The organism is Salinimicrobium sp. 3283s (assembly GCF_039602225.1).
Taxonomy (GTDB): domain Bacteria; phylum Bacteroidota; class Bacteroidia; order Flavobacteriales; family Flavobacteriaceae; genus Salinimicrobium; species Salinimicrobium profundisediminis.
The window spans coordinates 1,383,592-1,441,262 of sequence record NZ_CP143631.1 but is presented as its reverse complement, the minus strand read 5'-3'; the positions used below and the strand labels follow the sequence as shown (position 1 = coordinate 1,441,262).

General features: G+C 40.3%; 57 protein-coding genes and 1 riboswitch (2 of these 58 only partly in view). Of the genes, 37 read left to right on the top strand and 20 right to left on the bottom strand.

Annotated features, from left to right (window positions below):
- From VS868_RS06465 to VS868_RS06435, 7 genes are all read right to left on the bottom strand, one after another.
- Window positions 1-1,164, bottom strand: the start of a protein-coding gene (locus tag VS868_RS06465; protein ID WP_345599585.1) for a T9SS type A sorting domain-containing protein. It extends 1,674 nt beyond the left edge of the window; 1,164 of the gene's 2,838 nt are visible here — the first part of the coding sequence; its start codon is at window positions 1,162-1,164; the stop codon falls past the left edge of the window.
- A gap of 55 nt (window positions 1,165-1,219) precedes the next feature.
- Window positions 1,220-2,560, bottom strand: coding sequence for a deoxyguanosinetriphosphate triphosphohydrolase (locus VS868_RS06460; RefSeq protein ID WP_345599822.1), 1,341 nt, complete (start codon window positions 2,558-2,560; stop codon window positions 1,220-1,222).
- Between the two features lie 217 nt (window positions 2,561-2,777).
- On the bottom strand, window positions 2,778-5,225 hold the full coding sequence (locus VS868_RS06455; RefSeq protein ID WP_345599584.1) for a ribonucleoside-diphosphate reductase subunit alpha: 2,448 nt from the start codon (window positions 5,223-5,225) through the stop codon (window positions 2,778-2,780).
- Between the two features lie 124 nt (window positions 5,226-5,349).
- Entirely contained in the window at window positions 5,350-6,327 is a 978-nt protein-coding gene (locus tag VS868_RS06450) for a ribonucleotide-diphosphate reductase subunit beta (protein WP_266069699.1), read from the bottom strand.
- 258 nt (window positions 6,328-6,585) lie between these two features.
- Window positions 6,586-7,665 carry a Gfo/Idh/MocA family oxidoreductase gene (locus VS868_RS06445; protein ID WP_345599583.1) on the bottom strand — a complete coding sequence of 360 codons (1,080 nt, stop codon included), beginning with the start codon at window positions 7,663-7,665 and terminating at the stop codon, window positions 6,586-6,588.
- 210 nt (window positions 7,666-7,875) lie between these two features.
- The gene (locus VS868_RS06440; RefSeq protein ID WP_345599582.1) at window positions 7,876-8,709 is read right to left on the bottom strand and encodes a DUF4412 domain-containing protein; all 834 of its coding nucleotides are present in this window, start codon (window positions 8,707-8,709) and stop codon (window positions 7,876-7,878) included.
- Between the two features lie 293 nt (window positions 8,710-9,002).
- A complete protein-coding gene (locus tag VS868_RS06435) occupies window positions 9,003-9,599 on the bottom strand; it encodes a DUF3109 family protein (protein ID WP_266069696.1) in 597 nt (198 codons plus the stop codon).
- A gap of 114 nt (window positions 9,600-9,713) precedes the next feature.
- Here VS868_RS06435 and VS868_RS06430 point away from each other — a divergent pair, with 114 nt between their 5' ends.
- The 3 genes from VS868_RS06430 to VS868_RS06420 are packed head-to-tail and all read left to right on the top strand — an operon-like array spanning window position 9,714 to window position 11,088.
- Window positions 9,714-10,289: a MarC family protein gene (locus tag VS868_RS06430; RefSeq protein WP_266069695.1), complete on the top strand. Its 576-nt coding sequence runs from the start codon at window positions 9,714-9,716 to the stop codon at window positions 10,287-10,289.
- On the top strand, window positions 10,286-10,483 hold the full coding sequence (locus VS868_RS06425) for a hypothetical protein (protein ID WP_266069694.1): 198 nt from the start codon (window positions 10,286-10,288) through the stop codon (window positions 10,481-10,483). The genes VS868_RS06430 and VS868_RS06425 overlap by 4 nt, the downstream gene beginning before the upstream one ends.
- Window positions 10,483-11,088, top strand: a complete 606-nt coding sequence (locus VS868_RS06420) for an FAD-dependent oxidoreductase (RefSeq protein ID WP_266069693.1) — start codon at window positions 10,483-10,485, stop codon at window positions 11,086-11,088. The genes VS868_RS06425 and VS868_RS06420 overlap by 1 nt, the downstream gene beginning before the upstream one ends.
- Window positions 11,089-11,093: 5 nt before the next feature.
- On the opposite strand, the gene VS868_RS06415 is transcribed toward VS868_RS06420, so the two are convergent.
- From VS868_RS06415 to VS868_RS06405, 3 genes are all read right to left on the bottom strand, one after another.
- Window positions 11,094-12,698: a S41 family peptidase gene (locus VS868_RS06415; RefSeq protein WP_345599581.1), complete on the bottom strand. Its 1,605-nt coding sequence runs from the start codon at window positions 12,696-12,698 to the stop codon at window positions 11,094-11,096.
- Window positions 12,695-13,126 carry a dCMP deaminase family protein gene (locus VS868_RS06410; protein WP_266069691.1) on the bottom strand — a complete coding sequence of 144 codons (432 nt, stop codon included), beginning with the start codon at window positions 13,124-13,126 and terminating at the stop codon, window positions 12,695-12,697. Before VS868_RS06410 ends, VS868_RS06415 begins: the two co-directional genes overlap by 4 nt.
- Window positions 13,127-13,233: 107 nt before the next feature.
- A complete protein-coding gene (locus tag VS868_RS06405) occupies window positions 13,234-13,821 on the bottom strand; it encodes a HupE/UreJ family protein (protein ID WP_345599580.1) in 588 nt (195 codons plus the stop codon).
- A 320-nt stretch (window positions 13,822-14,141) separates the two neighbouring features.
- Between VS868_RS06405 and VS868_RS06400 the strand changes: the two genes are divergently transcribed.
- A complete protein-coding gene (locus tag VS868_RS06400) occupies window positions 14,142-15,356 on the top strand; it encodes a site-specific integrase (RefSeq protein WP_266069689.1) in 1,215 nt (404 codons plus the stop codon).
- 341 nt (window positions 15,357-15,697) lie between these two features.
- A riboswitch (Fluoride riboswitch) is annotated at window positions 15,698-15,762 on the top strand.
- 287 nt (window positions 15,763-16,049) lie between these two features.
- Window positions 16,050-16,274, top strand: a complete 225-nt coding sequence (locus VS868_RS06395; protein ID WP_266069688.1) for a chloride channel protein — start codon at window positions 16,050-16,052, stop codon at window positions 16,272-16,274.
- 56 nt (window positions 16,275-16,330) lie between these two features.
- On the opposite strand, the gene VS868_RS06390 is transcribed toward VS868_RS06395, so the two are convergent.
- From VS868_RS06390 to VS868_RS06370, 5 genes are all read right to left on the bottom strand, one after another.
- Complete coding sequence (locus VS868_RS06390; RefSeq protein ID WP_266069687.1) at window positions 16,331-17,674, bottom strand: APC family permease; 1,344 nt, start codon at window positions 17,672-17,674, stop codon at window positions 16,331-16,333.
- A gap of 119 nt (window positions 17,675-17,793) precedes the next feature.
- Window positions 17,794-18,018: a GDCCVxC domain-containing (seleno)protein gene (locus VS868_RS06385; RefSeq protein WP_266069686.1), complete on the bottom strand. Its 225-nt coding sequence runs from the start codon at window positions 18,016-18,018 to the stop codon at window positions 17,794-17,796.
- Window positions 18,019-18,039: 21 nt separating this feature from the next.
- On the bottom strand, window positions 18,040-19,386 hold the full coding sequence (locus tag VS868_RS06380; protein WP_266069684.1) for an NAD(P)/FAD-dependent oxidoreductase: 1,347 nt from the start codon (window positions 19,384-19,386) through the stop codon (window positions 18,040-18,042).
- Between the two features lie 115 nt (window positions 19,387-19,501).
- Window positions 19,502-20,110: a mercuric transport protein MerTP gene (gene merTP / locus VS868_RS06375; RefSeq protein WP_266069682.1), complete on the bottom strand. Its 609-nt coding sequence runs from the start codon at window positions 20,108-20,110 to the stop codon at window positions 19,502-19,504.
- A 1-nt stretch (window position 20,111) separates the two neighbouring features.
- On the bottom strand, window positions 20,112-20,483 hold the full coding sequence (locus VS868_RS06370; RefSeq protein WP_266069681.1) for a metalloregulator ArsR/SmtB family transcription factor: 372 nt from the start codon (window positions 20,481-20,483) through the stop codon (window positions 20,112-20,114).
- Between the two features lie 266 nt (window positions 20,484-20,749).
- Here VS868_RS06370 and VS868_RS06365 point away from each other — a divergent pair, with 266 nt between their 5' ends.
- From VS868_RS06365 to VS868_RS06275, 19 genes are all read left to right on the top strand, one after another.
- On the top strand, window positions 20,750-21,142 hold the full coding sequence (locus VS868_RS06365) for a hypothetical protein (RefSeq protein ID WP_266069680.1): 393 nt from the start codon (window positions 20,750-20,752) through the stop codon (window positions 21,140-21,142).
- Window positions 21,143-21,235: 93 nt separating this feature from the next.
- Window positions 21,236-25,711: a CusA/CzcA family heavy metal efflux RND transporter gene (locus VS868_RS06360; protein ID WP_168025989.1), complete on the top strand. Its 4,476-nt coding sequence runs from the start codon at window positions 21,236-21,238 to the stop codon at window positions 25,709-25,711.
- Between the two features lie 30 nt (window positions 25,712-25,741).
- Window positions 25,742-26,983 (top strand): efflux RND transporter periplasmic adaptor subunit, encoded by a 1,242-nt coding sequence (locus VS868_RS06355; RefSeq protein WP_168025988.1) that lies wholly within the window; start codon window positions 25,742-25,744, stop codon window positions 26,981-26,983.
- 88 nt (window positions 26,984-27,071) lie between these two features.
- Window positions 27,072-27,407: a P-II family nitrogen regulator gene (locus VS868_RS06350; protein ID WP_168025987.1), complete on the top strand. Its 336-nt coding sequence runs from the start codon at window positions 27,072-27,074 to the stop codon at window positions 27,405-27,407.
- Window positions 27,408-27,505: 98 nt separating this feature from the next.
- Window positions 27,506-27,934, top strand: a complete 429-nt coding sequence (locus VS868_RS06345; RefSeq protein ID WP_311686760.1) for a transcriptional repressor — start codon at window positions 27,506-27,508, stop codon at window positions 27,932-27,934.
- Window positions 27,935-28,010: 76 nt separating this feature from the next.
- Window positions 28,011-30,041 carry a heavy metal translocating P-type ATPase gene (locus tag VS868_RS06340; RefSeq protein WP_266069679.1) on the top strand — a complete coding sequence of 677 codons (2,031 nt, stop codon included), beginning with the start codon at window positions 28,011-28,013 and terminating at the stop codon, window positions 30,039-30,041.
- Window positions 30,042-30,226: 185 nt separating this feature from the next.
- Window positions 30,227-30,997, top strand: coding sequence for an ATP-binding protein (locus VS868_RS06335; protein WP_266069678.1), 771 nt, complete (start codon window positions 30,227-30,229; stop codon window positions 30,995-30,997).
- Window positions 30,998-31,026: 29 nt separating this feature from the next.
- Window positions 31,027-33,507, top strand: coding sequence for a heavy metal translocating P-type ATPase (locus VS868_RS06330; RefSeq protein WP_311500668.1), 2,481 nt, complete (start codon window positions 31,027-31,029; stop codon window positions 33,505-33,507).
- A gap of 170 nt (window positions 33,508-33,677) precedes the next feature.
- Window positions 33,678-34,022, top strand: a complete 345-nt coding sequence (locus tag VS868_RS06325) for a four-helix bundle copper-binding protein (protein WP_311500667.1) — start codon at window positions 33,678-33,680, stop codon at window positions 34,020-34,022.
- A 268-nt stretch (window positions 34,023-34,290) separates the two neighbouring features.
- Window positions 34,291-34,743, top strand: a complete 453-nt coding sequence (locus VS868_RS06320; RefSeq protein WP_311500666.1) for an OsmC family protein — start codon at window positions 34,291-34,293, stop codon at window positions 34,741-34,743.
- Between the two features lie 70 nt (window positions 34,744-34,813).
- The gene (gene rpe / locus VS868_RS06315; RefSeq protein ID WP_345599577.1) at window positions 34,814-35,467 is read left to right on the top strand and encodes a ribulose-phosphate 3-epimerase; all 654 of its coding nucleotides are present in this window, start codon (window positions 34,814-34,816) and stop codon (window positions 35,465-35,467) included.
- Between the two features lie 56 nt (window positions 35,468-35,523).
- Window positions 35,524-35,880: an STAS/SEC14 domain-containing protein gene (locus tag VS868_RS06310; RefSeq protein ID WP_345599576.1), complete on the top strand. Its 357-nt coding sequence runs from the start codon at window positions 35,524-35,526 to the stop codon at window positions 35,878-35,880.
- A gap of 11 nt (window positions 35,881-35,891) precedes the next feature.
- On the top strand, window positions 35,892-36,518 hold the full coding sequence (locus tag VS868_RS06305; RefSeq protein ID WP_345599575.1) for a cation transporter: 627 nt from the start codon (window positions 35,892-35,894) through the stop codon (window positions 36,516-36,518).
- A 76-nt stretch (window positions 36,519-36,594) separates the two neighbouring features.
- Window positions 36,595-37,911 carry an amino acid permease gene (locus VS868_RS06300; RefSeq protein WP_345599574.1) on the top strand — a complete coding sequence of 439 codons (1,317 nt, stop codon included), beginning with the start codon at window positions 36,595-36,597 and terminating at the stop codon, window positions 37,909-37,911.
- 10 nt (window positions 37,912-37,921) lie between these two features.
- Window positions 37,922-38,098 (top strand): hypothetical protein, encoded by a 177-nt coding sequence (locus tag VS868_RS06295; protein WP_345599573.1) that lies wholly within the window; start codon window positions 37,922-37,924, stop codon window positions 38,096-38,098.
- Window positions 38,099-38,354: 256 nt separating this feature from the next.
- Window positions 38,355-39,758, top strand: coding sequence for a dihydrolipoyl dehydrogenase (lpdA, locus tag VS868_RS06290; RefSeq protein WP_345599572.1), 1,404 nt, complete (start codon window positions 38,355-38,357; stop codon window positions 39,756-39,758).
- A gap of 189 nt (window positions 39,759-39,947) precedes the next feature.
- Window positions 39,948-40,739, top strand: a complete 792-nt coding sequence (locus VS868_RS06285) for a cation diffusion facilitator family transporter (protein WP_345599571.1) — start codon at window positions 39,948-39,950, stop codon at window positions 40,737-40,739.
- A gap of 239 nt (window positions 40,740-40,978) precedes the next feature.
- Window positions 40,979-41,149: a hypothetical protein gene (locus VS868_RS06280; protein ID WP_235329319.1), complete on the top strand. Its 171-nt coding sequence runs from the start codon at window positions 40,979-40,981 to the stop codon at window positions 41,147-41,149.
- A gap of 226 nt (window positions 41,150-41,375) precedes the next feature.
- A complete protein-coding gene (locus VS868_RS06275) occupies window positions 41,376-41,567 on the top strand; it encodes a sodium:calcium exchanger (RefSeq protein ID WP_235329321.1) in 192 nt (63 codons plus the stop codon).
- 445 nt (window positions 41,568-42,012) lie between these two features.
- On the opposite strand, the gene VS868_RS06270 is transcribed toward VS868_RS06275, so the two are convergent.
- The 3 genes from VS868_RS06270 to VS868_RS06260 all read right to left on the bottom strand — a co-directional run bounded on the left by VS868_RS06270 (window position 42,013) and on the right by VS868_RS06260 (window position 43,894).
- Window positions 42,013-43,107 (bottom strand): hypothetical protein, encoded by a 1,095-nt coding sequence (locus tag VS868_RS06270; RefSeq protein WP_235329323.1) that lies wholly within the window; start codon window positions 43,105-43,107, stop codon window positions 42,013-42,015.
- A gap of 1 nt (window position 43,108) precedes the next feature.
- Complete coding sequence (locus VS868_RS06265) at window positions 43,109-43,408, bottom strand: hypothetical protein (protein ID WP_345599570.1); 300 nt, start codon at window positions 43,406-43,408, stop codon at window positions 43,109-43,111.
- A 171-nt stretch (window positions 43,409-43,579) separates the two neighbouring features.
- A complete protein-coding gene (locus tag VS868_RS06260; RefSeq protein ID WP_345599569.1) occupies window positions 43,580-43,894 on the bottom strand; it encodes a hypothetical protein in 315 nt (104 codons plus the stop codon).
- Window positions 43,895-44,285: 391 nt separating this feature from the next.
- Between VS868_RS06260 and VS868_RS06255 the strand changes: the two genes are divergently transcribed.
- The 4 genes from VS868_RS06255 (at window position 44,286) to VS868_RS06240 (ending at window position 46,969) form a co-directional block, all read left to right on the top strand.
- Complete coding sequence (locus tag VS868_RS06255; protein WP_235329327.1) at window positions 44,286-44,675, top strand: helix-turn-helix domain-containing protein; 390 nt, start codon at window positions 44,286-44,288, stop codon at window positions 44,673-44,675.
- Between the two features lie 608 nt (window positions 44,676-45,283).
- Window positions 45,284-45,565 (top strand): helix-turn-helix domain-containing protein, encoded by a 282-nt coding sequence (locus tag VS868_RS06250; protein WP_235329329.1) that lies wholly within the window; start codon window positions 45,284-45,286, stop codon window positions 45,563-45,565.
- Window positions 45,566-45,570: 5 nt separating this feature from the next.
- Window positions 45,571-46,323: a hypothetical protein gene (locus VS868_RS06245; RefSeq protein ID WP_345599567.1), complete on the top strand. Its 753-nt coding sequence runs from the start codon at window positions 45,571-45,573 to the stop codon at window positions 46,321-46,323.
- Window positions 46,307-46,969, top strand: coding sequence for an ATPase (locus VS868_RS06240; RefSeq protein WP_345599566.1), 663 nt, complete (start codon window positions 46,307-46,309; stop codon window positions 46,967-46,969). The genes VS868_RS06245 and VS868_RS06240 overlap by 17 nt, the downstream gene beginning before the upstream one ends.
- Before the next feature lie 96 nt (window positions 46,970-47,065).
- On the opposite strand, the gene VS868_RS06235 is transcribed toward VS868_RS06240, so the two are convergent.
- Entirely contained in the window at window positions 47,066-47,713 is a 648-nt protein-coding gene (locus tag VS868_RS06235) for an N-acetylmuramoyl-L-alanine amidase (RefSeq protein WP_345599821.1), read from the bottom strand.
- Window positions 47,714-47,901: 188 nt separating this feature from the next.
- On the opposite strand from VS868_RS06235, the gene VS868_RS06230 reads away from it, so the two are divergent.
- From VS868_RS06230 to VS868_RS06190, 9 genes are read left to right on the top strand one after another with little or no spacing between them, the layout of a single operon-like run.
- Window positions 47,902-48,189, top strand: coding sequence for a hypothetical protein (locus VS868_RS06230; protein ID WP_345599565.1), 288 nt, complete (start codon window positions 47,902-47,904; stop codon window positions 48,187-48,189).
- Between the two features lie 19 nt (window positions 48,190-48,208).
- Window positions 48,209-48,493 carry a hypothetical protein gene (locus VS868_RS06225; RefSeq protein WP_345599564.1) on the top strand — a complete coding sequence of 95 codons (285 nt, stop codon included), beginning with the start codon at window positions 48,209-48,211 and terminating at the stop codon, window positions 48,491-48,493.
- Complete coding sequence (locus tag VS868_RS06220) at window positions 48,480-50,891, top strand: TraG family conjugative transposon ATPase (RefSeq protein WP_345599563.1); 2,412 nt, start codon at window positions 48,480-48,482, stop codon at window positions 50,889-50,891. Before VS868_RS06225 ends, VS868_RS06220 begins: the two co-directional genes overlap by 14 nt.
- Window positions 50,888-51,457 carry a conjugal transfer protein gene (locus tag VS868_RS06215; protein WP_345599562.1) on the top strand — a complete coding sequence of 190 codons (570 nt, stop codon included), beginning with the start codon at window positions 50,888-50,890 and terminating at the stop codon, window positions 51,455-51,457. Before VS868_RS06220 ends, VS868_RS06215 begins: the two co-directional genes overlap by 4 nt.
- A 2-nt stretch (window positions 51,458-51,459) precedes the next feature.
- The gene (locus tag VS868_RS06210) at window positions 51,460-52,302 is read left to right on the top strand and encodes a hypothetical protein (RefSeq protein ID WP_168025966.1); all 843 of its coding nucleotides are present in this window, start codon (window positions 51,460-51,462) and stop codon (window positions 52,300-52,302) included.
- Window positions 52,303-52,312: 10 nt separating this feature from the next.
- On the top strand, window positions 52,313-52,969 hold the full coding sequence (locus tag VS868_RS06205; RefSeq protein WP_345599561.1) for a conjugal transfer protein TraK: 657 nt from the start codon (window positions 52,313-52,315) through the stop codon (window positions 52,967-52,969).
- 2 nt (window positions 52,970-52,971) lie between these two features.
- Window positions 52,972-53,901, top strand: a complete 930-nt coding sequence (traM, locus tag VS868_RS06200) for a conjugative transposon protein TraM (RefSeq protein WP_345599560.1) — start codon at window positions 52,972-52,974, stop codon at window positions 53,899-53,901.
- On the top strand, window positions 53,898-54,731 hold the full coding sequence (locus VS868_RS06195) for a DUF4138 domain-containing protein (protein WP_345599559.1): 834 nt from the start codon (window positions 53,898-53,900) through the stop codon (window positions 54,729-54,731). The genes traM and VS868_RS06195 overlap by 4 nt, the downstream gene beginning before the upstream one ends.
- A gap of 7 nt (window positions 54,732-54,738) precedes the next feature.
- Window positions 54,739-55,104: a hypothetical protein gene (locus tag VS868_RS06190; RefSeq protein ID WP_345599558.1), complete on the top strand. Its 366-nt coding sequence runs from the start codon at window positions 54,739-54,741 to the stop codon at window positions 55,102-55,104.
- A 16-nt stretch (window positions 55,105-55,120) separates the two neighbouring features.
- Here the strand turns inward: VS868_RS06190 and VS868_RS06185 are convergent, their stop codons facing one another.
- Window positions 55,121-57,671: the 3' portion of a S8 family peptidase gene (locus tag VS868_RS06185; RefSeq protein ID WP_345599557.1), read on the bottom strand. Its footprint extends 62 nt past the window's final position; the window shows 2,551 of its 2,613 coding nt (coding positions 63-2,613); the start codon falls outside the window, past its right edge; it ends in the stop codon at window positions 55,121-55,123.

The following is a 57,671-nucleotide window of genomic DNA, read 5'->3' as shown; positions in this document are numbered from 1 at the left end:
GTTCGTCGTAACCCAAAGCGACGCTTCTTCAAACTGGTCTTCAGCAAGAATATAAAATTTATCAGGGTTTAAGGCTGAAGCTTCTATCTCGGTGCGATAAACATTGGGAATGGTGGTCACCAGAGACCAGCTCGTATTTGCACCTTTTTCACGCCTGAAGATCTTTCCGCCAAAAGAATTCTCCACTCCCGGCGAATAGGTTGTGGAAACCCAGGCATTCCCTGCCGCATCTGTTTCAAAGTCATTAAAAGATTCCTCTTCAAGGACTTTGTTCCAGGAAGCGCCTTCGTCTTTACTTTGGTACAGGCCTCTTTCAAAAAAGCCTAATAAATTCTGCGGATTTTGAGCATTGGCATACAAGTGAGTAGAGACTCCAATAAAGACTTCGGTGCTGCTGCCATTATCCCAGGCTTCTATGTCATTGATGTAATAGACACCCCCAATTGCCCGAATGTTTGTGCTGCTTCCCGATTCTGAAAAATCTTCTACATCCAGAACTTTATTCCAGGTCTGGCCCCCATCGGTGGTTTTGTAAACGCCCGTTCCCACTACGTCCCCGCCGGTATATTGTTCTCCTGTACCTGCATACCAGATATTAGAATTCCGCGGATCGACCGTAAGGCAGGATATATTCAAATTTGCAGGCAAACCTTCTACCTGTTCCCAGGGAGAAGATTCGCGGGTGATATTGTCATTGACCCACAGGCCGCCGCTTATTGCACCGGCAAACACCCGGTTGCCCGAGGTGTCATTAGGGTCAAATAATAATACTCTTGTACGGCCTCCCACATTGTTGGGGCCGCGAGAGAGCCATGGGTGCTGCTCACTATCTCCGGGGGCTTTGATGTAACTCCTGCTTTGCCGCTGTTTTTGAAGTTGCTCGTGCAAATCCCTTACTTTATGGGGTTCAGGATATCCCAAAGCAGGATTCATGGTGAGATACTCCATTTCCTCATAATATTTCTTTGGAGGCAGGCCTTTTTTAATTTTTTCGAGGCGTGAAAACCCCTTGTCCTTGGTGGGCTTGTTCTGCTTCAAAAAATGCTCATGTCTTTGTCTTAATTCTGAAATTTCAGAAGGTGCATTGTTCTCACAACTCAGGTAAAGACCAAAAACGGCAGCAAACAGAACGACCGGAAGTACAAAAAGTAATCGTTTATTCATAAGGGGATATAGGTAAATGTCTTCCGAAGAAAGCTATTCTGCAAAATACAAAAAATTAAATTTTAAGCCCTTTGAATTTTTTGAACAACGACACAATTTTACTGTCTGTAAGCGAAGAAATATAACTGCAAATTTTGATGAGCTTATCATACACCTCAAGATCTTCAAAATGATGTGCTTCGGGGATTAATTTCAGCACCAGTTTGTTATAATTTGTCTGCTTCCCGTTTTCGGGCAATAGAGCAGTGGTGTAAGTGTCCAGCAGGTGAGAAAGCATTTGGTAACCGGCAATTTCCTTGCTTATCACTTCTTCGCTCTGGTAAATTTTATCAATACTTATCTTGATAATATCGCTAATCTGGGCTTCGTATTTACTCCTGTCAAAAAGGGCTTCGTGAAATTCCCCTTTTAGAATGGCATCTTCGTTGGCCATAAAGATTTCGACAGCCTCTGTGAGTAGCGTATTTATAGCCAGGGCCCTGAGATAACTCAGCCTGTCGGCACGGGTTTGCAGGTTGTGGTATTTTTTGGTGATGATCGAATCTTTCACCAGGTTAATAAGATATTCCAGTGCATATTCCTCCTGAATAAGCCCCAGGTTGATGCCGTCTTCAAAATCAATGATCGTGTAGCAAATATCATCGGCAGCTTCAACAAGAAAAGCGAGAGGATGGCGGCAGTAGCTCAGGTTTTTGCCGCTACCGGTGGAAATAAGTCCCAGTTCATTGGCTACCTCTTCAAAAAAGGCTTTTTCAGACTGAAATATTCCGAACTTTTTATCGGCTATTCGTGCGGTGGGTTTATACGGAAGGGATTCCTTCGGATATTTTATAAAAGCTCCTAAAGTAGCATACGAAAGCCTGATGCCTCCAGGTATACCGGGTTTGTCTTCCGTTAAGATCTTAAAGCCATTGGCGTTTCCTTCAAATTTGGTCAAATCTTCAAATTCTTCAGCAGTAAGCAACTCCCGAAAACGCCTGCCGTTGCCATTGCTGAAGTATTCACCAATGGCCTTTTCTCCCGAATGCCCAAACGGCGGATTCCCAATATCGTGTGCCAGGGCGGCAGCGGCAACAATAGCCCCAAAATCGTTCATTTGGTAGCCGTGGGTTTTTTCCAGCTGCGGATGTTTCTCCAGGATCTTTTGCCCCGCCAGGCGGCCCAAAGAACGCCCCACTACCGAAACTTCAAGGCTGTGCGTAAGCCGTGTATGTACAAAATCTGTCTTGGAAAGCGGAATTACCTGCGTTTTATCCTGTAAACTTCTAAAAGCCGAAGAAAATATGATGCGGTCGTAGTCAACTTCAAATCCTAAGCGGGTCGCATTTTGTTCTTTTCTTAATCTTTTATTCGTGTCTCCTGCTTTTCTAAGCGAAAGCAGCTGCTCCCAGTTCATCATTTAATATTTATTTCAGTAAGCTTCAAAAATAAACAATGAGCAATAAACAATGATCAAGAAAGTAACTATCATTTTGAAAAAGAACCAGGATCGCTTCGCTTCTAGAAGCAAGAGCCAAGACTTGATTCGTTTAGATAATCTAAAATTTTTTTAAAGTCTAGACTCTAGATTCTAGTTTCTAGACTCTTTTTTAATCATTTTCTCAAAACTCAACCTAACTCCCGCACATCAAACAGTCGTCACCTTCAGCTTCTTTAGATTGTGCAATCAATGCACGCAGCTCTTCAGGTGACATGGAAGCATCGTCTAAAATGACATTTTTGGATGCTGGTTCGGCATCGGGGGAAACCTGTATTTCAGAAATTTTTTCCGCAGGTATTTCCTGCTTCTTTTCCTCTTTTGCTAAAGTGAATTTAATGGCATCTACAGCACTTTTGGTGCGCAGGTAATACATTCCTGTTTTAAGGCCGCTTTTCCAGGCATAGAAATGCATGGAGGTGAGCTTGGAATAGTTCGCGTTCTCCATGAAGAGGTTGAGCGACTGCGACTGATCAATAAAATAACCGCGGTGACGGGACATATCGATAATATCCTTCATGCTGAGCTCCCAAACTGTCTTATACAGTTCCTTAAGATCTTCAGGAATGACATCTATATTTTGTACAGAACCATTGGATCGTAAAATGGCATTTTTGACATCTTCTGTCCACAGATTCCTTTCCACCAGGTCTTCCAGGAGGTGTTTATTGACAACGATAAATTCCCCCGAAAGCACACGGCGGGTGTAGATATTGGAAGTGTATGGTTCAAAAGCTTCATTGTTTCCAAGGATCTGGGAAGTGGAAGCAGTAGGCATTGGCGCAACTAAAAGTGAGTTGCGAACGCCATTTTTGAGCACCTGTTTTCTAAGCTTTGCCCAATCCCATCTGCCGCTAAGGTCTTCATCATTGATCCCCCAAAGGTTAAACTGGAATTGGCCTTTGCTCATAGGTGAACCTTCATAGGTAGAATAGGTGCCTGCTTCCTTAGCCATTTCCATAGAGGCGGTCACGGCAGCAAAATAAAGGGTTTCAAAGATCTCCTGGTTTAGTTTTTTAGCTTCATCGCTGGTAAAAGGTAGCCTGAGTTTTATAAAAGTATCTGCCAATCCCTGAACTCCCAGCCCCACAGGCCGGTGCCTGAAATTAGAATTTTCGGCTTCCTTTACCGGATAATAATTCCTGTCGATCACTTTATTTAAATTCCTCGTAACTCTCTTAGTGATCCTGAAGAGTTCCTTATGATCAAATTCATTACCCTTAATAAACATTGGCAATGCAATAGAAGCAAGGTTACAAACGGCTACTTCATCTTCGCTGGTGTATTCCAGGATCTCGGTACAAAGATTTGAAGAACGAATCGTTCCCAGGTTTTGCTGATTCGATTTCCGGTTAGCCGAATCTTTGTACAGCATGTACGGAGTTCCGGTTTCGATCTGTGATTCCAAAATCTTTTCCCACAGGTCACGGGCTTTAATGCTTTTTCGGCCTTTGCCTTCGGCTTCGTATTTCAAATAAAGTTCTTCGAACTCTTCGCCGTGAATGTCGTAAAGTCCCGGGCATTCGTGCGGACACATCAGCGTCCAGCTTTCATTTTCTTCTACACGTTTCATGAAAAGATCGGGGACCCACATCGCGTAGAAGAGGTCACGGGCCCGCATTTCCTCTTTTCCGTGGTTCTTTTTCAGGTCGAGGAAGTCAAAAATATCAGCGTGCCAGGGTTCTACATAAATGGCAAAAGACCCCTTTCGTTTTCCGCCACCCTGGTCGACATATCGTGCAGTGTCATTAAAAACCCGCAGCATAGGCACGATCCCGTTGGAAGTACCATTGGTGCCTGAAATATAGGAACCCGTAGCTCTTACGTTGTGGATAGACAAACCAATTCCGCCGGCCGATTGTGAGATCTTCGCAGTCTGCTTCAGCGTGTCGTAGATCCCGTCAATGCTATCGTCTTTCATGGTGAGCAGGAAACAGGAAGACATCTGTGGCTTCGGAGTTCCGGCGTTGAAAAGAGTAGGAGTGGCGTGCGTGAAATATTTCTTCGACATGAGCTCATAGGTCTCGATCGCAGCTTCCATGTCATCGGGATGAATTCCTACGGAAACACGCATAAGCATGTGCTGAGGCCTTTCGGCAATTTTTCCGTTTATCTTCAGAAGATACGAGCGCTCCAGGGTTTTAAATCCGAAGTAATCATACTGAAAATCCCTGTTGTAAATAATCGTGGAATCAAGCAGTTCTTTATTCTTCTGAATGACCTCGTACACATCATCGGCAATAAGTGGCGACTTTTGATTGGTACGCGGATTTACGTACTCGTAAAGATCGGTCATCACTTCCGAAAATGTCTTTTTTGTATTCTTGTGTAGGTTAGAGACTGAAATTCTTGCCGCCAGTTTCGCATAATCGGGATGGGAAGTGGTCATTGTAGCGGCAATTTCGGCTGCGAGATTGTCAAGTTCACTGGTGGTAACTCCGTCATAAAGCCCTTCAATCACCCGCATCGCCACCTTTACAGGGTCAACGAGTTCATTTAAGCCATAGCACAGTTTTCTAATCCTGGCTGTGATCTTGTCAAACATAATAGGTTCTCTGCGGCCGTCTCTTTTTTCTACGAACATAAGTTTAGATTTTAAATGCCTCTCTCAGCCTCACAAGATGGGAGGAGGTGTAGGCGGTTATTTTGAAGTATGCTTCACATTTGTGAAGCAGGAGAATTAGTTCCCCCTTCGGGGGCAAGGGGGCCTAAAAATCAGCGTCGAAACTAATCTTATCGGCGTCTTTGTCTTTGTTCATCACTCCTGCTTTCTGGTATTCGCCAACTCTCTTTTCAAAGAAGTTGGTTTTCCCCTGCAGGTTGATCATATCCATAAAGTCGAATGGATTCGCAGTGCCATATTCCTTTTCACATTCTAGTTCAACCAGCAGTCGGTCGGCAACAAATTCAAGATATTGGGTCATCAGGTTAGAATTCATCCCGATAAGGCTTACCGGAAGGGATTCAGTAATAAACTCTCTTTCAATATTAAGTGCATCAACAATGATCTCTCTAATTCGCTCTTTTGGCACCTTGTTCACAAGGTGGTTGTTGTGCAGATGAACAGCAAAGTCGCAGTGTACTCCTTCATCTCTTGAAATAAGTTCATTAGAGAAAGTGAGGCCGGGCATTAATCCGCGCTTCTTCAGCCAGAAGATAGAGCAAAAAGCGCCCGAAAAGAAAATTCCTTCTACAGCTGCAAAAGCGATGAGCCTTTCAGCAAAAGAATCAGATTCTATCCATTTTAGGGCCCACTGCGCTTTCTTCTGAATAGCAGGAAATACCTCTATGGCTTTAAAAAGTTTGTTCTTTTCCTTTTCATCCTTAACATAGGTGTCGATGAGCAGGGAGTAGGTTTCTGAATGGATGTTCTCCATCATGATCTGGAACCCGTAAAAGAATTTAGCTTCAGAATATTGCACTTCGTTGACGAAGTTTTCGGCTAAATTTTCATTCACAATTCCGTCTGAAGCGGCAAAAAAGGCAAGAATGTGCTTGATGAAATATCTTTCATCTGCATTTAATTTATTGTTCCAGTCACTCAAATCCTGATGCAGGTCAATCTCTTCGGCAGTCCAGAAACTTGCTTCCATTTTCTTGTACCAATCCCAGATATCGTGATGTTTAATGGGGAAAATCACAAATCTGTCCTTGTTCTCCTGTAAAATGGGTTCTAACTGGGTCATAGGATATTGAGTTTTAGTTGGTTGGAAACGGTTCTTTCAAAGATTGTAATTTATGTAAGGTTTTTTCCTACATGGGAAAAAACCTTTTCAACAAAGTTTTCAACAAAACACAATAAAATTGTTTCTGAAGCCTGAAAAAGGTTTAGGTATATGTGTTTGTGAGCTAGTTTGTTATAACTGCAAAATTTCCTGAAGAAGCATTTAATTTTCTTCTGAAGTTTTTCAGAAACAGGTGTCAAAAAAGGCATTTTTAGAAGTCTATATTTTTAGCTTTTGCCCATTTTTTGCAGCAGATTCATAGATCTTTTCGAGTACAATAATATCTTTCAAACCTTCTTCTCCCGGAACCATCATAGGCTTATTGTTGAGAATTGACAGGGCGTCGTCATCCATTTGTACGGCTTGCTGGTTTTTTCCGAAAGGTTCAAGAATTTTACCGTCGCTGGTCCCTCCTTTTACTCCGCTGTAAGTCTGGAAAGGCTGGAGATAATACGAGCCGTCACTGCAGGTCACTTCGAGGTTGTTCATACCTTCGCCAAAGCTGGTGCGGCAGTTGGCGATTACTCCTTCGGGAAACTCCAGCGTAAAATCCATAGTTTCATCTACTTCCCCAAAAACATCTGGCCTGCTGGTTGAAGATTTTGCCGAAACAGCAATGGGTTCGCGGCCTACAGTATATCGGGAAGTGTTAAGCGGGTACACGCCCATATCGTACATGGCACCACCACCCATTTTTTCTACTGCACGCCAGCCGGGATTGTTACTATAAAAACCGGCGGCGGCTTTCACTTCCTGTATTGGCCCGTAAGGGGTTGTTTCGGCCCACTTCATCATGATGCGGTTATTCTTTTCATGCTGAAGACGATATCCTATTGCCAGTTTGACTCTGTTTTTTTCGCAGGCTTCTATCATTTGGCGGCACTCTTCAGCATTCATTGCCATAGGTTTTTCACACCAAACGTGCTTTCCGGCATTGGCTGCTTTTATGGTATATTCAGCGTGCATGGAATTGGGCAGCACAATGTAAATCACATCAATATCATTGTTATTGGCAATTTGGTGGATGTTCTCGTAATTGTACACATTGGCATCTGGAATGCCATATTTTTCCTGCCATTGAGGGATTTTCTCGGGGCTGCCGGTCACTATTCCGCGAAGCTCGCAGTATTCGGTTTCCTGCAGGGCAGGAGCCAGTTGATGGGTGCTGTAGCCGCCAAGACCTACGAGGGCAACTCCCAGTTTATCCTTTTTTGAAAACCCTAAAAAGTTAGGAAATGGTAGAAAGCCTGCTGCCAAAAAAAGCCCCGACTTTTTAATGAAAGTTCGTCTGTGTTCCATGCGGTGTAATTTTCCTGAAGATAAAAAATCTTCAGAAAACTCAACTGCTTCTTCTGTTTAAAAATTGAGCTAAATGTTTGCGTAGCAGCCGGGAAGGCCATTCCGGGATTATTTGTTTCAAAAAAGAACCCTGAGCCAAAATTTTGAAGAAAGCAAAAATTCTGGAGTCAGGGTTGCTCTAAAAGCTGTGAAAATATTATGTCTGCGACCTTATCTTTGACCCATATTCATACTTTGATATTCTGAAGTGTCGACTGAAAATGGCTTTTTTTCGATCCCTTTGCAGGTCATCGTAACATTTTTTTCAGCATTTTTCTTGTCCTTCATCTGCATTTCCATTATTAATCCTGTTCCATCCCTGATCCAATCGGCATTAAGCCCTTCAGGAATATTCTTTTGGTTTTCCTGATAAAGGTTTCTGAAGCTTACGCCTGCCTCATCTGTCACATAAAAGGTAAAGACATTTTCGGCATTTTCGGAGCGGTAGCCCTGGCATTCATAGCCTAAAATGGTCTTTTTTCCAATCTCTTTAAACTTCATTTCTTCATAAGAATTGTCGGTTTCCATATCTTCTTCAGAAATATCGAAACGGGTGGCCATCACCATTTTATTGCCTTCAGAATTCATGTATAGCACCGTCATATTTCTCTTGTTATCGAGGACGGTAAACATATTCTCTGCCTGCGGAATTTTCATTCCTACATATGGTGCGTTCTCTTTAATGTGATAGACCATATCCATTTCGCCTTGAGCAGTGTTCATCTTGAGGGTGTATTCCCAGTCAAAATCATAGCCTGCGGGGATTTCTGAAGGGTCAACCATATCCATTCCCATAGAAAAACTGGAATTCTCAAGCTGTTTTGCCCATAAGTTGTTCAGGGATTTGTCTGTTTCTTTTGCGGCTTTGTCAGATACATTCTTGATTGCTGCATCTTCAACTTTCTTTTCAACTTTTTCTTTGAGCTTTTTAAAAAATTGAGCTTCTGCGGTGCTAGTCCCTGCCATAAAGAAAATGGCAAGAACTAAATAAAAGATCTTTTTCATAGTTCCAGTATTTAGATAATTAAGGCCTCTTTGAAGAGGCATGTCAAATATTTAAAAAGGGGAATCTCCTGCTTAAGGGGAAGAAAAAGTGCAGAATGATCTCTAAAGATAATTAAAATACCCGGACCGTCAAAATACAACCTGTTTATTTTCAGCTAATTAAACCCAATACTCAGATAGGTTGAAAGATTTCACCCGGGAAATAAATGAATGTTCACGACAGTAAAAAGTAAAACTGGCGGGAGACAATGCCCACATAGATCGACTTTACAGCTCTGTTAAAAGGAGTAGGTTTATTTACCCGAAGAACCTTCAGCTTCTTCTTGCTTTAGTTTCTCGGCAATCTTTTCCAGTTCGGCATACCAGTCTTCGCCGTATTTTCTAATAAGGGCTTCTTTTACGAACTTATATACAGGCACCTGAAGTTCTTTTCCCAGCGTACATGCATCGTCGCAAATGTACCAGTGGTGATAATTAACAGCAGAAAACTCGGAGTAATCCTGGGTGCGTACCGGGTAGAGGTGGCAGGAAACTGGTTTTTTCCATTTTATATCTCCCTGGTTATAGGCTTCCTCAATTCCGCAGAGGGCAGTACCCTTACGGTCAAAAGTAACATAAGCACAATCGGCACCATCTATTAACGGGGTCTCATATTCACCGTCTTCACCAATAATTGAGGTGCCCTGTCTTTCGATGGCTTCAATTCCTTCTTTGCGGAGATAAGGCTTTACCAACGGGTAGATATCTTCGAGAATGTGGGTTTCGACCTCTTCAAGGGGTGCGCCGGCATCTCCGGCAATACAACAGGCTCCTTTACAGGCTGAAAGGTTACACACAAAATCCTTTTTAAGGATTTCTTCAGATACTATAGTTTTTCCAAGCTGAAACATGCTGCAAAGATAATTTTTTCAGGCACTTAACTTCAGCTGTAATTCTGTTAAAATTTTCTAAGTATAATTTGTATTCTATCAATTCAAAGTACTTTTGCAAGCTAGTTTTGGGATATGGAATTAAACTTCAGGGAAATAGCCAGCGCCACTATGATCCTCTTTGCTGTTATTGATATTATTGGGAGTATTCCCATAATAATTGATCTTAGGAAGAAAGCGGGGCATATACAAAGTGAAAAAGCTACTATAGTTGCAGCGGTTCTTATGATCGCTTTTCTTTTTCTAGGTAAGGAGATCCTGAACCTCATTGGTATAGATGTGAATTCCTTTGCAGTGGCAGGGGCGTTTATTCTGTTTTTCCTGGCCCTCGAAATGATCCTGGGAATTCAACTGTACAAAGATGATGCGCCCGAAACTTCGGCAGTTGTGCCTCTTGCATTTCCGCTTATTGCCGGTGCCGGTACCATGACCTCTATTTTATCGTTGCGGGCAGAGTACGCTACTGTTAATATTATTGCCGCCATAGTTATAAATACTATTTTTGTATACATAGTGCTGAAGTCTTCCGGGAAAATTGAAAATTTCCTTGGAAAACAAGGTATAAGCGTGATCCGGAAGATCTTTGGGGTCATTCTACTGGCAATAGCCGTAAAACTTTTCGCTACAAATATTAAGAGCCTTTTCCTATGAAAGTCCTCATCTACATTTTAATTGTCGTGGCCATGGGCCTGATTGCATATAACGCTACTTTTTTAGATCTTGAAAATGCCTTTTCTGGAGATAGTAAAACTGCCTTGATTGGCATACTTGCCTCGAGTATTGTGGTGGTTCTTATGATCATTCTTCTCATGTCCCGTGCCATCGCAAAGAAGAGTGGCGAATAATGAATTATGATGCGCTTATTATAGGTGGTGGGGCTGCAGGCCTGTCATGTGCCCTTGTTCTGGGTTCTGGTCTGTCTAAAGACTTTGCCGCCGGTAAAAAAGTAGGTCTTATTGCACATCAACGTGCTTCTCATCTTTCAAGTGCGAAATTAAACAATGTTTTGGGAATCCCTCGGGGCACTTCCGGTAAAGACATTCTCACTTCGGGCCTTGAGCAGCTTGAAACGCTTTATCCCGGTGTGGAGATCATTCAGAAAGAAAAGGTGCTAAAAATAGCATTTTTGGAAGGTAAATTTGAAGTCTCCACGAATAAGAATACCTATATTTCTACTGTTGTGGTTATAGCAACAGGTTATGCCCGGCCTTTTACTATTCAAGGGCTTGAGGAATATATTATACCCCATAAGAAAGCTAAAACTTCAAAAGAGAGAATCCAGCTATATAACGACGATCACCTGGTGCGCCCCGGATTGTATGTAGCGGGAAGCCTGGCAGGTCACAGAAGCCAGTATGCTATTGCCTGTGGCAGTGGTGCGGCAGTGGCCACCGATGTGCTCACACTTTGGAATGGAGGAGAACATACCAAGGTACACGATAAAATTTAAGCGGTTTAATCTTTAAATTTCGGGCTGGTGGAAAGTTCGATGATCTTTCTTACTGCAGGATCTTCTTCATTTAGAATTTGTTCAAATGCCGTGCTGCCAAATAATTGTTGGGCCATGGCTGCTTTGAGATAAAGCTTGAGAGTGGGTAAATAATCCTTAAAGCGCATATCAAAGTTCTCCCGTCTCATAAAGGCCCTGAATTCTTCAACGGTAGTTTTGGTGATCAATTCTTTTTGCATAAAATCTTCAAAACTAAGGGAGTTGTAGTATTTGCGATTCTGCTCAAGAACTTCAAAAATAAAGCTGTCCATATACCCATTTCTAAGCATGAGGTTGAGGCTTTGCTTTTCAAAATTAGTGTCTTTGGGAATGAAAATATCGGGTATAATGCCGCCACCGCCGTAAACAACTTTGCCTTGTGGGGTAACATACCTCAGAGAATCGGCTACATGTATGCTGTCTGCACTTACCAGTTCGCCGTTTTTATAACGGTTGAGGTAATCGGCAAAATACTCCTCACTGCCATGAGAATAGGGGCGTTGTATAGACCTTCCCGTAGGAGTGTAGTATCGCGCTATGGTAAGCCTTACGGCACTGCCGTCTCCTAAAGCCATTTCTCGTTGCACCAAACCTTTACCGTAAGATCTTCGCCCTACGATGATGCCCTTGTCGTTATCCTGAAGGGCGCCGGCAATGATCTCACTGGCCGATGCCGAGTTCTCATTAATGAGTACGTAGAGCTCTCCCGTTTCAAAATTTCCATCTTTTGTGGCAAAGGTCTTTTCTACGGCTCCTTTTTTGTTTTTAGTGATAAGTACAAGTTTATCCTCGGGAAGAAACTCGTCTACAATTTTTGTGGCCTCGGCAAGGTATCCTCCTGGGTTATCGCGCAGGTCAAGCACAATTTGCCTCGCACCTTTTTCCTTCAGTTTAAGAAGTCCGTTTTTAAATTCTTCATAGGTAGATTCAGCAAAACGATTTATTTTGATGTAGCCCAGCTTGTCGGTTAACATATAAGCTGCATCTACACTTTTAAGGGCTACCTTTCCTCGTTCTACATCAAACTCCAGGAGTTCGGGGATTCCTTTCCGGTGCACTTTCAGAAGCACCCGGGTGTTTTCTTCTCCTTTTAATTTACTTGTAATGGAATCTTCGTTGATGTTTGAATTGAAAAGGGCTTCTCCATTGGCATAAAGAATCCTGTCTCCTCCCTTAATACCAGCTTTTTCACTTGGCCCTCCTTCAATAGTCTGAATAACTGCAATAGTGTCGTTAATATTTCTAAAACTCACGCCAATGCCTACAAAGTCGCCCTTCATACTTGCGCTTAGGTCTACATATTCCTCTTGTGGAATGTAAACCGAATGCGGATCTAAATCTGTGAGAATTTCATTTACCGTAACATCTACAATACTGTCAATATTTACATCGTCTACGTATTCGTATTCAATGTAATCTATAAGCCGCGCCAGCTTCTCTTTTTTCTTGTTGGTCTTGAGAAAGGTCCCCGAGTTGTAACTGGTAAAATCCAGAGCGGCACCCAGGAGTACCCCAAGGGCACAGGCAAACCCCAGTAGTAGTGGCAGGTATTTTTTATTGCTGTTTTTCAACCGTCAAGTTCTGTTATTTGTTCTATTTCAACCCCGGCTTTCTTCAAAAAATCAAGGCCCGAATTGTCTTTATAGTCTATGTTGTAAACCAACCGGGTAATGCCCGACTGGTGTATAAGTTTACTGCATTCTTTGCAGGGAGACATAGTGATATACAGCGTGGCCCCTTTGCAGGACTGGGTGCTGGCGGCAACTTTGAGAATCGCGTTAGCTTCGGCGTGCAATACGTACCATTTGGTATATCCTTCTTCATTCTCACACGGATTTTCAAAACCGGTAGGGGTGCCGTTGTATCCGTCAGAAATTATCATTCTGTCTTTCACAATAAGTGCGCCAACCTGCTTACGGTTGCAGTGAGAAAGTTTACCCCATTCCCTGGCGATCCTTAAATAGGCCCTGTCAAACTTAAGCTGCTTTGTTTTTTGCATAGTAGTAAAATACGCCTGCAATATAGAAAGCTTTTTAAGTTGCTGAAACTTTGGGCTTTACTAATTTACTGCATGGCAAAATTAATCTAATAGAGAGAAGTTATATTTTAAAGTGCCAGGTAATTTTCTTTAAGTATAGGTAAAATTATTCCTATCACGATTGCCGATATTACCAAAATCCAGTCGCGTCTGGTTATATTCAAAACATTCTGGAAGAGGAAGCTCAAAAGCAGCACACCTAATACTACAATGATTTGCGCGGCTTCAATGCCCAGTGCAAATTCCAGCAAGGGAAGAAAAACACTGTCTGTACCCGAGGCAATCATTTTAAAATATGAAGAAAATCCAAGGCCGTGAATTATTCCGAAGAAAGCCGTACTAAAGTAAAGCAGACCAACATTGTTCTTGTTCTCTTTCTTTTTTGCATTGATCATATTAAAAATTGCTGTGGCGAGGATAGTTACCGGAATAAGGAATTCTACCCAGGTGGTGTTCACAAGAACAATTTTGTACACCGCCAGGAAGAGAGAAAGCATGTGGCCTACCGTAAAAATGGTGACCAGCCAAAAGACTTTTTTCCAGGTGAGGAATGAGAAGGAGGCGACCAGAACAATGAGAAAAAGGATATGATCATAAGCATTCCAGTCCAGAACATGTTCCAGGCCTAACTGAAAATATAACCAGAATTGAGACATAGGATAAAGATTAGCGCCGAAAATACAATTTCTACCCAAGATGGGCAACGGCAGGGGATTAATAGAAGTGAGATGAAATAAAAAAAGCTCATCGTGAGATGAGCTTTTGTACCTTGGGTGGGAATCGAACCCACACGACCGAAGTCACTGGATTTTGAATCCTGTGTATTTAACGATAAATTAAACTAATCATACTTATAATCAATTGATTAACAGAAATGTAATTTTTATTAATTTCATTAGATATGGTTTAAAATCAAAATTTGTTGTACCTATGTTGTACCAAAAATGATTATCTTTAGAGTTCTAAAATCAAAGATGTGACGTCAAATGCAAAAATAGTACTTAGAAAAAAACCCAATAAAGAAGGGTTGTGTCCACTGGCGATTCGTATCACAAAGAATCGCCGTTCAAACTATCATTATATAGGTCATTATATAAATTTAAAAGATTGGGATGAGAGAAATATCCGAGTCAGGAAATCACATCTGAATGCTGATAGTCTCAATGGCTTACTGACCACTAAACTCTCTGAAGCGAATAAGATGCTGATTGATTTGCAATCGGGGAAAAAGGATATATCCGCTAATCAAATAAAACAGAAACTGTACGCCTCTTCTGAGTCTAATACTTTCTTTGAGGTTGCAAAAGATTTTCTTGATGAACTAGAAGCAAATAAGAAATTGTCAAGACTCTCTACCGATAAGGCTCGCGTTAACCACGTATTGAACTTTTCCAAATCAAAGCAGCTTACCTTTCAGGAAATAGATGAACAATTTTTAAGGAAATTTAAAATCTACTTACGTAAAAAACACAGCCTATCAGAAAGGTCAATAGTAAATAATCTTATAGTGATTAGGACTATCTATAATAGAGCTATTAAATTGGATATAGTAGATAGAAAACTCTATCCCTTCGGTTCAGATAAAATACGAATTAAATTCCCTGAAACCGAAAAAATAGGTCTTACCAGAAATGAGGTCATAAAACTTGAATCCGTTAAAAATCTGAATGATAACGAAACTCACGCTCGAAATGTTTGGCTTTTTAGTTTTTATTTTGCTGGAATTCGAGTAGCTGACGTATTGAAAATTCGCTGGAGCGACATTTATGATGAAAGGCTTCATTATCGTATGAATAAGAATTCAAAATTGTTATCCCTTAAAATCCCCGGTAAAATATTTCCGATTTTGGAATACTATCAGGACAATAAACAAAATGATAATGATTTTATATTTCCTGAAATGAAAAAGGCAAATTTAAAAGATGCCAAAGATGTCTATGCTAAAACAAAAACAGCCAACAAAAAATTCAACAAATATTTGTTATCCGTTGCAGAACAGGCCGAAATATCAAAAAAAGTCACAATGCACATAGCACGACATACCTTTGGAAACATATCAGAGGATAAAATTCCGATCAATATGCTTCAAAAACTATATAGGCATTCATCAATTACTACCACAATAAATTACCAATCTAACTTTATGCATAAAGATACCGATGAGGCATTGCATAGTGTGATTAATTTCTAAATAGATATTCACACCGAAGGCATTTCAAAAACGGGAATAAGTAATATTTGTGATAAAAAAGACATTGCTACTGCTATTGACACTTATGAAGAATTAAAAAGCATTCCACAATGTTGGCAAGTACATTGGCGGGTTTGATCTGGTTTTATGCCAGTCCTCAAATTACCTTTATCGTTAGTGGAACAGGGGTTGCAATTGCTATAGTATATTTTATGTGGATGCCATACAGAAGAACCTGAATTTTAGAAAAAGTCGAAAAATGTTTTTCTGTTTCAGCCGAACCCAAGTCTAAAAATATTTTATCCAAAAGTTTGTCAGGTTGTTTTTTGTATGATTTTTGCAAATCAATTGGCAAAGAGGTCTGCCCTTAACCGTTCTTCCTGGAACTAATGACTTCTACTAAAATGGCTTTAGCCAGTGTGGAATCATTATATAAAACAAAAATTTTAGACGGTTTTACGTCAATTAAACAAATCCCCTCCTTATTTATTTTGTTAAATGATTGTGGATCTGCACCATTTTGGGAATTGTTGTCGGAAGTATTTCTGCCTTTTTTCTTTTAAGCTTGTACTGGGCGACCCATTGGAGGGAAACACATCTTTGGATTATCGCCCTGCTTCCAGTAGGAGGTATTATTATTGGTTTATCGTATCATCTATACCGGAATAGTGTTGTAAAGGGCAATATTTATTATTGGAGGAATTTCATTCGCCAATAAAGATCATTCCTTTTCGAATTGCTTCGTTAGTTCTTTTTGGAACAATTTTGACCCATTTGGTTGGAGGTTCTGCCGGGCAGGAAGGAACAGTATTACAAATAAGGGGAGCCGTAGCTGATAGGTTTACCTTATTGTTTAAATTATCGAAAAGAGATCACAAGGATACGGATGAAACTTTAGAGAACGTAATTAATTTTTGACCTATTCTTTATTTTATTACATCACGTTTGATCGCTAGCTTTACTTTATGTAAGATTTATTTTTCTTTTTGATTCCCTCGATGTTTATGGTCTTCCTCTTCATCAGATCTCTTTTTAGCCCCTCTCAAAAATAATTTTTCTCCAAAAAAGATAATAGTTATAAGTCCAGCTGATACAAGTACTACCGTAAGATTAGTTTGAACCTTTACCCAGATAAAACCTGCCAGAACAACAACATCCATTACAATCGCTGTGACGACGATAGCAGAATTCGCCTTTACCTTTTCCTTCATATGTTTCAGCACCCCCACATGAATAATGATATCCATGATGAGATAAAAAATTGCCCCCATTGCAGCAATGCCCGAAAGGTCAAAAAGAACAGTAAGGGCAATCGAAAGTACCACTATATAGACCAACATGTGTTGCTGAATGTTTCCAGGCATCCCTAAGTGTGAATGCGGAATCAATTTCATGTTCGTAAGCATTGCGGTCATCCGGGAGACAGCAAATATACTGAAGATAACTCCGGTAATGGTTGCAACTATGGCGATCCCCACTGTAAACCAAAGACCGTAGTTCCCGAATAGAGGACGCGCAGCCTCTGCCAACGCATAGTCCTTTGCCTGAACAATCTCAGGGATGCTAAGATTTGCTCCTACCGCCCAGGCGGTCATAAAATACACTACTGCACAAATTATTAATGATAAAACAATTGCACGCCCCACATTTTTGTGAGGATTTTTTACTTCTCCCCCGCTGTTGGTTATTGTGGTAAATCCTTTATATGCTAGTATGGTAAGAGCAAGTGAGGCAATGTAATCTATAACTTTATTTTCAGGGCCACCTGAGGGTAATGCCGAGCCAATACTAAATTCTGCTGCCCATAAGGTTCCCACCGCGAATATTAAAATGCCACCAATCTTTATTGCAGCTGTGGTCATAGCGGTTTTGCCAATAACCTCATTTCCTAAAATATTGACAACAAAAGCGGTAACCAATAATGCCACAGCAAGAACCGGAACCCAGAAACTATTTTCATTCCCATTGAATAGTTGCATAGTGTAGGTGCCGAAGGTTCGGGCAACGAGACTTTCATTCAGAATCATGGAAAAAGCCATTAATAATGCAGCGAATGCTGTTATAGTTCCTTTACCATATGCCTTCTGAAGAAACATAGCAATACCTCCGGCAGAAGGATAGGCATCGGCCATTTTTATATAGGAATAAGCACTGAATCCTGAAATTATACCTCCTACTATAAAAGATAGGGCGAAATATTCTCCTGATAATTCTGCCACCTGTCCAAGAAGTGCGAAAATCCCGGCTCCTATCATTACTCCAGTACCCATTGCCACTGCATTGGCAAGAGATAAACTTCCTTTTTTATAGTCGCTCATAAAACCATTTTTAAATAGAACATCACTTCAATAAAATCTCTTGATTTTGACCTATAGGTATTTTTTAAGCGCTTTTACCTATTCTTATATCCATGAGCCATCTTTTTTATTGTAACTTATTAGCAATAATTAGAAGACCCGCAAGTATTATTTTGTTGGATAGAAGGACACGGTACGCTGCCATAAGAACAGTATACACAGCAGTCTCCCTCTTTGGGTTTTAAAACCTCTTTACATTGCTCACATTCATAAAAGAACTGGCACGCATCTGTAGGCATTTCTTCTTGTTTGAAGTGGCCGCAATTAGGGCAAGTGATTGTTGATTCGGTGATAAATGAATTCATTTTTCTATTATTTTTAGTTAATCATACCATATATACAACATCTGAACCTGATGAAGGATAGGTTAGGATCATGGTTTTTAAATCTTTGGAAGTAAATCCCGCTTTTATAGCCAGGGCAAATAAATTTATGACTTCCTCGGCGTGAGGGCCAATGAGATGTGCTCCCAAAATTTTTCCGGTTTCTTTCTCAACGATTGTTTTATAGGCATAGGTTTTCTCGTTGATCCTTTTCGCGGTAAACCAGTGGGAAACACGATCCTTGTTCACCTTAAAGTTTAGACCTTTTCTAGTGGCTTCTTCTTCAGATAATCCTACCGAAGCCATTGTGGGCAGCGTAAAAACCACGGTGGGAATGGCGGTGTAATCTGGTTTTTTAGTGTTGCCTTTTATTATATTGGATGCTACAATATGTCCTTCCATAACTGCAACAGGTGTAAGGGGAATACCATCTGTATCTGCTGCATCCCCGGCAGCATAGACATTTGAATTGGTGGTACTTTGCAAATATTCATTCACTTCAACTCCTTTTTTACTAAAGGCGATATTTGCTTTTTGCAGGTTCAAATCAAAAATGGCAGGAAGCCTTCCCGCCGAATTAATCACCTGCGCAGCCTCCCATTTCTTTTCCCCGCTTTCACCTTTTCCGGTTACGCGAAAAGCTCCATTAGCCTCTTCAATCGCTGTAACGTTGGTGTTCAGAATTAATTGTATGCCTAACTTTTTGGTAGCTTCCGTTAATTGATCTACTATAAAAGGATCAAAATTCTCCAGTGGCCTTTTCCCTCTGTGAATTATGGTCACTTTACAGCCAAAACGGGCAGCCATATGTGCAAACTCAAAAGCGATGTACCCACCGCCAATAAACAGCAAAGAGGATGGGAGGGATTTGAAATTAAGAAAATCTGTACTGCTAATAACATACTCCTCACCCTGGATATCCAACTTTCTCGGTTTTGCACCCGTGGCTATTATAATCTTTCCGGCTTCTATAGTTTCATTTCCTACCTTCAATTTAGTTTCAGAAATAAATTTAGCTGAGTCATGAAATGTATTAATTTTGTTTTTTTCGTAAGCTTTTTCAATTTTAGGCGGCATAGCATCCACAAAATCCTGTTTGAATTTCATTGCTTCCTGCCAGTAAATAGCTGGTACTTCAGAAATTTGCTTCTCGTATAAATTATCAGCCAGATGTTTTGCTTCAGTAGGGCCGAGCATGATCTTTTTTGGGTCACAGCCACGAAGGGCACAGGTACCACCATAGGGCAATTCATCTGTTATTCCTACCCTAAGTCCTTTAGAAGCACATTTATTGGCCACATTCATTCCTGCCATTCCGGAACCTATTACAAAAACATCATACTTTTTCATGTGTTTATATTTTGGCACAAACCAAGGGAATTCAGCACAGGTTTTTAATCTTTCCCTGAATATTGCCATTTTTGCGTCCAGCATCATGCTGGCTTCATCTTGCCCTTTTTTTAGATTACTTATCTACTACCTTATAACCGGTCCTGCTTATGGCTTTAATAATTGCAGCATTATCTACTTTTGTTTTGTCATATTCAACTACCGTATTGGCATTTTCATAGCTTGCCTTGACTGATAAAATACCCCCAAGTTTGTTGACTTCATTTTCCACAGGTGCTTCACATCCTGCGCAGGTCATTCCTTGTACATCAAAAATTTCCTTGACAATATTTGATTGTGAGACATAGACTATTTCCTTGTTGGGCTGGCTGTAAAACACCTCGGAGTAATTTGGAAAAGCCAGCATAAGCCCTGCAAATAAGGTTACAACCAGTAAAAACTTCTTTGTCTGCAAAAAAGATTGTTTTTCATCTTCTGCACATCCGCAATCGCTTTCAGCTTCTTTTCGGGATCTCAACTTTTGATACCAGGCCAGGCCCAGGATTAAAACCGTGAGAGCAATTAAATAAGGTCGGAAAGGTTCCATCCACGAGAAGGTAGTCGCCATGCCACTTGTACCTGCTACGAGGGCAAGAACCGGGGCAATACAACATAAAGATGCCGCTATAGCTGCTACTAACCCGCCTAAAGCGGCTTTATTGGATTTATTTTGGGATGTATCCATTTTAAGCAGATTTCTTTAATGATTTAATTGAAGTGAAGATATTATTCAAAATTTGGGTTTCAGATTTCACCAGCGAATAATACAAAGTTTGTCCCTCCCTTCTGGAGGCAATCAAGCCGGCATCCTTCATTTTCCGAAGATGTTGTGAAATAGCAGGTACACTCATTTCCAAAATGTCTGCTATATCACAGGGGCATAATTCATTCTCCAAATCTAAAAGGAAGAGAATCTTTAAACGCACATCATTACCCGCAATAGAGAGGAGTTTTGTCATTTGCCGGAAACCATTGTCCAAATTTTCAATTGTTGCCTGACAATTTAAAAGCTGCTTTTGGTTAGCTTCAGCACGTGTACAGGTGATTTCGAGTTTCATAAATTATTTTTAAGGCTGCTAAGTTATATATTTTTTATTATTTAAGCAACTTATTAAATAAAACGAAAAAGGACTCAGTTCATTTACCTCCGGTCCACTGATTTTTTTTCCGGGACAACTGTTTCGGGTAAAACTACTCCTAAGTCTTCCCTATTCTAAATTTTATATAAATTTATCAAAAGAAAACCGCAAAGTCTCTCTCTCCTTTTTGAAGTTCATCTTTTGCAATCCAATTGCAAGTTTTTTTTTATTACTTTTGTGCCCAGATGAAAGTATTAGCAACCACTTTTCTATCCATCATTTTCTTGTTCCAATCTTCGGGACCAGTAATGGATTGGTGTTGTGAACTACTGAAGATACCGAATCTTATTGAACATTATAATGAACAAACAGGAGACACTGGTATTGGCTTTATTGAATTTCTGGATTACCACTACGGAGATCAGAAAAATTTGAATAGACACCAGGACGATGGACATGACGGCGAACTCCCTTTACAGGGTCATCATGTTTGTTCTCATGGATTTTCGTTTGTTAACTCAGATACTTTTGAGCTAGCTGTAATTGAACCTTTAGAGGATCAAAGTATAAGTGTTTTTTACCAGCCTCCGTTTTCTTCTGCCGCCCTAGGCGGAATTTTTCAACCTCCCCGCGTATAATTCAACTTTTGTGATAGGATAATTATATCCTTACGCCATTGACTTCTTTAATGGCCATCTCATCTATTTACGTTGAATTAAATTCTATTATTAATGATTAACAAAATTATAGCATTCTCTATAAACAACAAGTTTATAGTAGGACTGCTAACATTGGCACTTATAGGAGCCGGAATATGGTCGATGATGACCGTGAACCTGGGTTCAGTTCCTGATATTACAAATAACCAGGTACAGGTGATTACCCAATCTCCCAGCTTAGGTACTGAAGATATTGAACAGTTTGTCACTTATCCGGTCGAACTGGCAATGGGTAATCTCCCCGGGGTGACTGAATTACGATCTGTTTCCCGCTTTGGACTATCCGTGGTAACCATCGTCTTTGAAGATGACATGGGAACTTATTTGCCCCGGCAGCTGGTTCAGGAAAAATTGACAGAGCTGCAGGAAACCATTCCCGAAAACTTTGGTAGCCCAACTATGGGGCCTATTTCCACCGGGCTGGGACAGATTTATGAATATACCATCCAGCCACAACCAGATTATGAAGAGGAGTATACTCCTACGGAGCTCCGAAGTATTCAGGACTGGATTATTAAGAGACAGCTGACACTCCTTGAAGGTGTTGTAGAAGTGAATTCCTTTGGAGGATACATCAAACAGTACGAAGTAGCTATTAGTCCTGAGAAATTAAATGCGCTGGATGTAAGCATCTCCCAGGTTTACGAGGCCCTGGCCCGGAACAATGTAAATACCGGGGGAGCCTACATTGAAAGGAACAGAATGTCCAACTTCATTCGGGGAGAAGGCCTGATCCAGTCTTTAGATGACATCAGGAAAATAGTGGTTACCAATGAAAACGGGATTCCTGTTACAGTTGGAAATATTGCCGAAAAAGTGAGTTTCGGAAGTCAGGTGCGTTATGGTGCTTTTACTCAGGATGGAGAGGAAGCTGTGGGCGGTATTATTATGATGCTGAGGGGCTCAAACCCCAATGCGGTAATACAGAGGGTCCAGGAAAGGATGGCGGAGGTAGAAGAATCCTTGCCGGAAGGACTTGAAATAAGGCCCATCATTGACCAAAGCGCCCTTATTGGAAGAACAACCGATACCGTGACTAAAAACCTGTTGGAAGGTGCTTTAATCGTAATCTTTGCATTGGTATTCCTATTGGGGAGTTTGCGTGGGGGCCTCATTACAGCCACTACCATTCCGCTGTCCTTGCTCTTTGCCTTCATCCTGATGAAGCAGTTTGGGGTTTGGGCAAATTTAATGAGCCTGGGGGCCATTGACTTCGGGATAATTATTGATGGGGCGGTTATTATTATAGAAGGTGCCGTTTATGAAATCCATAAAAGGATCAAAGCCGGAAAAGTCAAATTTAATCAGGCGGTCATGGATGAGGTCGCTTACGATTCCGGAAGCACTATGATGGGGTCGGCATTTTTCGGCCAGGTTATCATCCTTATTGTGTTTACACCCATCTTGTTCCTAACAGGAGTGGAAGGCAAAATGTTCAAGCCAATGGCCTATACTTTTGGTTTTGCAATGATAGGTGCCATTATCTTGTGCCTTACCTACGTTCCTATGATGACGGCATTGTTTATGAAGCCGATTGAAAACAAGAAAAACTGGTATGGCAAGTTAGAACGCTGGCTGGAAAGAGTCAGTGATAAAATCATTGGTGGCATTCACCGTGCTTACCTTCCGCTCTTAAAAGCTTCCCTCCGCCTCAAAGCTGCGGTGATCATAGGATCTATTGTTTTATTGGGGGCTGCAGGCTATGTTTTTTCCGCGATGGGGGGAGAATTTATTCCGCAGCTGGATGAAGGGGACATTGCCATGCAAGCTTTAATCCGTCCAGGTAGTTCATTAAATGAATCTATTGAAGTCTCTAAAAAAATTGAGACCTTACTTTTGGACAACTTCCCGGAAATAGAGACAGCAACAGCCCGAATTGGGGTGGCCGATATTCCTACTGATCCCATGCCGATGGATATAGCAGATATGTACATCATACTCGAAAAAGACAGGGACAAATGGGTTTCTGCTGACACAAAAGAGGAACTCATTGAACAAATCCAGGACCTACTCAATAAAAACCTCACAGGTGTCAACCTTGTTTTTACCCAACCTATAGAGCTAAGGTTTAATGAGCTATTGGAAGGGGTAAGAGAAGATATTGCGGTAAAACTCTATGGCGAGGATTTGGAAGTTCTATCCACTAAGGTTCAGGAAATGGCAGAGATTATTCAAACTGTACCCGGAACAGGAGATGTAAATGCAGAGAGAACTTCTGGTCTCCCACAAATGACGGTACGCTACAATCGTGACAAGTTAGCACAGTACGGGCTGGAAATCGAAAAAATAAATGAATATATAAATACCGCTTTTGCAGGTGGAGTGGCAGGAGTGGTTTTTGAAGGAGAAAGACGTTTCGACCTGGTAGTGCGCTTTGATGAAGAGCACCGACAGAGTATTGAAGATATACGGACTTTATACATTGATCTGCCTAATGGTACCCAAGTCCCGATTAATGAAGTAGCTGATATCAGCTTTGTTCCCGGGCCAATGCAAATTTCCAGAGACGACACCTATCGCAGAACATACGTTGGGGTAAATGTGAGGGGCCGTGACGTAGAGTCGGTTGTGAATGATATTCAGGCAAAACTGGGTGCCGAACTGGATTTACCTCCAGGTTACTACATTTCTTATGGCGGTGAGTTTGAGAACCTTCAAAATGCCAAAGACCGCCTGATTATTGTGGTGCCTATCGCTCTCTTGCTGATATTCGTGCTGCTGTATTTTGCCCTGGGCTCATTCTCGCAGTCTATCATGATTTATATGGCCATTCCATTAGCGGCCATTGGGGGTGTTTTCGCCCTGTGGCTCCGGGACATGCCCTTTAGTATCTCTGCAGGTGTAGGCTTTATCGTGCTCTTTGGAGTGGCAGTACTTAACGGTCTGGTCCTGGTGAATCGCTTTAATTCATTAAAAGAAGAAGGCGTAACCAGTATCAAAGACCGGATTTTTATGGGTACGAAAGAACGAATCAGGCCGATCATGCTTACAGCGGTAACAGATATTTTAGGATTTATGCCAATGGCATTTTCTTCTTCGGCCGGTGCAGAGGTGCAGCGCCCTTTAGCAACCGTGGTTATTGGAGGTATGCTTACAGCTACCCTTCTCACCCTTGTGGTGTTGCCAGTCCTTTATACTTTAATAGAAAATATGAAAAACAGAAGAAATAGTAATAACAATAATGGCTTTGCACCAGCCCCTGCAATAGTGGTGGCATTGCTTTCTGTCGGAAGCCTCTTAGGATTTAGCACCCCTGCAGAGGCACAGGAAAACAGTTCTTCACAGAAAAATTCTCCGGCTCAGGCTGAAATAATTGTCCAACAGGATTCTTTGCCAGTCCTCTCGTTAGAAGAGGCCAAGGAACGGGCAATAGAGGCTTTTCCGAGAATAAGAGCTGCTGCCCTGGAGATAGAAAGTCAGCAGGCTTTAAAGAAAACGGCCTGGGACCTTGGTAATACCCAGATATTCACCGGCGCAGAAGAAATTAGCGGTGGTTCGAGTAATGCTGATCTTGGTGTCTATACACAAATTGGGGTTCAGCAACAGAATATCGACATCTTTGGTATTGCGCCACGCCTGAAGTTGCAGAAGGAAAGGGTGGCCCTGGCAGAAGAAGCCCTTGATCTTTCCATTCTTGAAGTAGAACTGGAGGTAAGTCAGGCCTGGGCGTCGGTATATGCTGCTAAAAATGAGTATGAGACCTTATACAGTCTGGATTCAGCCTTTACCGATATTGAGAGAGCTGCACAGATCAGGTTGGAAACAGAGACAATCTCGAGACTTGAATACCTGGCTACGGTAAACCAGGGCAATGAAGTTGAAATACAAAAAGAGCAGGCCTATAGGGATTATCTTGGAGCCTTGCAGCGATTCAACCTGTGGTTTGCCAGTGACACACTTTACACGGTACCTAATGTTCCTGCCGATCAGTTTGATGAGCCCATTAGCGGATTACTGCAACCCCTTGGGAACCATCCCCTGCTCAATGTGTATGAACAAAGGATAGAGGTGGCTGATGCAACCCTAAGGGAGAGGCGATCGCAGTTTCTTCCGAAATTTCAGGCGCAGTACGGCAGGCAGAAAATTGACGGCCAAACCGGCTTTTATCAATATCAGGTAGGGATCAGCATTCCTTTGTTCTTTGGACCTGAATTGGGCAGAACACAATCAGCAAAAATAAACCGCGAAATAGCTGAAGCTAATTTACAGCAGACGCAGTTTGAGCTAAAGACAGCTTATGCTGAGGCACGCGAAGAATACCTGAAGTGGCTTAATTCCTGGACATACTATCAGGAAGAAGCGCTACCCTTGGCCAGAGAACAGCGGGCAGGGGCCATCATCGCTTATCGGGAAGGAGCAATTGACTATGTGACTTTCCTGCAAAACATACGCGATGCCGTACGCATAGAAGTGAATGCCTGGCAGGCATTGGGCAGCTATCTTGATAGCCGCTCCCAACTCGAATATTATATAAATACTTCAGAATAAGATAATTAATTAATAGACAAAGATATAAAAATGAAAAAGCACATTATAAAACTGTTCACATTGCTCATTACGGTAAGCTTTCTTTCAGCCTGCAATGGCGGAGAAGGCAAAGGTACGGAAGAAGCGTCCCCTGAAGCTCAGGAAGAACATTCTGCAGAAGAAGAAGGAGGTCATGAAGAAGGAGAAGAAGGAGGAGGAATGGGTGAAGTGCATCTTTCCAGTCTCAAGTTCAACAGTTTGGAAATAAAAGTGGACACCCTGCCCACAAGGCCCATTTCCGATATAGTAGAAGCTACCGGACAACTGGAAGTCCCACCACAATATGAAGCTACAGTAACTGCTTTTATAGGAGCCAATATAACTTCTATTGAGGTCATTGAGGGGGATCAAGTAAGCAAAGGTAAGGTACTGGCATATCTATCCCATCCTAACCTCACCAGGTTACAAACCGATTATATGACAGCTTACAGCCGTTTGCAGAACCTGGAGCAAGAATTTAATCGTCAACAAAGGCTTTATGAACAAGAAGTAGGTTCAGGCAAACTTTTTCAACAGGCACAGGCCGATTATCGTGTTGTGCAGGCAGAGGTTCAAGGGTTTGAATCACAGCTCAGGCAGTTAAACCTTAATGTTGCTGGCATACGAGAAGGAAATATTGTCGAGAATGTTCCTGTAGTCAGTCCAATAAAAGGGAGCATTGAAGATGTAAGTGTGCAGGTAGGACAATATGTTGATCCCCAAACCGAGCTATTCGAAGTGATCAACGCCGAACATGTGCATGCAGATTTAATGGTCTTTGCCAAAGATGTATATAAAGTCAAGGAGGGACAAAAGGTCCTGTTACAAATGGAATCAGTGCCCGGCCAGACTTATACTGCTGAAATTTATTCTATCGGCAAGAAATTTGAACAGAATCCCAGGGCTGTCCACGTGCATGCAGAGATACAGGAAGATTCAGAAAACCTGGTACCGGGCATGTACATCAACGGCAGGATCGTTACGGGCACAGGAACAGAAGTAACAGCCTTACCGAAAGAAGCAATTATTGAGGAAGAAGACAAATCCTACATCTTTATTGCTGAAGAGCACGAGGAGGACGGGGAAACCGAGTGGTCTTTTAAGCCGGTGGAAGTGGTGACAGGAGAAGAAAATGAAGGATGGGTGGAAATTAAATTATTGCAACCTTTACCTGAAGGTGCAAAGGTGGCGTGGAACAATGCTTATTATTTGATAGCAGAAATGAAGAAGAGCCAGACTTCTCACGGTCATTAAATTAAAAACTTAAATGGATGGGCTCTCTGTATAATGTTTGTCTTAATTAGTTAACCCAGAGGGTTCATCCTTAATACAAACTATAGCGATGAAAGAAATAAAAGCATTTATAAAACCAAAAAGAGTACAAAAAGTAGTTGAAGCCCTTAGTGATAGTGGCTTTAATAGCATGACCCTTTCGCAAGGGGAAGGGACCGGTGCATTCAAAGCCAAAGGTGCCAGCCCCTCCCTTGATTTTCGCATTACAGATAGTCCCGTAGTGAAACTGGAACTGGTGTGCCAAAATGAAGAAGCACGAAAAGCAATAGACATCATAGTCGAAAATGGAAAGACAACGGATCCTGGCGACGGAATTATTTATGTTTCAGATATTGAAGATGCGTTTCAAATAAAGACGGGAAAATCCATAAAGAAATTTGATTGACGGGGAGCAACAACAATAAAATAAGTCCTGTAAAGGAAGTTCTAACTGTTTGTCTTACTAATGGGATTTCCTTTTCAGGCATAATTTACGGCGTTAATGTGAAAAACAAATTTAAAATAAAGGAACTCGAAGAATTACTGACTGCAAAAAAAGTAAGGACAACGGCCATGCGCTTGTTGGTCCTCAAAACCCTTCAAAAGCAAAAAGCCGCGATAGGTTTGCAGGATTTGGAATCGGTCTTCGAAAAGGCCGACAGGATTACCTTGTACCGCACGCTAAAAACTTTTGAGGAAAAAGGTTTGATACACAGTATAGTGGACGGGAACGGAACAACCAAATATGCATTGTGCAAAGAAGGTTGTGAGTGCGCCCCCAAAGATATGCACGTGCATTTTTATTGCCAAAACTGCCGGGAAACCTTTTGCCTGCCCAAATCAAAAGTCCCCGAAGTGCCCTTGCCGGAACACTTTGTGCCGGTGGAGACAACGTTATTGGTAAAAGGGGTTTGCGGCAAATGTTCAGGCTGAAAAATGCAATTTCATTGCAGGTTTTTAAATATATCTTTGGAATAAGCTGTTTTTGAAGATTTAAAAGAAAAATATTATGAGCGATTGTTGCGGTAGCGGTGCATGTTCAAATGGGGGGATATCCTCCAATACAACTAAAAGTGGTTTTTTACAAACCTATGGGGAGTACGGTTTGGCAATTACCGGTTTTCTCCTTTTGGCCGTGGGTATTGTCTTAAAAGAAGTTGTGGCTTCTAACTGGTTTACGGCACCTTTCCAATTTGTCCTTTTTGGACTGGCGTATCTTCCCGTGGGCGGGCCCGTATTGTGGAAAGCCATCAGGCAAATAAGGAAAGGAAATATCTTTAGCGAATTTTTCCTGATGGGCATTGCCACCATAGGCGCTTTTTTGCTGGGCGAGTATGCCGAGGGGGTGGCGGTAATGCTTTTTTATGCCGTGGGCGAATTGTTCCAGGGGGCCGCGGTAAACAAGGCAAAAAAATCCATTGAAAGTTTGTTGAAAATCCAGGCCGAGGAGGTGGCTGTAGTGGAAGCAGACGGAACCATAAAAATCGTGCACCCGTCCACGGTAGCGGTTGGCAGTATTATCCAGGTAAAACCGGGAGAGAAGGTAGCCATTGATGGAATCTTGATTTCTGAAAAGGCCACTTTCAACACTGCGGCACTTACTGGTGAACCCGCACCAGACCGTAAATACAAGGGGGAACAGGTTTTGGCCGGAATGGTGAATTTGGAAGACCTGGGCACCATAAAAGTTACCAGCCGTTTTGAGGACAGCAAGCTCTCAAAAATTTTGGAAATGGTACGGGAAGCGGCTTCCCGAAAGGCAAAAACCCAACGTTTTATCACCCGTTTTGCCAAAGTTTATACCCCCATTGTGGTTTTGCTAGCCACGGCCATTACTTTGCTTCCGTACTTTTTTGTGGAAACCTATATTTTTGGGGAATGGCTTTACCGGGCCCTGGTATTTTTGGTGATATCCTGCCCCTGTGCCCTGATGATTTCCATTCCTTTGGGATATTTTGGCGGTATTGGCGCGGCTTCCCGCAATGGCATTCTCTTTAAAGGTTCCAATTACCTGGACCAGATGCGGAAGGTGGACACCGTGGTGATGGACAAGACCGGCACCCTTACCAAAGGGATATTTGAAGTGCAGCACATCAGGACCTTTGAATTTGACCGGGAGTTGATTTTGAACCTGGTGGCAGGCCTCGAGAGCAGCTCCAACCATCCGGTAGCCAGGGCAGTGACCTCCTATTGGGTCTCTTTGGGCTATAAAACGGCCCAGGTGGAGCATGCAGAAGAGATTTCAGGCATGGGGATGAAAGGACAGGTAGAAGGGTTTAACATATTGGCTGGAAACACTAAGCTGTTAAAGAAATTCAATATTCCCTATGATCCGGAAATAGACGATTTTGTGGAAACAACGATAGTAATGGCCATCAACGAAAAGTATTGTGGTTTTATTACCATTGCCGATGAGATCAAAGAAGATGCGAAATTGGCCGTAGATGAATTGCGCCAGCTAGGGGTGAAAAACATCGTCATGCTCTCCGGCGATAAAGAGAGGGTAGTGCAGAAACTGGCCCGGGAGCTTGGGCTGGATTTGGCCATTGGAGGTTTGCTGCCCGAAGGAAAGATCAAAGAAGTCGAAAGGTTAAAAAAAGGATCGGCTATGTTGGCTTTTATTGGTGACGGGATCAATGACGCGCCTGTTATCACACTTGCCGACATTGGCATGGCCATGGGTGGTTTGGGCTCTGATGCCGCTATCGAAACCGCAGATGTGGTGGTACAAAACGACCAGCCTTCAAAAATCGCTACCGCTATAAAAATAAGCAAAGCAACAAACCGGATTGTTTGGCAAAACATAGGCCTGGCCTTTGGGGTAAAATTTTTGGTGTTGGCCCTGGGGGCTTTTGGAATGGCAAGCATGTGGGAAGCGGTATTTGCCGATGTGGGCGTTACCCTGCTGGCCATATTAAATGCCATGCGAATTCAGAAAATTGATTTCCGTACAAAGGAAACTTCTGAAACAAAAATTTTAGATAAAACTGTAGCGCCTTTCCCTAAAAGGGAAACAAAAACGGAAAAGGAGTTTGCCTAAATTGAAAGCCAAAAGTGTAGGGGGTTAGAAGGTGCGGGTTGTAAAGAACAAATACCGAAGAATAAATTGATAATGCACAATCGTTCAGCAATTGCTTAAGGGGAACAAAAAAAGTACTAAAGGTGAGGTACAAAAATATTGAACGTCCAATACCATTGAATATGATTTAATAAAATAATTGTCTGATGAACAACAAGGGGTTTTTCTTTACTGTTATTGTGGGCTTTGTGATGGGGGTATTTATTGTTCAGCCCCTTGGGATTTCCCTTTTTTTGTATGACAATCAGGGCGACCAGGGCAGTTGGTGGAATATCCTGGAAATTGTTTTTGTACAAATTGCCGGTTTCGGGGATTTTGACCAGATTTTGAAGAACCTCCTTTTTGGTTGTTTGGGCATCAGCCTGGCATTGATGTTTTACACCAGGAAAAAAATCTTTCAGCTTGACAAATTGAAGAATGAAACAGATATTATAGAAGCACTTATAGCTAAGGGCGAAACCAGTGAAGTAGAGTTTAAATCTACACTTCGCTGGGATTTACGGCAGTCAAAAATAAATAAAGCCCTGGAAGTCGTAGTGGCAAAAACCATAGCCGGCTTTATAAATTGTAAAGGTGGCAACCTGTTGATTGGCATTGATGATGAAGGCCATATTTTAGGACTTCAGGAAGATTACCAAACCTTGAAGAAGCCTGGCAGGGACGGATTTGAGCAGTATATTATGCAATTGGTCTCCGTTACATTGGGCACCCGCTTTTGTCCTTTGATAAAAGTAACTTTTCACGAATTTAAAGGAAGGGACATTTACCATTTAAACATACAATCCTCAAAAACACCGGTATTCCTCAATTACGAAGATCGGTCCCATTTTTTTATCCGTACCGGAAATGGCACACGCGAACTGGATATTCCTGAGGCATTGGCCTATATAGGAAAAGGAAAGGCATTGTACAATTAGAGAGCGAAAATTAAAAACCGATAGAAAAAATGAAAAAAACGCAAGTAAAACTGCCAATACTACTGCCGGAAATTCCCGATGAGAACGATCAATGTGTGCAGAGGCTAATGGATCACCTGCAAAACAGGGAAGGTATTGAAAAGGTACATATTGCTTCTGAAAAAGAGGATGATACCCCTCAGCTTTGTTTTCATTACGATCCCGACATTATTTCCATTGCCCATATTAGAAAACTCGCAAAACAGGCAGGGGCATCATTGACCAATGAATTTGGACATAGCCTGCTCGAGGTTGAGGGAATTCGACATGCAAGACATGCAAGGAAAATCGAAAAAGGGTTAAGAGGATTAGAGGAGATAATGGAAGCCTCGGTATCCGAATCGGGAATCGTAAGGCTGGAATTTATAAAGGCTAAAACCGATGAAAAAGATTTTAATCAAATCCTGAGGAACGAAGGCCTGAAAATCAAAACCGCCAAAAAGAATGAAAAAATGCCTCCTGAAACGGCTGAAACCCATAAACATTCCCACGAGGAGGCAGAGCTTAAAGATGAAGGCCACGCCCATGACCACGGGGGTATTTTAGGAAAAAATACTGAGATGTACTTTTCCATTATTTGCGGGGTTTTATTGGGCACCGGTTTTGGCCTTTCCTACCTGGAAACTGTGCCGGAATGGGTAAGTCTGGCCTTGTACATAGGCGCCTATTTCTTTGGGGGCTATTACACGGCAAAAGAAGCCATTGAAACGGTTGCCAAAGGAGGTTTCGAAATTGATTTCCTTATGCTGGTCGCGGCAATTGGGGCAGCCGTTCTGGGAGAATGGGCAGAAGGGGCTTTGCTCCTCTTCCTTTTTAGCCTGGGCCATGCGCTCGAAAATTACGCCATGAACAAGGCTAGAAAATCCATTGCAGCCCTGGCAGACCTTGCCCCTAAAACTGCCCTAATAAAACGAGATGGAAAGACGCAGGAAGTAAAAATTGAAGAGCTTCAGGTAGGTGATATTGTTGTAGTGAGATCCAACACCAAAATTTCTGCCGATGGTGTTGTTGTTAATGGCAATAGTAGTGTGAACCAGGCACCCATCACCGGCGAGAGCGTCCCTGTGGATAAGTCCCCCGTACCCGATCCTGACAAAGATTATTCAAAAGAAAGCGAAATAAAAGATGAACACCGTGTATTTGCGGGAACCATCAACGGCAATAGTACCCTGGAAGTAAAGGTGATAAAAACCTCTCAGGATTCTACACTGTCAAGACTGGTGACATTGGTGAATGAAGCCCAGACACAGAAATCACCTACCCAATTATTGACTGATAAGTTTGAAAAATATTTTGTGCCATCGGTTTTGGCCCTGGTGGTTTTGCTGAATTTCGCCTTCCTTGTCCTCGATGAACCCTTTAGCGAGAGTTTCTATAGGGCAATGGCGGTTTTAGTGGCTGCCAGTCCCTGTGCCCTGGCCATTTCCACACCCAGTGCTGTACTTAGCGGAGTAGCCCGCGCAGCCAGGGGTGGGGTTCTGATAAAGGGGGGGCGGCCCCTGGAAGATCTTGGCGTGCTCACCGCTATTGCTTTTGACAAAACCGGTACCCTTACTGAAGGCAAACCAAAGCTCACCAAAGTTATCACATTAACGGACGTAAGTGAAGAGGAACTGCTAAAAACAGCTGTAGCTGTAGAGGCTTTAAGCGACCACCCCCTTGCAAAAGCAGTGGTACGGGACGGAAAAGAACGCTTGGGAAACATACAATTTCCGGAAGCAAGTAATATGGAAGCTGTTTTAGGAAAAGGCATAAAAGCCAGCCTCGGGGAAGATAAGGTGTATATGGGGAATTTGGAGCTCTTTGAAGCGCTCGATGATCAAAAGCCTTCAGAAGAAACCGTAGAAAAAGTAAGGGAACAGGAAGCCGCAGGGAACACGACAATGTTGATACGCAGGAATGAGGAGTATATTGGAATTATTTCCCTTATGGACACTCCTCGGGAAGAAGCTAAAGCAACCTTGGAGGAGCTTAAAAAAATCGGTATTAAACGTATGATCATGCTCACCGGGGATAACCAAAAAGTGGCTGATGCGGTGGCCAAAGAAATTGATCTTACCGATGCCTGGGGGAGCCTGCTTCCCGAGGAAAAGGTAGATGCTATCAAAAAATTAAAGAAACAGGAGGATAAAGTAGCCATGGTGGGCGATGGAGTGAATGATGCTCCCGCTATGGCACATAGTACCGTGGGTATTGCAATGGGGGCAGCAGGATCTGATGTGGCCCTGGAAACCGCCGATATAGCCCTGATGGCAGATAAACTGGAAACCCTGCCTTTTGCAATAGGTTTGAGCCGGAAAGCCAAAGCTATCATAAAACAAAACCTTTGGGTAAGCCTGGGAATTGTAGCTTTATTAATTCCCGCCACCATATTTGGCTTTGCCAACATCGGGATAGCAGTACTTGTTCACGAAGGATCCACTTTATTAGTGGTTGGAAACGCCTTGAGATTATTGGCTTATAAGAAATAAAAGATGGCTTAGTGAAGAAATTCTTGGGAATTATCCGCCCTTATCGGCGTAGCAAGTGGGAATTGGGAGCATTTGATTTGGTTTCAAAAATGAAAAATAATGCTGAAAAAGGATAAATATTATAAACCTTAGTAGAAATAGTTCTACATATAATTTAAATCTATTTAATTATGAAAAATGAAAATCATGAACAACTCGTTCAAACCTTGCTAAACTGTGCTTTAGCTTGTGAAAACTGTGCTGCTCAAAGCTTAGCAGAAGAAGAAACCGGAATGATGCAAAGATGCATTCCGTTGGACATTGACTGTGCTGACATTTGTATACAAGCAGCTAGGTTGCTACAGAGAAATTCTGCCCTTGCGCATGAATATCTTTTGATCTGTGAAAAAGCTTGCAGGATGTGTGCTGAAGAATGTGCAAAACACGATCATGAGCATTGTAAGAAATGTGCTCAAGCCTGTAATGAATGTGCGGAAGCATGCCATAATCATCACGGTGATGTGCAGTTAAGCTAATGTAATGAAAGGTATGCGGTGTTTATAGCATCGCATATTTTCCTTAAAGTAAAAAAACAAAAAATGAAGTGTTACAAGAGAAATAGAGGGCGAACCAAATTTAAAACTAGAAATATACTATGAGGAAGTTCTCTAAAGAAAATTAAGAACTTTTTGTATTAGTTAACCCGGGTTTCCTTTCCAGGCACAATTATTTAAAATCAATGAATATAACTAATAGAACAAAAGACTATCTAAAGTAGATTTTATAATTTAAAACAAGAGAATAATGTCAGAATTTAAAGTTAAACTAGAATGGAATCCCGATTCCGAGGATTTCTCCTATAAGAATTATACACGTACCCATCAATGGATTTTTGGAGGAGGCTCTGAAATCACTGCATCTGCAGCTCCGGAGTATTTGGGGAAAGCTGAATTTGTCAATCCTGAAGAGGCTTTCGCTGCTTCCCTCTCCAGCTGTCACTTATTGACTTTTCTGGCTATTGCCTCCTTTAAAAAGTATATTATAAAGAGTTACAAAGATGAAACCGTTGCTGTGGTTGAGAAAAACAAGGATGGTAAACAGGCTGTGACCAGGGTTTTTTTACGGCCCAAAGTAGAATTCTCGGGTGAACATATACCTGATGAAGAAGAAATGGAAAAAATGCACCATAAAGCACATGCTGAATGTTTTATCTCCAACTCTGTAATAACAGAGGTTGTAGTGGAACCTGTTTTATAATTTCCTTCAGGTAAATTTAGTGTGTAAGGTTTAATTTAAATACCAAAATAGGCAATAAAACATAACTTCTATGAAAAATTTTATGGTTGCTCCTTCCATTCTTTCGACAGATTTTGCCCACCTGGGCAAAACCCTCGAAATTATTAATAGAAGTGAAGCAGACTGGCTGCACGTGGATGTGATGGATGGTATGTTTGTTCCAAATATCTCCTTTGGGACACCTGTTTTAGAAGCTATTGAGCAGCACTCTATGAAACCTATCGAGCTGCACTTGATGATTGTTGAGCCTGAAAGGTATCTGGAAGTTTTTTCTAAATATGGAATAGACCAAATTACTGTGCACGCTGAGGCCTGCCTTCATTTGCACAGCGTGGTGCAACAAATAAAAAGCCTGGGCTGTAAAGCAGGGGTAGCTTTAAATCCGCATACCTCTTTAGGAAGCCTGGAATACGTCATCAAAGATTTAGATACAGTTTGCCTAATGGCTGTAAATCCGGGTTTTGGCGGACAAGGTTTTATTCCCGAAACACTGGAAAAAATAAAGGAATTAAAGCAATTTATACAAAGAAAAGATGCAAAGGCCTTTATTGAAGTAGATGGCGGGGTTAACAGGAATAACGTGAAGGAAATTTTGAATTCAGGAGCTGATGCTGTTATAGCAGGAAGCAGTATTTTCAATTCCAATGATCCCCTTAGGGCAATTCAGGAGCTTAGAAACCCCTAATAATGTAACTAATGTTATAAAAAGGAATAAATCAAATAATAATTAAAAGAGGAGTTATGCTACAAATATTGGGACAAACAGAAGGGAATTTAATAGCCACAAGGGCAACAGGCAATTTGACCGAAGCCGATTACGATAAGCTATTGCCCCTGCTGAACAACATAGTGGAAAAACATAAAAAAATCCGTTGGTATTTTGAAATGGAGGGCTTTGAAGGATGGGAACCAAAAGCCTTTTGGGAAGATTTGAAATTCGATGTCCAACATGCCAACGACCTTGAAAAAGTGGCCATGGTAGGGGATAAAAAATGGGAAAAATGGATGACAGATTTGATGAAACCTTTTACTTCTGCAGAAGTTAAATATTTTGCATCTACAAAAAAAGTAGAGGCAGTAAATTGGATAAACAGTTAAGAAACAAATTTATGGCAGATCAAGAAAGAAAAAAGTATCTCAAAAAGGCCAGGAAGCTCCAGGTATACAACGTCTTATATGATACTATTGAGGTAGCTGTATCACTAACCGCCGGTTTTATCTCCGGAAGCGCAGCTTTAATTGGTTGGGGACTGGATAGTATCATAGAAGTTATTTCGGCCAGCACCCTTGGGTGGCGGCTACACGGGGAAATTAAAAATATTAGCGAAGAGCGGGTGAAAAAAAGAGAAAAAATCACTCTTTATGTAATTGCCACTTCTTTCTTAATTGTCAGCATTTTTATCACCTATGATTCTGTAAGTAAATTTTTTAATAAAGAAACTCCAGACTGGAGCACCATGGGTATCATAATCCTCCTGATATCTTTAGTGGTCAATCCGATTCTAATTTGGTACAAACGCAAGTATGGAAAGAAACTGGACAGCAAGGAATTAATAGCCGATTCCAAAGACACTTTTGTTTGTCTATATCAGACGATAGCGGTATTGGGTGGACTCCTGGCGGTACAATATCTGGACTTGTGGTGGGCAGATCCTGTGGCGGCTCTTCTAATAGTTCCCTATGCCTTAAAAGAAGGTTGGGAGGCTTTTAAAAACGGAAGAAAAATTTCACCATAAATTAAAATACCGAAAATTCAACTATTGGGTGTTTTATAACTTTTAAAAATTAACTGGTACCTGCAAAATTGAAGAAATGGCTGAACTGAAAAAATCTTTAGGAACATTAAGACTCACTTTTTACGGGGTAGGAACCATCGTAGGCGCGGGAATTTACACCGTTATTGGTGCGGCGGCGGGCCAGGCCGGGAATGACCTCTGGCTCAGTTTCATCCTGGCGGCCATTGCTGCCAGTTTTTCTGCCCTTTCCTATGCAGAACTTTCCTCAACCTTCCCCAATGCCGGAGCAGAGTTTATTTTTGTAAGAAAAGCATTTCCAAAAATAGATATTCCCTCATTCCTGACCGGATGGACAATCGCCTTTCACAGTTCGGCTACCATTGCTGCTGTACTACTGGCATTCTCGGGATATCTAAATGTTTTTTTGGACCTCCCTGCCCTTTTATTTAGTTACAGTGCATTAATACTGCTCACCCTAATAAGCATTACTGGTATAAAAAAATCTTCTACCGCCAATATTATAATGGTAAGCATTCAGCTATTGGGACTATTGCTCCTAATAATATTGGGACTGAACAGTACAGGTGCTCCTGACAAGGAATTTTTTATTATCGATTCTTTTTCCGGTACCATAGCTGCTACCGCGACCTTGTTTTTTGTTTATACAGGCTTTGAACATATGGCAGCTTTGGGCTCTGAAGTAAAAAATCCCGGTAAAACCATCCCACGGGCATTTTTGTTGACGATGCTCATTACCACAATAATTTACCTGTTTATCTCCTTTACGGTTCTCAATATAAGCGACGCTTCAGAACTGGCAAAAGTAAATTCTCCATTATCTCTTGCTGCTTCCAATTTAAATTCCTGGATGCCCATTGTTTTGGCGGTTGCTGCCTTGTTTGCCACCGCTAATGCCGCTTTTAGCGGGATTATATCCATCAGCAGGCTTCTTTTTGGAATGGCTTCGGTTGGTGAATTGCCGGCTTTTATGAAGAAAACCAATGCTCAAAAAGTTCCCTGGGCAGCAACGCTGGTGGTGTTGGCAGCAGTGGCCGGATTTCTTTTATTGGGTAATATTAAATTAGTTGCAGGAATGTCTTCCTTAGGTGCATTACTGGTTTTTATTGCCGTAAATATAGCCCTGATTGTTTTACGTTTTAAGTCGCCGAAAGAGAAAAGACCCTTTAAAGTGCCTTTGTCCATAGGTAAAACGCCTATCCTACCCATTTTAGCTATCTTGATCAGCCTGGCTTTGGTAATTCAATACGAATGGCAAGTATATGCTGCTTTTGGAGGAGCTATTGTGGTAGGGGTGGTCCTGGATTATTTCCTTGATAAAATGCCAAAGAAAGAGGTGGGTTCAGAAGAAGAAAAAGATTTGTTCAATCATTAAAACAGATAATATGGACTGGATGTTTGAAGATTTTAAAACAGATCTTGATTCCCTTACCCCAATTGTTAGGGAGAAGGCCCTTGAAATAGCCAACGAGCTTATGAAAGAAGGAAAGTCTACAGAAAAAGAAGCTATTGACCAAGCTATTAAACAGGCAGGAGAATGGTTTTATGATCTGGAAGGATGAGATCTAAGAAAAATTCCAAAAGCTGTTACCGTAAAGTCTATCAGAAAGTACTGTGAAAAATGTTAAGTCAAAAGCCTCCTTTCATTAAAATAGATCTAATAGGTGATTTGTCGTGAGAAATACTAAATCAAAAACCTCGGGGAAAGCCCACTCGGTATGAATTAGAAGAGACTTTTAAAAATTTGAGGCATCCCGATAGCTATCGGGACGGGGAATTAAACCCTCAATGAGGGATTAAAAACTTATATTTCAAGATATGGAAAAATTTGATGTAACTATTATAGGATCTGGCCCGGGCGGGTATGTAAGTGCCATCCGTTGCGCCCAATTGGGATTAAAAGTGGCCATTGTTGAAAGGTACAGCACGTTGGGCGGTACCTGTCTTAACGTTGGCTGTATCCCGTCAAAAGCCTGGCTGGAAGCCTCTGAGCATTATTACAAACTCAGGCATCAATTCGAAAACTTTGGGATTGATGTAAAAGAGGCCAATGTCGATATCCTGAAAATGAACCAAAGGGTACAGGATGTGGTACAGGAAATCATCAATGGTGTTGGTTACCTGATGAAAAAGAACAAGGTAACCGTTTATGAAGGCCACGGCACCATTAAGGACAAAAGTACGATTGAGATTAAGGCCGAAGATAAAACGGAAACCATAGAAACCGATAAAATCATCATTGCCACAGGGTCTAAACCCGCTTCCCTGCCCAATATTAAAATAGACAAAAACCGTATTATCTCTTCTACCGAAGCCCTGGCCTTACAGGAAATACCCAAACATTTAATGGTCGTTGGCGGCGGTGTTGTCGGGGTTGAAATAGGTTCTGTATTCGCCCGACTGGGTTCAAAGGTATCCATTGTGGAATATTTTGACAGCCTTATCGCCACTATGGACGGCGCACTGGGTAAGCAATTGCACCGTTCCCTAAGAAAGCAAGGAATTGAATTTTATTTGGAACATAAGGTGACAAATGCAACAGCAACTGAAGGCAAAGTGGCATTGAAAGCAGAAAATCTTTCCGATAAAAAAGAAATGAATTTAGAAGGTGACTATTGCCTTATGGCCATTGGCCGGAAACCATACACCGCTAATTTAGGACTTGAAAATATAGGAGTTGAAACCAACGAAAAAGGACAGGTAACAGTGGATGAGAACCTCGAAACCAATGTCAAGGGGGTTTATGCCATAGGGGACGTAATCCGGGGAGCAATGCTTGCCCATAAAGCGAGTGAAGAGGGCGTTTTTGTGGCTGAAAGAATAGTGGGTCAAAAACCACATATCAACTATTCCCTTATTCCTAATATAGTTTATACCCAACCCGAAGTGGCCGGGGTAGGCTTGACCGAAGAAGAACTGAAAGAAGCAGGAAGAAGTATCAAAACAGGCTCTTTCCCTTTTAAGGCCAACGCAAGGGCAAAAATAAGTATGGACACCGACGGTTTTATAAAAGTAATTGCAGATAAGGAAACCGATGAGATATTGGGGGTGCATATGATAGGGCCACGAATTGCGGATAGCTATACAGAGGCGGTAGTGGCAATGGAATTCAGGGCATCTGCCGAAGATATTGCAAGGATGTCCCACGGGCACCCCACCTTCTCCGAGACCTTTAAAGAAGCCTGTCTGGCAGCTACAGATGACAGGGCTTTGCATATTTAATCCAAAATTCCCGATTGATCATCAGCCTTATAACTGTTGGCGTCGTGCTACAGGAGGTTGAAAACCCCAAAGAAACAAGAGATGCCCACAGAGGAGCTAAAGTAACAGTCAAAGATGTGTAGTACTTTCAATAAAGGATCTTCCTTTAAAGTGGCCTCTCTTGTTCGGGTCGTATAACAAATATTAACAATGAATAAAAGCACATTTACCATTCAAAAAATGGATTGCCCTTCGGAAGAGCAGATGATCCGAATGAAGTTGCAGTCTGTTGCACAGGTTCAACATTTGGCTTTTGATATTTCTAATCGAAAATTGGAAGTTTATCATACCGGAGACAGCACGGAAGTACATCAGGAAATCCGTCAGCTGGATTTAAATGATAAATTGGAAGAGACCACAGAAGCTGCGTTGCCTTTACCTTCAGATGATTCCCACCAACGAAAAATCCTTTGGTGGGTACTTGGAATAAACTTTGGTTTCTTTCTCATAGAAATGACCACCGGATGGATATCAGCCTCCATGGGTCTTATTGCTGATTCCCTGGATATGCTTGCCGATGCTATTGTTTATGCCCTTAGCTTGTTTGCCGTTGGGACATCCATTTCAAGAAAAAAGAAGGTTGCGGGAATTAGCGGTTACCTTCAGATGGGGCTTGCTTTACTGGGATTTGTAGAAGTTATAAGACGCTTTTTCTTAAGTAGTGAAACGCCATTATTTCAATGGATGATCATCGTTTCGGTTTTCGCCCTGGCGGGAAATTTGATTTCGCTTTGGCTAATCAATAAGGCTAAAAGCGATGAGGCGCATATGCAGGCCAGTGCCATTTTCACTTCCAACGATATTATAGTGAATGGTGGTGTTATAGTGGCAGGGGTACTGGTCTATTTTCTAAACAGCAAATGGCCGGATTTAGTAATTGGTGGGATTGTGTTCACTTTCGTAATGCGCAGTGCCCTTAGAATATTAAAATTATCCAAGTGACGGGGCAAGTTGTATTTGAGAATACAAGAGGAGAATTAACATACCATTTGAACATGTTAGGCTATCTGCCAAACAATATACAATAAAAATAAAGATAAAAATCTATGCTAGAATAGGTACTATAGAAAAGAATTTCCAAAGAACGCACATTGTAAAGAAACCATGAATTGGAACTAAAGCAATTCTCTATTTTCCGAAGAATATTTCAAAAGAGCCAGTTTTAAGAAAAAGAAAGCCAAATGACTGTAGATCCAAAAGCCAGAAGGAAAACAAAAAAAATAAAGTATAAAAAATCCCCGAAAAGTAAAATTACCAGAAAGGACAGAATAAATGGAATTTTAATGCTTATAGGCGTATTTGTATTAGCATTTTTATTTTTTTGGTTTGTTTTGAAAAACTTACATGGCTAATTTTTCTTGGAATTTGTTTTTAAGGTTTGGAAGAAGAAAAATAAAAAAGGTTCTAACAGAAGTTTAGGAGAAAGTTCCTTTATCTTTTTTTAAATTGAGATAATTCTCTATTCGGTTTTAATTAAGACTAAGTTAAGTCTGAGAAACTATTTCGCAAGAAAGGATGTTCATCAGCTAGAAAAACGAAATTTATTTTGAGAACTTAAAAAAATCTTTAGAAGCAGATATGAGTACATGGATCTGGGCATTGGTGTTGCTTGCTGCCGTATGGCTGGCACATTGGGGCGCGGAACATTTAGCAACACCTTTAAAAAAACTAAGGAAGCAGTGGGGTTTTTCTGTGGCTGCCGGAGGAGCCCTCGTAGGGATAGCTGCGGCAAGCCCTGAAATTTTGTCGTTGTTTGCTACAGGCAATTAGTATTTACTACAGTGTAAGTATCTTATCTTTAGTACGTAAAATCCCAAATCTTACAACTTTGATTAGAGATTTTCTGGAATAGGCAAATTTATCATTTTCATTTAGCATAGAAAAAGCCCGGACAACGACAATTTTATCTACGAAACGTTTTTTTGTGTAAGGAGATTATTTTTTCTTATTAAAGGAAAGAAAGAATCTTAAACTTATATTCATGTAAAGTTCAAGGTTTTAAAAATATCCGGAAGAATACAACTGCTTTTGTAAAAATTATCATTGGCAACATACATTTACCTAAATTATCCTATAAAAGAAAAATTCAAGTAAATGATCCTAACCACTTATCATGTTTAAATAAAAAAGCCCACGCCGTTGTATATGCTGTTTGCATTTAGTGAGTGTGATAATCACCTCACCTTACGGGTGTACAAGCACCCTCGAGACTAATTCAATCTATAATAATTTCGATCCCTGCTTTCTCTGCCTTGTACTTTATCTTGGTCATTAACTTGTAATAACTCCAGTTTCTTAGTACAAATTCCTCTTCTTTGGCTATCCCTATCTTATCCTGTTGATTCAATAAAATCAGCGTTCCCGCCTGGTGTTTAATGCAAAAGTCGATCAACTTCCGGCTGTAGAGATGTAACCTGCTGTCCACAAAATTGCCTTCCTTATTTTCAAACTTATCAAGCGCTTTGGTTTTTCGTTTTCGGCCTTTGCCCGATCTGGCATAGGTTACCCCTGCCAGCGCCCGTTTCCTGGCTGCCTGTATTGCAAGCCTTCTGTACAAAAACTCTTCCCGGGTGCCAATGGTGAGCCTGGTTTTACCAACTTTGACTATAACGGGGTATTCAAGTGACAGCGAAGCCTCTGCAATCACTTCCGGTTTCAGGACGTGCTTGTCTTTTTCAATTTCAAAAACTGCAAGCAAAAAGGTTTTGCCGTCTTTCAACTGAATATGTGAGGAACAAAGCTTGGTTTCTCCAGTTACTACACGCTCCAACAGCCTGTGTTTATCAGTATCTTTACCTAAGTACGTCTTAAGAGGAATTGAAAATAATCGAAAACAAAAGGCTTTCTTCTCTTCAATATAACATAATCCCTTAACACCATCCATATCAAACGGAATAGGGATGTCTCTCCTGAAATTCATGAGCGAGCGTTCACCACTCCCGTATTCCTTCCTGTTTTTGAGGAAGGTTCTAATTAATGTTTGATTCAGGTTACCCAGGATATTGGTAGGGATCTCTCCTTTGAAATGATTTGATACAACTCGGTAGGTCGTATTCATTCGGGAGCGTTGCAGCATACCGCTTTCATCCTTCTTTTCATCGGCCAGTTTATACTTTATCCCTTCAGAAAAATAGAAGAAGTCCTTGATCATTTCCTGTACATAGAGATGGGAGACGATCATATTAGCTGCCCTAAAGCACCTGTTCTGCCACTGGTAAAGCTTCCCAATAGCCTCCTTTCTTTCCTCCGGGGTAGGCAGATCAACCAATAGCTGGATCTTTCGGGTTAGTTTTAGCGTAGACTTTTCCATCTTAAGCTATTTGCTGTTGCTGCTCGTGTTTCTCCTGCATGATCTTATAAGCGATCATAAATTCTTTATGAACTTCCTTTTGGGAAAGCTTAAGCTCAGCAGCTATACTTGCAAAAGAAAATTTCTTTTCATTGCGGAGGCGGAATACTTCTTCCTGCTCCGGGGTCATGTTAGCCTGCACCTTAATTACCATGGCTGGTTTTTGTTTAGTTTGAGCTACGGAATCCGGATTAATGATATTTTTAAGATCTGAAATAGCCAGTTGCACCTCGTTAAAAGTTTCCGGAATGCTCGTGCCCATAACTTTGGAAATTTCTTTGTAACGGAAGCCATATTTAAGACAGAGATCAATAAGGTGCCTTCTCTCGGCCGTTAGTAAGGGTAAGACATTTATAATTTTTTCAAAGGCTTTTTGTTCCCGTTCCTGGTCTCTAAAATTTTCTAAATCACTTATTGGATCATAGCCCCCTAATTACTCCTGGAAGTTTTCATAACTGTCCAGGGAATTGACTTTGCTGAAAAATTTGGTTCTGGGCAATGTGTAATAGGAATAACATTCCCTTTGCATGACCATTCGCAGGAAAAAGTAAATATGTTTAGGGGTTTCTATACGATCCCGGTGAACCCATAATTTTAGAAAGCTATCCTGAACCAGGGATGATACAACAAAATCATCATCAAGAATTCCCCTGCCTACCCAGAATATACTCCGGTGGTATCTGGCATGTATATGCTCCAAAGCCGTCGGATCGCCATTTTTTAATAAATTGAAATTATGCTGTGACATAATACCCTACTATTACTCTTGATTTAAAGGAAAAAATTCCCTTTCAGGTCTACCGGTACTCCAATTTTAATTTTCGGAAATAATACATTCATATATCTGAATTTAATGCCCTTTCTACCTGATCCAGTTTTTTGTAATACTCTGCAATTAATTCATCTGCGTATATTGGTGTTCTATCACCATTCAGACAATATCGTATGTAACGAGGAGTCACCTTATATTTACATGCCAAGGCTTTTACCACCTCAGTGTTATAAGTTTTCTGCATAAATTACGTAAGTTTGCCTGTTCATTGATTTGTTCCTTTAATCGGAACAAAATCAAATATATAAACATTTTGTTTACAAAACAACTGTTTTTTTACTTTTTATAAACATTTCGTTTACATAATATGAATAAATCTAAAATGCTTGATGAGATAAAGATTCATTATGGATTTAAAAGGGATGCAGAATTAGCGGATTTTTTAGAAATTACCAGACAGACTTTATCGAATTGGAAATCAAGAAATTCTTTTGATGCTGAATTACTATATTCAAAATGCCCAGAACTAAGTCCCGCATGGTTACTAACGGGTAAAGGTCCAATGCTCCAAAAAGATTCAACAGACTCAATAATTAATGAAACTGATCCAGAAGTTCTGCGCGAAAAATTACTTCATCTTCAAAGGCAACTAGATGCGTTAGAAAAAGCCAATAACGCTTTAGAAGATGCCAATGACTCATTAAAGGAAACAAAAATGTTACTTAGGAAACGAATTACAGAGCTTGAAGGCAAATAAATAGTTAAAGGCTTGATGGCCACTCTCCAAAATAATTTGATTTTAATTTTCTCAGTAGAAACTAGAAAAATGCCTAATACCATATTTTAATTACTAATCTCTGTCTATGCGATTTCCAGTAATCTCCTTTTCTTTCATTTTTTTATATTAAGCAGCAGTAGTTTTAGCTTGATTATTTCTTATTAAAAAAATAATCGTCTGGAAATAAAGAATTAGTGGTTGAAAATTAGCTAGAAAACCGCCTTAAATTTCAGCCACCAACCCTGGGTTTACCTCTATTATGCTTCTTTCATGGATCCTTCTTTTTCAGATTTAAAGAGAAACAGCGGAAAATTCTTCTTTTCGTAGTTACGAGTTTCTACGAAATCTGGGTTACTACCTGCCTCAATGCCAAATAACAGTTTATAATTCCTTGCCACATCTTCAAATAGCAGCAAAATAATCCTAATTCTATCACTTGTTAAATTCTTTCGTAGTACGAAGAATATAGGGAAAAATATTTGGTAAAGTATATCAAATTAGTAGAACGAAAGTCAAACCTTGATAGGGGCTATCAATTAAAAAGATTTAATCGATTGGTAGCCCCTTTCTTTAAAAACCGTTCTATTATGCCAACAAGTATTATTACCACCGACGATCTTCGGGAGTTCAAATTAGAACTACTTGAGGAAATTAAAAGTTTAATCACCAAACAATCATTAGGAACTTTAAAGAAATATTTAAAATCTTCTGATGTTATGGATCTGCTCCAGGTAAGTCCGGGAACTCTTCAAAACTTAAGAATTAACGGCACCCTACCTTACACCAAAGTTGGAGGAATTATTTACTATGATGCCGAGGAAATCCAAAACTTGATGACCGCCAATCGGGTAAATCACAAATTTGAATAACTACTATGAACTACATTAAGCAACTGAACGCGGCTTTTGAAAAGTTCTTTTTTGATGACCGCTTGAACCCAACCCACATCAGCCTTTATATGGCTTTATTCCAGGAATGGAACAGCAGCCGCTTTGCAGATGAATTTTTTGTAAACCGTCGCGAACTGATGCGTGTGGCCAAAATTGGTTCAAAATCGACGTACCATCGGTGCGTGACCGACCTTAATGCTTGGAAATACCTATCCTATTTTCCATCCAACAATCCATACAAAGGCAGCAAAATTAAGATGGCCATTATCGAGACAAGTGATGAACCTTATACGGGACAGTACAATCCCGAATTGGAACAACTTGCGGAACGGTACCATCCCATACGTGAACCGGTAGTGTACCAGCACCATCCCACCAATGGACAAGCTGTGTACCATCACCGCCCCGTGAGTGGACAAGCATTGGTATCTAATATAAACAATACTAAACAAGTAAACATTAATAAACAGCCAAAGGACAGGCAGGCTATTATTACTTTTTTTGAAGAAAAAGGTTTTGATGCTGATGAAGCAAAAAAATTCTTTGAGCATTATCAAACCCGAAATTGGCAAACAAGCGATGAAAAAGCTATCAGAGATTGGCGTTCGGTTGCTACCAATTGGATGGACAGAACCGAATTATTTAACCAGGAAAAAAAACCAAACAAAAAACAAGCATCCCAAATCAAAGATAACTTGCGAACCACTAAAAACAAAGACTATGGACAACCCCTCTAAAATTATCGAAGGTGGCGTGGAATATTCGCTCGGAAAATTTGATGGGAAAAGTGTACTCTACGATTTTCCAAAAATTTTGATTTACCTGAAAGCCAAAGGCAAACTCTTGTTCGGCGAAAAGTTTAAGATTTATGATGAGGATAAAGATATTTTGCTGAAACTCTGTTCCTACTTCGTAAAAGATAAAGACAACTGTGAATCTTATGGAATTGACATCAACAAAGGCATCTTGCTATCTGGCCCCATAGGCTGCGGAAAAACCAGTTTAATGAAATTACTACGCCATTTAGTTCCCTTGCAACGTCCCTATGAAATGATTCCTTGCCGGAATGTAACCTTCAGTTTTAACCATTTAGGTTTTAAAACTGTGGAAGAATATGGGAATACCAAATTTTATTGCTTTGATGATTTAGGCGTGGAACCATCTGGAAGATTTTACGGAAAGGATTTGAACGTGATGGGTGAAGTGCTCTTATCGCGCCATGAACTTTTTCTTCAGACAAATCAAAAGGTTAAAACCCACGCCACAACAAACCTGAATGCCGAGGAACTGGAAGAACGTTACGGAAACAGAGTCCGAAGCCGAATGCGGGAATTATTCAATCTTGTTGCTTTTGAAGAGGGGGCTGGGGATAAAAGAAAGTAGTTCAAAGCCTCCAACAATTATAAATTATTACCACTTCTGAAATAAATTGTTTAATAATTTCCTTAACGCTCTTAGTTATTTCAATAAATACTTCTTTCATAATTCATCTATTAAATAATTATTTACTTCTATTAAAACAGCTGATCCAATGGATTGTTTATTTAAAGGTTTTGAAATGTATTTCAGGTCGTCCTTATTCGAAAGAAATCCCAACTCAACTAAAATGGCGGGAAAGAAATTACAGGTTTCTCTAATTACCTTAAAATTCGCAAACTTCACACCCCTGTTTTCAAACCCCAATTTCTTATTGAACCCAGCTTGCAATTGAAAGGCGAACCAAATCGAATTATCAGAATGGTTTGATTCATCATTAGATACATATATCTCAATTCCTCTCGCCGTTGGATTATCCGAATGATTACAATGCAAGGAAATAAACAAATCAGCTTTTAGAGCTTTAGCTAGCTTAGTTCTATCGAATAAGGAAATTAAGGTGTCATTGTACCTGGTTAAGTAAATATCCAAAGGTTTATCCAATTCCTTGTTCAGCCTTAAAACCTCATTTGCAATGGACAAAACCACATCCTTTTCTTGGATTCCATTTATGCCAATTGCACCAGAATCTTTTCCACCGTGTCCAACGTCAATTACGATTCGTTTTTGAGCAGTCGTTTCTTGCCCAAAAATGATGCACATTTTTAGAATCAAAATCATAAAACTGACGTTTTTGAGCACTTTTTCCATTTTCATTTTTCAGGTTATTAACAAGCTGCATTTAAAATTCCATAGAATTTGATAACAAATAATAACAATAAAAATCAATCGATATTAAATAATATTTTATTCACAAATATTTGAATTTCAATGTTTTATAAACAAATATAGGTAAATTTCCAATAACGAAAACAACACAAAATTTAAACTGTTCCGTTATGAAAAAATCAATCTATTTCGCAACATTTCTTTCTCTATTCTCAACCTCGCTTTTTGCACAGATTGGAGGTATCGAAGATTCCGTCAATGATGTTTCCGATACCATCAGGACGATTTTCCCAATCATATTAGGTGTAATCTTCCTTGTTGGTTTCCTGTTCAATGCGGGACATTTCTTTGGGGAAAACGCCGACCTCAAAAAAGGGATTACCCGGGTGCTTGTCTTTGTATTAATAGCAGGGGCGGTAGTGGGCATATTTACCTACCTGATTTCAATTGTGGTCTGAGTTCTAATACTCTTAAATTATGAAGAAATTCAAAGTCTATAAAAACATCAGAAAAAAGGCGGTCATTTTCGGGCTGCCCATTTCCCTGTTTGCCTTGATGATGGTCGTGATACTGGCATCCCTCTTAATCATCATTTTTTCTTTCAGTTTTGGGATTATCATAGGTGTTTTGGTGCTTAATGCAGTCCTGTATCTCGTTTTGACACGAATAACCATCAATCCACAGCTATTTCAAATGGCAAAGGCTTTTCCAAAGATCATCAGTAACAAAAGAAACTCTGGATTCGATTATGAACAAGATTAACCTTTCGGCATATCAACCCATTGCAGATATTCAGGACAATATCGTATTTGCCAATAATGGCAATGTGGTCCTATGCTTTAAAAGGAATCTGCCGGAAATATATTCCTTATCCGAAAAGGACTTAGAGGATATGCACGGTGCTTGGTTTCAAGCGTTAAAATCTTTGCCAGTTGGTACCGTAGTTCACAAACAGGATATCTACCTCAAAAAATCATATACTTCAGAGAAACTTCCAAATACAACTTTTCTGGAAAAGGCAACCCACGAACATTTTAAAGGTCGTGGGTATATTGAGCACCGTTGTTATTTGTTCTTCATCTTGACCAAAAATAAGGCACTCATCAATCCTAAGTACGTGAATCCATTCCGTAAGGTTTCTAAAGGGATTGTTCAGAAAATGGATGATAACATAAAGAGTTTCGCCAACTCGGTAAGTGATTCGGTTTCCTTCATCAATAATAGCAGAAAGATGGATTTTGTTTCGCTTAAAGCGGGCGACATCCAGCAACTTACTAATGCCTACTTCAATGGCTTTAATGAAGGCTACGATACCGATATTTTACTGAACAAGAAAAGCGTCAATATTGGCGAAACCCATTTTGATGCCCTGGCCATCAATAGCGAACTGTGCTTTGGCGAAAGTGTACAGAGTAGCAAGACTAATGAGAAATTCACTTCTGACGATTTTGTGTTTCATCAAGGGTTTATTGATGGCTTAGGGCTTACGCTTAACGAGAACCATATCGTTAATCAAATTCTGTATCTGGATGACAAACAGAAATGGCGCAAGCTGCTGGATAAGAAAATCGAGGAACTGAACAAAAGTTCCAACTTCGGTTCGCAGAATAAAGTGGTTCTGGGGAAAATCCAGCACATCCTTGATCAAATTAATGCTGATGACAATGCGCGTATTATTCGTGGTCATCTTAACATTGTGTATTGGTCAAAAGATGCAAAAGAACTCGATAAAATAACCTCAAAAATCAAGACTGAATTTAAGGAATTGGATATCATCCCTTATTACCCAAGAGGCGAAGAACGTAAGAATTATATACTAAACAGTTACTGCTGTTTCTCGTCCAATTTCTCAAATAATGATTTATACGTAACCGATTTAAAACATGCGCTCTGCCTGTTCATCAATAACACCAATTACAAAAGCGACGCTACCGGAATTATCTTCAATGACCGTGAACATAACATTCCAGTCCTGAAAGATGTTTGGGATGAAAAAAAGAAACGAATTAAAGCCAGAAACTTTGCCATTTTCGCGCCAACAGGTGAAGGAAAGTCCTTTCTTGCCAATAATATTCTACGACAATATTTTGAAAGTGGCGTTCGCTTGGTCATCATTGACCTCGGTGGATCCTATGCCAAATTTGCCAAACTCTATCCTGAACAATATACCGTGCTTAGGTACGAAAGCGGAAAGAACCTTGGTATCAATCCATTTTATATAAGCAATACAAATGACCTCACACCAGAACGGTTAGAAGACTTATCTGTGTTCCTATTTGAATTGTTTGCTTCAGATTTGAAAGTGACCAAAGCACAATCAGTTTCGGTTAAAAAAATACTGCGCCATTATTACGATAGCACTTCAAAAAATCATTCTCTGGATGGTTTTTACAGCTTTATAGAAAGGAACCAAAAAGAACTACTGAACACCCTAAAAATCCATCCCGACTACTTCAATGTTACAAACTTCTTGCACGTAATGTCTGAATATGTCGGCGATGGTCTATATAGTTTCCTGTTTGAAGTGAGCGAAGACCAAACCTATAAAATTGAAGACAAACGTCTGATCGTTTTTGAGTTGGATGAAGTAAAAGACAATAAGGAAATCCTGTCCGTAATGTTGAAGCTTATTAAGTCAGCCATCCAAAGAACCATTTGGAAAAACCGAGCTGAAAAAGGCATCATCCTCTTCGATGAGTTCGCTAAGCAACTAAAGTTTGAAAACGTGCTGGAAAGCGTCGAGTTCTATTACCAAGCCATCCGTAAGCAAAACGGTGCTATTGGTATTATTCTTCAATCCATTAATCAGCTGCCGAACAATTCCACCTCGGCAAGTATCCTGGAAAACACCCAGGTCATTTACAGCCTGCATAATGAAAAAGGTTATGAAGAACTAGTCAAAAGGCTCAATCTATCAAGCCACGATCTTAACCAGTTAAAATCCATCAGGAACAATCTTTCCGGAGCGCGCAAATACACCGAAATGTTTATCAAAATTGGGAAGGAAAGCAATGTCTTTCGTCTGGAAGTGCCAAGGGAGGTTTATGGAGCTTATTTAACCGATGGATTCGAAAATGAAGAAATTATGAGGCTTTATGAAAATCATCAGGACATGGAGAAAGCAATTACAGAGTATTCATCCAAAAAAATAAAAATATGAGACCAAAAATTTTAATTCTTGGAATGGCTATCTTTTTTAGTCTAAACACCCGGGCCCAGGGAATGCCGGTTTACGATAATACGAACTTTATCAGTCTTGTAAAATCACTGGTGGAATCTGCCAAGCAAACTTCCCAACTTTTAAAAACTGCCGAATTCCTGAAACAGCAGAAAGAAAATCTTGAAAAAGTAAACAATGTAGTCAAGCAGTTAAAAGCCGTACAGGAAATAGGCCGGAATAATCAACGTCTTATCAGCGTAATGCAGAATGACTTACAGGACATTCTTAACTCACCCTATATCAAACCAGAGGAAATCCAACGGGTGACTGAATCTTTTAGCTCCATTGTAGAAAACTCATTGGAAACAATGGACTTTATCGATGAAATACTGTCCAGCGATTACCTCAAAATGAGCGATGCCGACCGTGCGTACATCCTAGAAGAAAAAGAAGAAGAATCCAAAATTATGGTTTCAGAAATCATATTGAAAACGAAGCGATACCGTGATATTATTTCTTTCCGAAAGATGCAGGATAAAATCAATAATCGTGAAACAGAATATTAATTATGGCTGCTAATATCATCTTAGGAATAGGTCTGGAATATGTTGATACCATTTTCCAGACCATACAAAATAGTAGTTTCTCGCAATATACCATTGCTGGAATGAAAACGCTTGCCGTCCTTTTCTTTTTAGTCAATATCCTCAAAAAATATAGTGAGGGCGTTGCGGATAAGGATGGCTATACCTGGGGGTTAAGTCCTGGAGAACTGGCCAAAAACTTTGCTGTCGTGCTACTGGTAATTTTCTCGACACAAATTCTCGGCTTTTTTGATGGTATTTTAGTGGCCATTGAAGGCCAATATCGCGGCACGGCCCCGGCTTTACTTCCTTTACAGATGCAGGATATTCCTATTGAAGATGAAGTAAACATTATAAAAGCAGCTCAGGCTGCAATGGCATTGCTCTATGAAGCTTTGGTAACACCCCTTTTTGGTTTCAAAATATTCGCTTTTATAGGAAGCACTATTCTATGGATTCTAGATCTGTTCATTTATCCGTTGTTTTTGGCAGAACGCTTTTTCCTACTGGGGATTATGCAAGCGTTTTTCCCATTGGTCATCAGTCTGGCCGTTTTTGAAAAATTCCGTTCGTTGGCTTATAATTTTTTCAAATTGTATACAGCGGTCTATATGCTGGTACCGGCCTTCTTCTTGGTCAATGTCTTTGTCAATGCCATTTATACTGAGATAAACACCAACTTTTGGACAAACTTGTTCGGGACGGATGTAGGCAGCGGCTTTTTTGCCCCAGTTGTTCAGCTTGGTTCGGTAGGGTTTATAGTTTTCCTAAAGTTCAAATTGTATCGCCGCGCTACTTCATTTACCCTGAAATTATTTACTGCCTAAAACTAATACAATGAAAACACCTTATAAAAATATTTACGCCGTCCTTAGAATAAATAGGTTTATCGTCTTGGCCGTCATCATCTGTTCCTCATTATCCAGCTTCTTTGCCGTTTGGATGGCATATAACATTAATAAAAAGGCCTTGAACAATGCTTTTGCCATCAATACCGATGGAAGTATCATTCCATTAAAACTTGTTACTCAAAAGGAAAACTATAAAGTTGAAGCCTTGGCTCATTTACAGCTTTTTCACAATTATTTCTACAACATCGATGCAAGCAATTATGAAAAGAACTTGGAAAAGGCACTATGGCTCGGCAATAGCTCTGTGGACAACCTCTATCGACAAAAAAAGGCGGATGGTGTTTATAATCGCTTGTTGCAATATTCGCTAGTTCAAAAGGTGCTTAGCATCGATTCCCAAATCGAAGAAAAACAAGGGGCTTACAGCTTTAGAACTGTTACCATTTTTGAAATCAACCGGGGATCGATTATCGATACGTACGAGTTGGTTTCCACCGGTAACCTTATTGCCGTTGATCGGAATTTCCCAAACAATCCACACGGATTATTGATCACCAACTATTTCGAGAAATCCCTTAAAAAACTGAACAATGAAAATCCATTACCTGCCCAACGGTCAGGCGGGTATTTAAAAAACCAATGATTATGAAGATAGAAAAGAATAAAATAGTCTTTGCGGCAGTTTTGGCCGTGATATTCCTATTTCTTATTTCCTATTCCGTGATGGTAATGGGTGATGACGAAAGCCAAAACGAGAATCTTAAAGAGACATCTGTTCCCGCACTGGAAGAAAGTCAAAAAGAATACAATTCTAAACTGGATGCAATCAACGATTTGAAGGAAGTGCGGGAAACCAACGCACCAAGCATCTACGATGAAAAGTTGATTGATTCCCTGGGCTTTTATGATGCGGATTTGCCTGAAAAAGAAAAGGAGCGCATTGTGGATAGTATTTACTCAGCAGGGAAAATTAAGTATTCCGAAAAAAATTATCAGAATATTGGCGTTGCGAAAGCTGTTACCAAAGTCGCAAATGTAGTTGACTCCGCAGAAATAAAGGTGGAAAAAAAAATTGCTACCAAGGAAATGGGGCTGGAACATCAGTTGTTCTTTGCATCTGATCCAAAAGGAAATGATATTTCCATTTACGGAACAACGGATGCCGTAATCTATGCGGCCGTGGATGGTGATCAAGTGGTCAAGGTTAATTCGCGTTTACGGATGCGCCTGACCAAAACCGCGACCATTAATAACAAAAGCATTCCAAAGAACACGTACGTTTTTGGCTTTATCAGTTTTCAACCCCATCGGGTATTAATTGAAATCGAAAATATCCAACACCATCCCACAAAACTTAAAGCCTTCGATCTTCAGGATGGTAGCGAGGGAATATACGTGGAAAATAATTTTCGCGCAGAGGCCACTAATGAAGTTTTAGATGATATTCTAGGGAATATCAACATCCCTAGCGTACCGCAAGTGAGTGGAATAACCAAATTAATCAAGCGCAACAACCAGAACGTAAAGGTTACCGTGCTCAACAATTACAGACTAATTTTAAAACTTAAATTATGAAAGCTTATATTTTAATTATTGCCTTAGTTTTGGCCGTCGAGAAAACTTCTGCACAACAACCAATAACCCTTGATACGATTTATGCAAATGACCAAAAGAACGTGGCTTTATTCTTCCCAGAACCCATCCGCCAAGGAATTACGGGATCTGAAAATTTTGTGTTTACCTATAATCGCGAGAAAGAACAGTATTTCGGGTTGCTCCAGGCAAAGCCGGGAATGGAAAGTAATCTTCTGGTGGTCAATAGAAATGGTTTAGTTTTTTCGTATATTGTAAAGTATAAAAAACAGCTTGATAAACTAAATTATTTTATACCAAAGTCTAAAAGCATCGGTAATGAAAAGCCCATTGTTGCTGATTCGGCAAAAGTAAATGAGTCTAAGAAAGAGTTAGGAAATGAGATTTATTACTACCAAAAATTCAGTTCCTATCTACTTGATCGAAAACAACGGATTAACCGGCTACAAAAACGTAATGAGGGCATCGTTTTGAGCATTGAAAATATTGTTTTTGACAAGGATGAGCTTTACTTTGTTATCCAAATTGAAAATAAATCTACCTTGGATTACGATCTGAATTTCTTAAAACTCTCGGTTGAAACGAGACAAAAAGGTAAAAGGAAATCATTGCAACGCCTTTATCAAGAGCCAATTTTCAAGTATAATTCGCCCTCCAAAGTAGCAGAAAACGAAACTGTAAGATTGGTTTATGCGCTGCCTAAGTTTTCAATAAGCAATGACCGCAGAGCGGTTTTAGAGCTAAATGAAAAGAACGGAGAAAGAAGCTTAAAATTAAAAGTATCGCATAGATTTATCAACAACCCTAATTAGCAATGCAATGAAAAACGTCGTCATTTACTCAATAGCCTTCTTATTCCTTGCCTGTACCGGAAAACAAGACCTTTCACCAAGCGAAACTTCAAAAATTGTAGTTGAAAGTTTCTACAATAAGGATAATGAGACCTTGAAAAAATATACTACCCCAGAAGGCTACGAAGGCCTTAAATCGATACAAGATTTAATGGGGGCAGGCAAATCCGGGAATTCCAGTTTTAAAGTGCTGGAAGAAACCGCCGATAATGAAATAGCTTGGGTTAGATTCACCACATCTTATGAAGAAAACCCTGAGCTATTTAAGCTTTTAAAAATTAATGGAAACTGGAAGGTTACGCAGCAAGGAGCGCGGGAGAAAGGACCTTTTTGAAAAATAATTTTGGTATTTATAGAGTAGGTCTAATTCGTGTTTGAACTCGTTGCCTAATTTCTTCATAAATTTTTATGTCATTATTTTCCTTGACTTCTAAGGTAACAGACAATCCATATTTAATAGGCAATTTTCCGAGCTCAGATGCATCTTCTCTGCAATTCACTTTTATTTCTAAAAAATCACCATCAACAAAGACGTCAGCCTTGTCCCCAATAAGAATGTCGTGTTGTACAGTTCCTAATTGTGTGGTTCGGAAATCATAATATGATCTATCTAATTCGAGATGATTATTATGCTTAAGATTATCAAAAAATAATTGTGCTTTACGATATTGTCTTGTTTTAAAATTTAGTGGACTATTGTAGGCTAAAGTTATTGTTAGTTTTTTATCAATCCTTCCCTTAGTAAGTGATGGCGGCAATGGAAATCTATATAAATGGGCTTGACCATCGTAAAGCTTTCCGTATCCGATAATTGTTACTCGTTTCTCAGTGCAATATAAAATGCGTTCTGGATCTATACCCCCATACCCTAGATAAGGCAATACGTTTTTTTTTGAAGTATTTGCAGCTGAGCCTGGTAAATCCTTAATTAGTTGCAATAAAAAATCTGAACTTTTACTCCAACTAGCACTATGTACCAATAAACTTTTAATAATTACAGTAAGAAAATCTGTTGGTATAGATTTATCTCCAGAATTATTTATAGAAATTAAAACATCATAAAGTTGCGCAGCAAGACGAGATGTCAAAGCTGCTGCATTTGAAGTACCACACAAATACCCAGACTTATTTATTTGTCCTGGACTACCTGGAAATGCAGATCTGTTTCCGGGAGGATTTACATTAAATGGGCTTGATTCTAATTTAAGAAGCGTTTTCCCTGGTAAATTTTGAATTGGAGATTTTCGAAATAACTTCCGCCCACCTGACGTTATAATTTCTGGCTTTATGCTCTTTCGGAAACCAAAACCAATCCGGCTTATTGGAGATAATAAGGAAGATGACTTAATCAGATTTTTCCTTTGGTATAAATTATTAGGCTTTGAGAAATCAAAATGTGCCGCACCAACTGTAATAGAATTTATTGATTCAGCTGGTGCCAAAATCTTTCTATTAAAATTTGTCCTAACTATTTCCTCTAAAGCTAATTTTTGTACTTCATCATCAGAGAGATTATCAAATTCATCATCTGGGATTTCCAAAGCGATATCGTCACTAAAATTTCCTGCACTAATTACAAATAAGATATCGTATTGATAAGAAAGCCAATCCAGTAATTTTGCCCAAGAGCTCATATTGTTCAAGAAAGGTCTAAAAGCGTCTCCAATAGAAAAATTAATGATCTTTACCTCAGGGGCTACTGGAGGATTGTCCGCATCTCCCACTTTCATTCTTAGAACAGCCCTATGCACTAAATCTATTGGTAAAACGTCATCTGGAAGACATTCTCCTTGATAAAGTTGTGTACCCAATTTCATTATAGGGCGGACATACAAGGGTCTTTTTAATATCGATTTTTTCTCATTATCTAAATCCCCGTGAATAATAAGAGAAGCCATTGCGGTACCGTGAAATCTTTGATTACCCGTATAATTACTGGAGAAACCATCAGGATCATCAATTTGTAATCTATTTTCTAATAGAGAATGATTTGCTAAAGGAAGACCATCAAAAAGTGCAATGACTGGATGGCCATTTGTGGGTAGTTCATCATTTTCTTCAACATTGGGCAACTTTTTTAATTGCTCAATATCTTCAGGAGTTTCAAAAACCATCTGTCCTACAGGGCGAAAAAACAAAACTTGTTGCGATTTTAAAAAGGAAATATTCGTATTCTCCGTAAGATCATCAAATATTTGAATTGGAGCTCTTGCAATAAAAGCGTGATATGATATCTCGGAAATTATAGTCCTTGAACCTTTTACTTCTTCTCCATTATGTAAATTCAGTAAACGGGTTACTTCTTCATAGGCTTTTCGATTGGCTTGGTCACTTCCTTTAAATGCCAATTCTATTTCAAATCTTACGAAATCAAAATCGTATAATTTTCTTTCCTGAATATATTTTTCAATACCTGTATCACGTACCCTATCACTAACATTATAGGGCCTAATATCCTTTAATTGTTCAAAAAGCGATCTGAATTTTGCAGTCCCTCGCTTAAAATTTTGTTTTTCTTTATCTTTCTTATATTCTCGCCAATATTTCTGAAGTTCTTTAAGTGCCCTTTGGTTGGTCATTGTGAGATAAAACCGGGCATCAACATTTTCTTCAGATCTATTACCGTTTTTATCAATGTTATAGAAATCATCTTCTGCCTCGAACTCAGTCTCATATTCAGCTAAAAACTCCATTCCTGGAGTCTTTTTCACAGCTTTAAAAAAATCTTTTATTTCTCCGGCAGTTTCTAACACCAAGATCATTTCAGGGATAATATTCCCTGCTTCCTTTTGTAATGAGGCTGACCTATTAGAAAGTACACGATCTAATTCCGTAATCTTTAATTCATTTCTCTGAATTTGTTGAGTTTTGGTTGGGATGAACATTTTACCAGGAAAACCT

Excerpts from the sequence above, each read along its gene's own strand:
- VS868_RS06460 (WP_345599822.1), bottom strand. The coding sequence starts at position 2,560 with ATGAACTGGGAGCAGCTGCTTTCGCTTAGAAAAGCAGGAGACACGAAT.
- VS868_RS06455 (WP_345599584.1), bottom strand. The coding sequence starts at position 5,225 with ATGTTCGTAGAAAAAAGAGACGGCCGCAGAGAACCTATTATGTTTGAC.
- VS868_RS06450 (WP_266069699.1), bottom strand. The coding sequence starts at position 6,327 with ATGACCCAGTTAGAACCCATTTTACAGGAGAACAAGGACAGATTTGTG.
- VS868_RS06445 (WP_345599583.1), bottom strand. The coding sequence starts at position 7,665 with ATGGAACACAGACGAACTTTCATTAAAAAGTCGGGGCTTTTTTTGGCA.
- VS868_RS06440 (WP_345599582.1), bottom strand. The coding sequence starts at position 8,709 with ATGAAAAAGATCTTTTATTTAGTTCTTGCCATTTTCTTTATGGCAGGG.
- VS868_RS06435 (WP_266069696.1), bottom strand. The coding sequence starts at position 9,599 with ATGTTTCAGCTTGGAAAAACTATAGTATCTGAAGAAATCCTTAAAAAG.
- VS868_RS06430 (WP_266069695.1), top strand. The coding sequence starts at position 9,714 with ATGGAATTAAACTTCAGGGAAATAGCCAGCGCCACTATGATCCTCTTT.
- VS868_RS06425 (WP_266069694.1), top strand. The coding sequence starts at position 10,286 with ATGAAAGTCCTCATCTACATTTTAATTGTCGTGGCCATGGGCCTGATT.
- VS868_RS06420 (WP_266069693.1), top strand. The coding sequence starts at position 10,483 with ATGAATTATGATGCGCTTATTATAGGTGGTGGGGCTGCAGGCCTGTCA.
- VS868_RS06410 (WP_266069691.1), bottom strand. The coding sequence starts at position 13,126 with ATGCAAAAAACAAAGCAGCTTAAGTTTGACAGGGCCTATTTAAGGATC.
- VS868_RS06405 (WP_345599580.1), bottom strand. The coding sequence starts at position 13,821 with ATGTCTCAATTCTGGTTATATTTTCAGTTAGGCCTGGAACATGTTCTG.
- VS868_RS06390 (WP_266069687.1), bottom strand. The coding sequence starts at position 17,674 with ATGAGCGACTATAAAAAAGGAAGTTTATCTCTTGCCAATGCAGTGGCA.
- VS868_RS06385 (WP_266069686.1), bottom strand. The coding sequence starts at position 18,018 with ATGAATTCATTTATCACCGAATCAACAATCACTTGCCCTAATTGCGGC.
- VS868_RS06380 (WP_266069684.1), bottom strand. The coding sequence starts at position 19,386 with ATGAAAAAGTATGATGTTTTTGTAATAGGTTCCGGAATGGCAGGAATG.
- merTP (WP_266069682.1), bottom strand. The coding sequence starts at position 20,110 with ATGGATACATCCCAAAATAAATCCAATAAAGCCGCTTTAGGCGGGTTA.
- VS868_RS06370 (WP_266069681.1), bottom strand. The coding sequence starts at position 20,483 with ATGAAACTCGAAATCACCTGTACACGTGCTGAAGCTAACCAAAAGCAG.
- VS868_RS06365 (WP_266069680.1), top strand. The coding sequence starts at position 20,750 with ATGAAAGTATTAGCAACCACTTTTCTATCCATCATTTTCTTGTTCCAA.
- VS868_RS06360 (WP_168025989.1), top strand. The coding sequence starts at position 21,236 with ATGATTAACAAAATTATAGCATTCTCTATAAACAACAAGTTTATAGTA.
- VS868_RS06355 (WP_168025988.1), top strand. The coding sequence starts at position 25,742 with ATGAAAAAGCACATTATAAAACTGTTCACATTGCTCATTACGGTAAGC.
- VS868_RS06350 (WP_168025987.1), top strand. The coding sequence starts at position 27,072 with ATGAAAGAAATAAAAGCATTTATAAAACCAAAAAGAGTACAAAAAGTA.
- VS868_RS06340 (WP_266069679.1), top strand. The coding sequence starts at position 28,011 with ATGAGCGATTGTTGCGGTAGCGGTGCATGTTCAAATGGGGGGATATCC.
- VS868_RS06335 (WP_266069678.1), top strand. The coding sequence starts at position 30,227 with ATGAACAACAAGGGGTTTTTCTTTACTGTTATTGTGGGCTTTGTGATG.
- VS868_RS06330 (WP_311500668.1), top strand. The coding sequence starts at position 31,027 with ATGAAAAAAACGCAAGTAAAACTGCCAATACTACTGCCGGAAATTCCC.
- VS868_RS06325 (WP_311500667.1), top strand. The coding sequence starts at position 33,678 with ATGAAAAATGAAAATCATGAACAACTCGTTCAAACCTTGCTAAACTGT.
- VS868_RS06320 (WP_311500666.1), top strand. The coding sequence starts at position 34,291 with ATGTCAGAATTTAAAGTTAAACTAGAATGGAATCCCGATTCCGAGGAT.
- rpe (WP_345599577.1), top strand. The coding sequence starts at position 34,814 with ATGAAAAATTTTATGGTTGCTCCTTCCATTCTTTCGACAGATTTTGCC.
- VS868_RS06310 (WP_345599576.1), top strand. The coding sequence starts at position 35,524 with ATGCTACAAATATTGGGACAAACAGAAGGGAATTTAATAGCCACAAGG.
- VS868_RS06305 (WP_345599575.1), top strand. The coding sequence starts at position 35,892 with ATGGCAGATCAAGAAAGAAAAAAGTATCTCAAAAAGGCCAGGAAGCTC.
- VS868_RS06300 (WP_345599574.1), top strand. The coding sequence starts at position 36,595 with ATGGCTGAACTGAAAAAATCTTTAGGAACATTAAGACTCACTTTTTAC.
- VS868_RS06295 (WP_345599573.1), top strand. The coding sequence starts at position 37,922 with ATGGACTGGATGTTTGAAGATTTTAAAACAGATCTTGATTCCCTTACC.
- lpdA (WP_345599572.1), top strand. The coding sequence starts at position 38,355 with ATGGAAAAATTTGATGTAACTATTATAGGATCTGGCCCGGGCGGGTAT.
- VS868_RS06285 (WP_345599571.1), top strand. The coding sequence starts at position 39,948 with ATGAATAAAAGCACATTTACCATTCAAAAAATGGATTGCCCTTCGGAA.
- VS868_RS06280 (WP_235329319.1), top strand. The coding sequence starts at position 40,979 with ATGACTGTAGATCCAAAAGCCAGAAGGAAAACAAAAAAAATAAAGTAT.
- VS868_RS06275 (WP_235329321.1), top strand. The coding sequence starts at position 41,376 with ATGAGTACATGGATCTGGGCATTGGTGTTGCTTGCTGCCGTATGGCTG.
- VS868_RS06270 (WP_235329323.1), bottom strand. The coding sequence starts at position 43,107 with ATGGAAAAGTCTACGCTAAAACTAACCCGAAAGATCCAGCTATTGGTT.
- VS868_RS06265 (WP_345599570.1), bottom strand. The coding sequence starts at position 43,408 with ATGGGCACGAGCATTCCGGAAACTTTTAACGAGGTGCAACTGGCTATT.
- VS868_RS06260 (WP_345599569.1), bottom strand. The coding sequence starts at position 43,894 with ATGTCACAGCATAATTTCAATTTATTAAAAAATGGCGATCCGACGGCT.
- VS868_RS06255 (WP_235329327.1), top strand. The coding sequence starts at position 44,286 with ATGAATAAATCTAAAATGCTTGATGAGATAAAGATTCATTATGGATTT.
- VS868_RS06250 (WP_235329329.1), top strand. The coding sequence starts at position 45,284 with ATGCCAACAAGTATTATTACCACCGACGATCTTCGGGAGTTCAAATTA.
- VS868_RS06245 (WP_345599567.1), top strand. The coding sequence starts at position 45,571 with ATGAACTACATTAAGCAACTGAACGCGGCTTTTGAAAAGTTCTTTTTT.
- VS868_RS06240 (WP_345599566.1), top strand. The coding sequence starts at position 46,307 with ATGGACAACCCCTCTAAAATTATCGAAGGTGGCGTGGAATATTCGCTC.
- VS868_RS06235 (WP_345599821.1), bottom strand. The coding sequence starts at position 47,713 with ATGGAAAAAGTGCTCAAAAACGTCAGTTTTATGATTTTGATTCTAAAA.
- VS868_RS06230 (WP_345599565.1), top strand. The coding sequence starts at position 47,902 with ATGAAAAAATCAATCTATTTCGCAACATTTCTTTCTCTATTCTCAACC.
- VS868_RS06225 (WP_345599564.1), top strand. The coding sequence starts at position 48,209 with ATGAAGAAATTCAAAGTCTATAAAAACATCAGAAAAAAGGCGGTCATT.
- VS868_RS06220 (WP_345599563.1), top strand. The coding sequence starts at position 48,480 with ATGAACAAGATTAACCTTTCGGCATATCAACCCATTGCAGATATTCAG.
- VS868_RS06215 (WP_345599562.1), top strand. The coding sequence starts at position 50,888 with ATGAGACCAAAAATTTTAATTCTTGGAATGGCTATCTTTTTTAGTCTA.
- VS868_RS06210 (WP_168025966.1), top strand. The coding sequence starts at position 51,460 with ATGGCTGCTAATATCATCTTAGGAATAGGTCTGGAATATGTTGATACC.
- VS868_RS06205 (WP_345599561.1), top strand. The coding sequence starts at position 52,313 with ATGAAAACACCTTATAAAAATATTTACGCCGTCCTTAGAATAAATAGG.
- traM (WP_345599560.1), top strand. The coding sequence starts at position 52,972 with ATGAAGATAGAAAAGAATAAAATAGTCTTTGCGGCAGTTTTGGCCGTG.
- VS868_RS06195 (WP_345599559.1), top strand. The coding sequence starts at position 53,898 with ATGAAAGCTTATATTTTAATTATTGCCTTAGTTTTGGCCGTCGAGAAA.
- VS868_RS06190 (WP_345599558.1), top strand. The coding sequence starts at position 54,739 with ATGAAAAACGTCGTCATTTACTCAATAGCCTTCTTATTCCTTGCCTGT.